The following is a 57,671-nucleotide window of genomic DNA, read 5'->3' on the forward strand; positions in this document are numbered from 1 at the left end:
TTCGAAGAACGGACTGTTTCTTAATCCGAGTGTGCGTGTCTTTGGGGTAAGACCATAGTAAAAACTCTAGGAGACTATTGGCCCTTTATTATTTAAAAACCCCACCTTTCTTAAGACAAGTAGAGTGGATGATTATCTAATCTATCGTGGAGAAGTCAAAGCTCTGTTTGGATACTAAAGTATGATAAATTTTTCTGAGATTCAACGACGCTTTGAAGAGGCTTTTTAAGTGTTTAAATTGAAAGCACTGATCTTTGTGTCAGATATTATGTTTGTCTGGGGATTGGTCTCCATCCTAATAATAATGGTCGTTGGGCATATTGGTAATTTGGATCCTCTTTATTCAAAAATAGCAGAAATAGGAATGCTATGTTTAGGTGTAAATTTTTTTAGGATGTTAGTACATCTATGTAATTCAACTTATGGCTCTTATAAAGGGTTGTGGCTGTTCAGTTTTTTTATATTGAATTTATTGATTGCAATGGTGTATTACCTTGTTATATACAGACCAAGTTTAATTAAAAGAATAGGATATTCGGGGCAAGACCAGTGTTAGACCAGTATTAAGGGCTTACGTACACTTTTGATGCATATTCGGGGTCAGAGTAAAAACTCTCACTCTTATTCTGTTGCGGATTGATTTATTATTTCTTAACTAGTCTGAAAGCTGTTTTGTTCAAGGAGGAACGAACCCCAACGAAAAGGATGAAGAAAATTAATTGGATTGGAATAAATGAGTTATCGGCGTATGGATACAAAAGGTGGAACCTGTTTTTTCACGGTAAATATTGTTGGGGTTCGTTCCTCACCCCAACCTACGCACTTTTTTAATTTCTTCATGATGGGGAATAAATGTCTTTCCTGAATTTTGACTTGTCGCTCTTTGCCGTCCGTCATACCCTGTGTGCATTCTTGCAATGGCGAAAAGGCACTCAACAATGCAAAGCCCGCTAGGTTATTACGACGAGATAAAGAGTTTTTTGGAAAATCGGTTATGGCGTGCCGATATTGAATCGATGGCGCTGCCCCAGCGCTATGGTTATAAATTTATCAGGTTTCTTTTTGTTCTGATGCGCGAGTTTGCCAATGGGCAGCTCAATTTGCGTGCCATGAGTCTTGTGTACACCACCCTGTTGTCGATGGTGCCGCTATTGGCGGTCAGTTTTTCTGTGCTGAAAGCGTTTGGTGTGCATAACCAGATTGAACCCTTGCTGTTGAATCTGGTGCAGCCCTTGGGGGAGAAGGGCAACGAAATCGTGGTGAACCTACTCGGGTTCGTCGAGAACATGAAGGTGGGCGTGCTGGGCTCTGTGGGGTTGGCACTGTTGCTTTACACCGTGGTTTCCCTGATCCAGAAGGTTGAAAGCTCGTTCAATTATGTCTGGCATGCCAAGTCTACCCGCCCGTTTTCGCGTCGCTTCAGCGACTACCTGAGTGTGATTATGGTGGGGCCGGTGCTGATGTTTTCCGCCATCGGGATGACCGCTTCTCTGATGAATAGCGGCGTGGTTCAGGCGCTGGTCAGCATTGAGCCATTTGGCAGTATCATGCTGGTGGTGACCAAGTTGATCCCCTTCCTGCTGATCATCATGGCCTTCACCTTTGTTTATATGTTTATGCCGAATACCCGGGTGAAATTTTCGGCGGCGCTGGTGGGTGCGGTGGTGGGCGGTGCCCTCTGGCAGAGCACGGGCCTGGTGTTTGCCGAATTTGCTTCATCATCGACCAAGTACGCGGCTATTTATTCCGGCTTTGCCATTCTGGTGCTATTCATGATCTGGCTTTACCTGAGCTGGTTTATTCTTCTACTCGGTTCCCAGGTGGCCTATTACGTTCAGTATCCGGAGCAGATCAGGCTTAGCAATCAACGTGTACCACTGAGCGGAAGGCTGCGCGAGCAAATGGCGCTGCTGACCATATACTGGATAGCCGACCGTTTTGTCCGCCACAAAAAACCACTCTCGATCGAGGAGCTGTGCCAGTTACTGGCAATACCTGCCGAGCGTGTGGCGGAGACCGTGCAGATGTTAACGGATCGGGAGCTGGTGGTTGAAACCAATGACGAACCCAGCACCTATGTACTGCAATCTGATCCGGCCAATATGACGGTGGCTGAATTTCTTCAGATTGTGCGCAGACCCAACGATGAGCAGTCGATGATGGACGATCAGATGCAATCAGTGACGGGCGTGGACGCGGTCATGGCACAGATCGAATCATCGGTTGGTGACAAGCTGGCGGGGTTGACGTTGCGCAAACTGGTGGATGACGGGAAGCCGGATTAGCTGGCGCTCGGATTTAACTAAAAAAGGCCCCAAACGGGGCCTTTTTAATTGCCGGCAATAAGTGCTCAGGCACTGGCGCTTGGCCGTGCAGATACCTCGTCGTACCAGCGCAGACTGTTACGGTTGCCCTTCGGAATGGTGATATCTACCCACTTGGCAAAGTCCACTGCACAGACGGCGGTGATGTCTACCATTGTGAAACAGTCGCCCATGATGAACGGGTTACCGTCTTCCAGATATTTTTCCAGCCAGTGGAAAAACCGTTCGAGGGTCTTGGTGCCGCGTTCCACCAGGCCGGGTATGGCAGGTGATGGCACCCCCGGCAGGCTGCGGTAGGCAAAACTGTCGTTGTCGAGCTTATTGCGGAACACTTCGGAGGTGGCGATCATTCCCTCAAATTCCATTTTGCGCTGCATGCATTCGATCTGGGCGCGCTCGACCGGGGTTGTTCCCAGCAGGGGCGGTTCGGGATGCAATTCTTCAAGATAGCGACATATGGCCATGGCTTCGTCGAAGCGGGTGCCGTCCTCCAGCTCCAGGACTGGCAATAAACCACGTGAATTGATTGCAAGAAATGAATCCTTCAGGTTTTCGCCGCCGAGAATATCGATTTCCACCTTGGGAATATCCAGGCCTTTTTCAGCGATGAACATTCGGGCCCGTCTCGGGTTCGGTGCAACAGAACAGTCGTATAATTTCATCAGTTACCTACCTCAGTTTTTATTGATTTTTATAGTCAGGTTTGTTGTCTGCGTATTCTTTTTGAGCAGACATTGTTTTGGCCGCTGGGGTGCCACATTCTTGACCAATTGGTTTATATAACGCGGAAACCATAACGACAAAAACGGATTTTTTCAAACTGTGATGTTGCGGGTGCCAGACAACGGGTTGCTGTCAATAATTCAATCAGTGAAACAACCGCCCCAGAATGACCGGGATCGCTGTTTCCACCCGCAAAATACGGCTGCCCAGGGTGACGGATTGAAATCCCGCTTCGCAGAGTTTGCCGATTTCGTAGTCGATAAAGCCGCCCTCTGGCCCGACCGCCAGTGTCACCGGGGATGAAGGCGGACCTACCGGGCAAGGGATGCCGCCGCCTGGATGGGCGACCAGCGCCAGACTGTCCGCCATGATGGCCGGCAGTTCATCTTCCACAAAAGGCTTGAAGCGGGGCCTGACCAGTACCTGGGGTAGTTGCGTATCACAGCCCTGTTCGAGGCCGAGTAACAGTTGTTCGCGAATAGCCTCTGGTGCCAGCCAGGGACTTTGCCAGTAGCTTTTCTCCACCCGCCAACTGTTGATCAGGTACAGCTGTTTAACGCCCATGGTGGCGACCGTTTGCAGAATGCGCCGGAGCATTTTGGGTCGGGGCATGGCCAGCATGAGTGTCACCGGCAGTGCCGGCGGCGGTGGTTGATTCAACACTACTGCCAGCTCCGCTGCCTGCGGTGTGAGCCTGAGCACCGTTGCCTCGCCGATCCGGCCGTTTACCAGCCCGGCCCTGAGGCTGGCCCCTTCGCTGACCCTGTGCACTTCCAGCAGGTGCTGCAGGCGCCGCCCGCCGAGCGTTACCTTTGAATCGGAGATGAAATCTGCGGGTTCCAGCAGCAATAAATTCATGGGCATATCCAGATGTTGTGGGCGAGACGCGGCTCCGTTCAAAGCCCCCGTGCCGGCAAATTATAGGCCGCTGGGTACTGCAAAGGACATGCTGTGTTGTGCTTCCTGTGCTGAAAAAAGCGCGGCAACCCGTCTATTTCACTTTTGCTCCGGTTTGTGCTGAACTGAAGCCTGTTTTGTCCAAACAATTTTCAGGTGAAGTCTTTGGCATTCCGGCTATCCCTACGTAAAAAATACTGGCGCTACTGCCGTGCAAAGTGTCGCCGACATCCCGTGATCGGGCCAGCGGCGCTGTTGATATTTTTTGTGTCGGTTTCGGGTTGCGCGCTGTTTGCCGCGGCGCCACCCGCACAGCAAAGTAATATCTGCGAGATTTTCAGACAGGAACCCGGTTGGTACGACCATGCCAGAAATGCCCAGGAAAAATGGGGCACCCCCATTGCCACCCAGATGGCCTTTATTCACCAGGAGTCTTCCTTTCGCAGCCACGCAAAGCCCCCACGGGATCGGTTGCTGGGGTTCATTCCGTGGTTTCGGTCTTCCTCTGCCTATGGTTATGCCCAGGCGCAGGATCCGGTTTGGGGTGAATACGAGGACGAGGCTGGCGGTCTGCTGACCCGCCGTACCCACATGAAATATGCCACGGATTTTATCGGTTGGTATAACCGTCGCAGCCATGAACGATTGGGTATTTCCCTGTATAACCCCGAGCACCTGTATCTGGCTTACCACGAAGGGCCGACCGGCTACCGTCGGGGCTACCATCGCAACAAGCCTCAGGTGCTGCGATCGGCGGCCAGGGTCAGCGGTCTTGCCGGTCGATATCAGGCACAACTGACGGGTTGCGAGTCGGAATTCCGCTGCCGACACTTCTGGCAGGTGTGGCCATTCTGTCGCGGTTGAGAGGTTTTGTGGGTCTCTACTACCTGGATTCTGACAGCAGATCTGATGTCAGGAAACATTCATCCCTATAAACACCTAAGCCGGTTTTGTGCGCCCTGAACTATCCTGCTCCGTTTCTTTCGAAGAAGAAATATGGCGCCCCGGGCAGGATTCGAACCTGCGACCTGCCCCTTAGGAGGGGGCTGCGCTATCCAGCTGTGCCACCGGGGCTTTGAAATAGATAAGAGTTTGGGTTGCAGCGCGCGTATTCTAGCTGCGGTATTCGCTGGCGGCAAATAACTTGCTCAGTAAAAATTTCAGATGGCAATGGTAATTCGGTTCTCACGGAGTCCCGAGAGCCATTCACCTTTTGGATCGGTATTCTTCCAGAAATCTGAGCGTGGTTTCACGGTAGGACTGGTCGCGGTAGGTGCCGATGTGCGGTGTATCGGTTTGCACTGTTTCGATGGTGCTCTCGCTCCCGTTGCGCAGTTGTCTGACCAGATCGTGGGTATGCTGCCGCGGGATGACAACATCGTTTTCACTACTGAAAATCAAAAGCGGCAGGTGGGGCCATTGGTCCGCCACCCGCTCGGGACTGTATTGGTCGTCGATGAGCCAGGATAACGGGTATTGGAGCGGCCAGGTTAACCAGAATTCCGAAAATTTTTCCCGGCCAATCCGGCGGTAACTGGCGAAAGGCGTGTCGAGAATGACCGCCTTGAGGCCGTCGACGGGGTATTTGGACAAATAGTAACTGCTCAGGCTGGCGCCAATACTCTGTCCGAGCCAGAAGGCAGGGATGCCTTGGCTCTGGCTGCGTTGCTCAAGCCAGCCGGCGGCACTGGATATATCGTTGAATACGTCGGGTAGAGAGGCAACCCCTTCTGAGTGGCCGAAACCGCGGTAATCCAGCAAGAGCAGTTCGTAGCCGGACTCAGCGAGCCAGGCGACACTGTGGATATGCGTGCTGATATTTTCGGCATTGCCGTGCAGTACCAGGATGACGCCTTTGGGCGCAGCTGGCGGCAGCAGGTGCCAGGCGTGCACCTTGATGCCGTCACGGGTAGTCAGGTAAACGTCCCGGTACTGGATGCCCAGTATGTCCGGGGTGAGGCGCAAACGTTCCTGCGGGTAAAAAAACATGCCGCTGCAGGCCGTAAGTAGCGGAACTGAGAGCGAAAGTATCAGCGCCCATCGACAACTGCGTTGAATTCTTTTCAGAAACGCCATTCCAGTCCCAGTTGCTGTTGGTGAAACCAGGTGCCTTCCGTGGATGTGGCGGACAGTTGACCAACCAGGGACAGGTTCAATCCCAGGTGATAGCTGACCTCCCAGTTTAGCTGATGGTAGTGATGGTCGTATCCCGCCACCGCCTCGTTCAGTTGTAGGGAGAGGTGTTGTTGCCAGTTTTCTCCCCGAAACAACCAGCCACCGTGTAACCCAAGGCTCGCCGCGTAGTTGGAGGGCAGGCTGTGCTGGTGCTGAAGTTGGCTTTCGGCAAGCAGGTAGACTTGGTGCTGACTGGCGAGCCGATAGCTGTGGCCTATGCCGACATTGAAGGTGGGAACCAGCGGGTCGTCGCCATCTGCCAGGTATTTCCTGTAAAGCCCTGCATCCACCCGCCATGAGAGGGGTTTGAAAAAAGCGTCGCGGGGCGTCAGTGAGGTGATATTGAGGCCGGTAAAGCGCTCCAGTCGCAAGGTGCCTGTTTCCCTGAGCGCCAGGTCGGTTTCGAGGAACTTGATCTGTGCGCCTTCCGGGTACCCGGCGGGAGGGTCGAGCAGGTCATGGTAGGCCGGGCGGATCCGTAACAACGTGTATTCCACGTCCTCATTCTGCCCCTGGCTGAGCGCGACTTGGAAGGTCCGGTGGCCCTCATCGTCGCGGACAGCCGGCACGGGTGGTGCCCGATACGGAGAGGGCTCGGGAATCTCGCTGCGCTTTTTCAGTAATTCCAGAGAGGCGTCGGCCACAGACGAGCGGGGAAGTTGCTGTTGTTGAGCTCGGTAGCGCTGCAGATCGAAGGCCACCTCCAGAGCACCGGCCGTGATCTCTGGATGGTCCTCATCATGGCGCTGTTCCGGGAGCGTATTAGCGGGGTCTGCCAGGGCCAAGGTGAGAGGATGGAGCGATGCAGGCAGCTGTTCGATTTTGTATTTCAGCTCGGTGGCCATTGACGGACGGTAGCGTACCTTGTCTACCAGATTGCCAGCGACAATGCTGCGAAGCGTGTCCGAGGGGATCGCATAGGTCGAAAACTGTTGCGTCAATTGCAGGCTGGGGCGCGCCACGTCCAGCAGTGTGAGAATGCGATAGGCACAGTTCTCATCAAAGAAAAAATAGTCGAAGTGAGCCGGCAACAACTCCCAGGTATGGAGTAGCAGGCGGTGAATTTCTTCAGCGTTCAGGTTGAGCCGGTATTCCCAGATGTCGCGGTTTTCGACCTCGCTGTACTCTTTCACTTTCTGGTAGTAGGGCATCACCGATATGACGCCGGGGTACCCGCCGAACAGGCCGCGATAGGCGTAAATCAGTTCCGGATCATCGTGATTCACATTCGCGGCAAAGTTGATGGTCTGTGCCAGCAGGCGGTTTTCGTCGCGCTGATTTTTCTGGTCCACCCGAAGAAACAGGTGGCCGAACATGGACGACGGACTGTTCAGGTAAGCCGCAGGAAAGATCAGGCTGATATGTTCGGGCTCGAATTTTTGCAGCCATTGGTTGAGTTTCGGGCAGTGGCTCTCGTCAATGGCCAGGGTGTCGATCAGGCCCTGGCTGTGTAACCACTGTGCCCGGGCGGGGAAGCGGCACTGCAGTTGTGGTCGCTGTTCGAGAACCCGGATATTGACCGACATTTCTTCTTCGGGGTCAGTTTTGCCGCGGTCGCTGAGGAAAAAATCGTCACTGTCCACCTCGGATCGCAGGGCACCGTCCCAGTCACTGCGTTGGTATTGCAGCAGGGCCAGCCATTGCGGATCACTGGACAGGGCAGCGATATTATCAGGCGCTCCAAAGACCGGTGCTATCTGTAAAAAAAGTAGCAGGGTGAGGAGTGTCGTCAGTCTGTGATTCATCCATGAATCCTATGGATGTCTGGGAGTGAACATGGACAGGTTGTTGGCTTGCCCTGAGGGGAGCGCCCGGCAGCCAATGACCGCCGGGCAAGGTTTTTATACGTATTTGGCCAGTGTCTTGTCGTTGGCCATGAGAGAGACCATGGTCTCGACGATCTGTTCGCTGGTGACGTCGCTGTTGGGATAAAGGGTATCAAAATTGTCGTGCATGACGCGCTTGAAAGTGGGCACGTCCTGGGACTGAATTCCCATGGTTGAAGCGACAGTGGAGAGGATTTCACCGTCACCTTTGGCGATGTCGTTTGAGAGGCGATCCATATTGTGGAACACCACGGCGTTGCTGCCAGTGTAGTTGATGGTTCCGGATGTATCGCAGCCATTGGTACCAGAGGTCATACCGAAGGTATTGTTGCCGGAGGTGCCATTGGTTGTCGCAGCCACAACGTGGGAGGCGACGCCAGATTGGCCTTTGAAAAGCATGGAACCCCAACCACAGCCGGGACCCGTGTCGCTGGCCATGGCAAATGAACTGGCGGTCAACATTACTAAGCCGGTAAGAATTGGTCGCATCATAAATAAATTCCTTATATCGATTGAAAACTGCTTCATTACAGGAATGACGAGTATAAGGGAGCATGGGTGGTTTTGTCAGTGAGCGCGTCAGTCGTTGCCAAATACTTCGCAAAATTGGTGGGCTGTCTTGGGCGACAACAGCTTTCCCTGTAAATATTTCAGGTTGCAGCAGTCAAACAGGCCATTTTGCCGGATAATGGCGGGCTATGAATCAGGACAGAAATTTTGACGACCTCGCCGAACGCTTTCAACGCAAGGTCTACGGTGGCCTGAAGGGTGATATTCGCCTGGCGGTGCTGTGGCGGGATCTGGAACAGTATCTGCCACAGATTCATGGTGCTGAGCCGTTAACCGTGCTGGATGTGGGTGCCGGTCTCGGCCAGCTGGCCATTCGCCTGGCCAGCCTGGGTCACAGGGTGGTCGTCAATGATGTGTCCGAAGAGATGCTGGCCGTGGCGCAGGCGGCTGCCCGACAGGCCGGTGTCTATGAGCAGATCACCTGGCACCACTGCCCGTTTCAGGTATTGGCGGAACAGCAGCCGGGCCGATTCGATCTGGTGTTGTGTCACGCGGTAGTGGAGTGGCTGGCCAGGCCGGAATTATTGCTGCCGCAGTTGCAACGTTTTGTGGCCCCGGAGGGGTGCCTGTCCTTTACCTACTACAACCGGCATTCCTTTGAATATCGCAATTTGCTGCGGGGCAATTTCAACCTGTTGAAAAGGGACAGGTTTGTCCCCGATACAGGCAGTCTCACACCGGTCAATTCGCTGTATCCCGAGCAGGTCAAACAGTGGGTGGCTGATGCCGGTCTGGAGGAGATGGCAGCTACCGGTGTGCGGGTCTTTCACGACTATGTGACGAATCCTCGCGGTGGTAATGCCGTTCCCGAAGCAGTGATCGAGATGGAGTTGGCCTACTCCCGACGGGATCCCTACCGGTGGTTGGGGCGCTATATTCATCTGTTGCTGGCCCATGGGCGGCAGACAGATTAGTTGTGTAATTTCAGTAGCAGATCCCGGGCGGCATTCAGTTTCGAGGCCAGATAATCATTGCCACCGCGGTCTGGATGCAGCTTCTGGATCAGTCGTTTGTGGGCATCGATAATGGCCTGGCGGCTGGCCCCCGGTTGCAGGCCGAGTAACTGGAAAGCTTCCTGTTGACTGAGTTCGCCGTTGCTGCCAGCACTTGCCTGCTGCTGTGGCGGCGGCTGGTTTTTCCTGCGCAGAGCCTGCAGAAAGGGCCATGCCCTCAGGGCTAATCCGAACAACAATTTGAGCAGCGGCAGAGCGGCGGTGGCCGCTGCCAACAGCCAGTGCACCCGGCCGGTGACGACCAGCAGCAGAATGATTCCCAACAGGGCATAAAAACCGCCGCGGATTAGCGCTTTGCGGCGCAGTTCCGGGGGTTGTCGTTGATATTGCTGCCAGAGCAGGTAGCCCACCAGGCCCACAGCCAGCAACAGAATGATCCTTGCCACATTACCTCGGATTTTTCGTATTCGCCGGGCTACAGTCTAGCAGGAAGCCGTTGGTTTTGGCGCTGTGGTGCCGCGCCAATGTCCATCAGCACTGGCTTTACATATAGCGCATTAGCATGGCGTAACCGCCGTCTTCCGGCAGGGGAAGATCCGCCGGCATGGGAATCCGGACCACATGCCCGGAGCCGGGTGCCGCATTGATTTTCACGCCATCGCGATTTTCCAGCGCGTCCAGACTGAAGGTCATATTGCCTTGCGGGGTGATCAGTTCCAGCGTATCACCAGCTTCAAACCGGTTTTTGACATCCACGGTAAACCAGCCCTTGTCGCGTTCGACACCACAGATTTCGCCGACAAACTGCTGATTCGGGTTACCGGAAACGCCCTGTTCATAATTCTGATATTCCTGGGGCACATGGCGGCGGTAGAAGCCTTCGGTATAACCGCGGTTGGCCAGATGATCCAGTTCAGCCATCAGGCTCATATCGAAGGGTTTACCGGCCAGGGCGTGGTCGATGGCGCGACGATAGACCTGGGCCGTGCGGGCCACATAATAATGGGACTTGGTGCGACCCTCGATTTTCAGGGAGTGGACGCCCATGGCGATCAGTTTTTCCACATGCTGGACGGCGCGCAAATCCTTCGAATTCATGATGTAGGTGCCGTGCTCGTCTTCAAAGGCCGGCATCATTTCTCCGGGGCGCCCCTGTTCCTCGAGCAGCATCATCGGTTCAACCTCGTCGTGGCTGTCCGGTTTTTCCGGTTCCCAGGTTTTGGTGGGAATAATGTCGCCGGTTTCAGTCTGGGTGGCCTCATGGGCATCGTATTTCCAGCGGCAGGCATTGGTGCAGGCACCCTGGTTGGAATCCCGGTGATTCATGTAGCCGGACAACAGGCAGCGGCCCGAGTAGGCAATACAGAGGGCGCCGTGCACGAACACTTCCAGTTCCATTTCAGGCACGCGCTGGCGAATTTCCTCTACCTCCTCAAGACCCAGCTCCCGCGACAGGATAGTGCGGACAATTCCCTGTTGGTGCCAGAATCTGACGGTGGCGTAATTGACCGCATTGGCCTGCACCGAGAGGTGAATGGGCATCTCCGGCCACTTTTCCCGGACCATCATGATCAGACCCGGATCGGACATGATCAGGGCATCCGGCTTCATCTCGATCACCGGCGCCATATCTTTCAGGTAGCTGCGCACCTTGTCATTGTGGGGCGAGATGTTGCTGGCAATATAAAACTGTTTGCCCTGCCGATGGGTTTCGGCGATGGCATCCGCCATCACGTCCAGGTGATTGAATTCATTGTTGCGCACCCGCAGGCTGTAGCGGGGCTGGCCCGCATAGACGGCATCGGCACCGTAGGCCAGTGCGTAGCGCATATTTTTGAGAGAACCTGCGGGGGAGAGGAGTTCTGTCATGTCAATCACCTGGAGTAAAGGAGGGCGGATTCTACAGGGTTGTACAGGATTTATACAGACGGCATCGTTGGGCTCATTGATCAGATCGGCAAATAAATCCCGAAAAAAGCAATGAAAAAAGGCCGGTGGATGACCGGCCTTTGTCCGTGCCTGAACAACATTACTTGTTGTGGCGGTTGATCCAGTCTTTCATCAGCGGAGCCACAAATTCACGGTACTTGCTGCCGTTGAAAATGCCGTAATGGCCGACACCCATCTGGACGTAGTGCTTTTTCAGTTTCTTGGGTAGGTTGGTACAGAGATGGAGAGCGGCTTCGGTCTGGCCGAGGCTGATCATGTCGTCCTTTTCCCCTTCCAGAGTGAGAATGGCGACATCCTTGATATCTCCGCAGTCAATGGTTTCACTCTGATACTGCATGATGCCTTTGGGCAGGTGCTGGTCGAGAAACACGCGCTCCATGGTTTCCATGTAGTAATCGGCATCCATGTCCAGTACTGCCATGTATTCATCGTAGAAATCGCGATGGCGATCCGCTTCGGCGATTTTGCCTTCGGCGATGTCCTTGAAGAACTGGATATGCTTTTGTGCGTGGGACTTCATGTTCATCGACATGAAACCACCCAGTTGCAGCATCCCCGGATAGACCTTCCTTCCGGCGCCGTCGTAGCGCGACGGGACCCTGTGAATGGCCACCCGGCGCAGCAGGGGCGCGGAGATTTTCTCGACCTTTCTGCCGAACTTGTTCGGGTTGATCCGGATATCGATGGGGCCAGCCATCATGATCAGGGATTTGGGTCGAGCGGGATTGTTGTGCTTGCTCATGTGCGCTACGGCCACCAATCCCGGCACCGCTGCCTGACAGATGGCAAACATGTGATTGCCGGGCCCGACATGCTCCATGAATTCAATGACGTACTGCACGTATTCCTCAAAGCCGAACTTGCCCTCGGACAGGGGCACGTCACGGGCATCGAGCCAGTCGGTGACGTACACCTCATAGGTATCGAGAAACTGACCGAAGGTTTCCCGGGACAGCGTGGCATGGTGGCCGGAAAGTGCCGCCACACAGAGCAGTTTCGGTGCATTGGCGGGTAAACCTTCGCGGCGAAAGCGCAGCAGATTACAGAAGGGTTTCTCCACCACCACCTCTTCATGAACCGGATATTCCACCTCATCAATCACCACCGGTTCGTACTCAAACCCTTGTTTCGGGTAGTGTTTCAGGAGGCGAATCGTGGATTCCAGAAAGGCTTTGCGCAGTCGGCCAAGACGCGTTTTTGAGAGAGGGTTCTTTTCGTGCGTGACGATATCGTGTGCCAGATCCAGTGCGGTGTTGACCGGCATCAGGGACTGACGGTATAGGTCGTAAAAGTGATAATGCATATACAGCACCTGCCAAAAACAGTGTGAAATCATTTAGTCACAGCAGATTAGAATAGGCAACCTAATCGCCAGAGCTCGCAAAATTTTCTGTGTCGAGCAAAAAAAACCCCGCAAAAGCGGGGTTTTTCAATAGCTTATATGATCAGGCTACATTGACGATTTGTTCTGCCGCAATCCGTTTGCCCTCGTCTGCCCCTTTCTGGAAGGAGGCGATCTGGTCAAAGTTCATGTAGCGGTAGATATCGCTGGACATGGAGTTGATCTTGTTCGCGTATTCCATGTATTCAGCCGTGGTGGGCAGGCGACCCAGAATACCACCCACAGAAGCCAGTTCGGCAGAAGTGAGGTAGACATTGGCCCCGTCACCCAGGCGATTGGGGAAGTTGCGAGTGGAAGTGGACAGTACGGTGACCCCTGCGTTGACCCGTGCCTGGTTGCCCATGCAAAGCGAACAACCGGGCATTTCTGTCCGTGCGCCGACCTTTTCATAGATCTCGTAGTAGCCTTCTTCCTTGAGGGTATGGGCGTCCATCCGGGTTGGCGGGCAGATCCAGAAGGTTGTGTTGATGCTGGGGGCTTCATTGAGCAACTTGCCCGCTGCCCGGAAGTGGCCAATATTGGTCATACAGGAACCGATAAACACTTCGTCCACTTTGTCGCCCGCCACGTCAGACAGCAGCCGCGCATCGTCCGGGTCGTTGGGGCAGCAGACAATCGGTTCCTTGATGTCTGCCAGATCGATTTCCAGTACGGCAGCGTACTCGGCGTCGGCATCGGCTTTCATCAGCGAGGGATTGGCCAGCCAGTCTTCCATTTTGCCCACCCGGCGTTCCAGGGTGCGGACATCGCCATAGCCTTCGGCGATCATCCAGCGCAACAAGGTGATGTTGGACTTCAGGTATTCCGTCACGGAGGCTTCGCTGAGCTTGATGGTACAACCGGCAGCAGAGCGCTCGGCCGATGCATCAGACAATTCAAACGCCTGCTCCACGGTCAGTTTATCGAGACCCTCGATTTCCAGAATACGGCCGGAGAAGAAGTTCTTCTTGCCTTTTTTCTCAACGGTCAGCAGGCCATCCTTGATGCCGTAGTAGGGGATGGCATGTACCAGATCACGCAGGGTGATACCCGGTTGCAGGTCGCCCTTGAAGCGAACCAGTACTGATTCAGGCATGTCCAGTGGCATCACGCCAGTGGCGGCGGCAAAAGCCACCAGACCGGAACCGCCGGGGAAAGAAATACCCATGGGGAAGCGGGTGTGGGAATCGCCGCCGGTGCCGACTGTGTCGGGCAGCAGCATGCGGTTCAGCCAGCTGTGGATAATACCGTCGCCCGGCCGCAGGGAAACACCGCCGCGGTTCATGATGAAATCGGGCAGGGTGTGTTGCGTTTCGACATCAATGGGTTTCGGGTAGGCGGCCGTGTGGCAGAAAGACTGCATCACCAGGTCGGCGGAGAAGCCGAGGCAGGCCAGATCCTTGAGCTCGTCCCGGGTCATCGGGCCAGTGGTGTCCTGTGAGCCCACGGTCGTCATTTTCGGTTCGCAATAGGTGCCGGGGCGGACGCCCTCGAGACCACAGGCCTTGCCGACCATTTTTTGCGCCAGGGTGTAGCCCTTGCCTGTGTCGGCCGGTTGCGCCGGCAGGCGGAACAGGTCGGAAGCGGGCAGCCCCAGATGTTCGCGGGCACGCTGGGTCAGGCCGCGGCCCACAATCAGGTTGATGCGGCCCTCGGCCTGTACTTCATCCAGAATCACACCGGATTTGAAGTGAAATTCGGACAATACGTCACCGGACTCGCTGAGAATCTTGCCGTCATAGGGACGGATTTCAATCACGTCGCCCATGTTGATATCGTCGACTGGCGCTTCAAAGACCAGGGCGCCGGCATCTTCCATGGTATTAAAGAAAATCGGGGCGACCTTGTTGCCGATACAGATGCCACCGGAACGTTTGTTAGGCACACCGGGGATGTCGTCGCCGAAGAACCACAATACCGAGTTGGTTGCAGACTTGCGCGAGGAGCCGGTACCCACCACGTCGCCGACGAAGGCGACCGGCAGACCTTTGGATTTAATCTCCTCGATCTGTTTTATCGGGCCGATTTTGCCCGGCTCATCGGGCGTCAGACCGTCGCGGGTCATTTTATAGGCCGCCAGGGAATGCAGGGGAATGTCCGGACGAGACCAGGCATCGGGTGCAGGTGACAGGTCATCGGTATTGGTTTCGCCGGTCACCTTGAAAACAATGGCCTTGATACTTTCGGGGACAGCATCCTGTCGGGTAAACCACTCGGCATCGGCCCAGGACTGAAGCACGGCTTTGGCTTGGGCATTGCCGGCATCGGCTTTCTCGGCGACATCATGGAATGCGTCAAAAACCAGAATGGTACTTTTCAGCTGTTCCGCCGCATCGTTGGCGAGGTCGGCATCATCCAGCAATTCAACCAGCGTTTCGACGTTATAGCCGCCGTGCATATTGCCGAGTAATGTTACCGCAGCGGGGCGGTCAATCAGTGGGCAGGTGATCTCGCCTTTGGCTACTGCACTGAGGAAGCCGGCTTTGACGTAAGCCGCTTCATCCACACCGGGTGGAACGCGGTTGGCGATCAGGTCGAGCAGAAATTCTTCTTCCCCGGCGGGCGGGTTTTTCAGCAGTTCCACCAGATCGGCGGTCCACTCGGGTGTCAGGGGTTTGGGTGGGATTCCCTCGGCGGCACGTTCTGCCACATGTTGGCGATAAGCTTCAAGCACGGTTTGTGTCCTCTTTTTGTGTGAGTGTACCCAATCCGGGATCAACACCGGTTGGGCTATCGGTGACGGGTCACCGATGTGGGTATTCTGGCTGGGCGTACTGGCGTGCCCATAGGGGTCGCTATCTTACTACAGATCAAAATTCAGGGTAACTTGGCTCCAGTTGATAACGGTCATTCACCCAGTAAATTCTCTGTTACAATTTCCAGCATCACCATCAGGCCCGATGAGGGTTTCAGAACGGGTAACCGCCATGCTCAAATTATACGGATTTCATACCAGCCACTATTTCAATATGGTGAAACTGGCACTGTTGGAAAAAGGCTTCGAATTTGAGGAAGTCCACAGTTATCCCAGCCGGGAGCCCCTGTTCCTGACCATGAGTCCCATGGGCGAAGTGCCTTTTCTGGAAGCCCGGGAGGGCTACATCAGCAATGTCCCGGTGATTATGGAATTTCTCGAGGAAATTATTCCGGAGGTGCCACTGTTGCCGGAGGATGTTTTCGAGCGGGCCAAGGTCAGGGAGTTAATGAGTATCCTGCTGCAGCATATTGAACAGCCGGTCAGCCGTCTGCTTGATCATGCCGACAGCGGAGGGACGCCGGATCAGGCACAGGTGGATCAGGCACAGGTGGATCAGGCACAGGTGGATCAGGTGGCGGTTGAGGTGGGGCAGGGCCTGGACGCATTGTCCCGACTGGCCAGGTTTGACCCTTACCTGTGTGGCGAAGACTTCAGTTATGCGGACGTCATTGCTTACCACTCTCTGGATCTGGTCAACAGCACCATGAAAAAGTTTGGCCCCTGGACAGTGATCGACGATATGGCCGGTCTGGCAGACTGGCGCAACACCGTCGCCACTCGACCGATCGTTCACCAGATGGACAATACACTGATCAGCGAACAGGACACTTTTTCAGCTGATTCCTGATCGACAGATTCAAACACAAAAGGCACGTTGTTGTGGCAGTCTCCGCGCTCGATGAAATTCAGGCTTTCTTACCCTGTCCGACGCCCGATAGCTGGGTCGAGGAGGCTGTGAAGCTGGAAAATCAGGATGTTTTGCTGATAGATCATGCCAACTGTGAGAAAAAAGCTGCCAGCACGGCGTTAAACCTGATCTACCGCTACACCGACAATTTTGAGCTGCTCAATAAAATGTCCCGGTTGGCCCGGGAGGAAATGCGTCACTTCGAGCAGGTCATTGCCATCATGGCGAAGCGGAATATCGAATACAGTAGCCTCAGTGCCTCCCGATATGCGGCGGGATTGCGTCAGCAGGTGCGCACCCATGAGCCTGCAAAATTGCTGGACACCCTGATTGTCGGCGCGTTTATCGAAGCCCGTTCCTGTGAGCGTTTTGCCTGCCTGGCACCTTATCTGGATTCTGAGCTACAGACATTTTATCGGTCATTACTGCAATCGGAAGGCCGCCACTACCGGGACTACCTGACCCTGGCCCGCCGGGTTGGCAAAGCCGGGGAGGTCGAGAAACGGGTTGAGGTCATCCGTCGTTGCGAGCAGCAGCTGGTGACCTCGCCGGATACAACGTTTCGCTTTCATTCCGGTGCGCCCGTCACCTCGACGGGGGTAACGGCCGTTGTCGAATCGGTGGAGATCCCCGCGTAGCTGACCGGTTGTTATTTGGCGGTATTTTGCACTGCTGTCGGGTGGATTTCAGTGCCGAGGACGTTTATCCTTCTGCACCTTCCTTATTCTCCCAGGTCAGTTCCTGTCGATGTCAAAAGTCCCTTTTCTTACCAAGCAGATTACCGCCCCGTACACCATTCCTTCCGGTATTGTGACCACGGCCACGTCAATTATTCAGCGTATTTTTGACACCATGCCGGAAGTGGGCGTCATCACAACCAAGAGTGTTGGCCTGACGCCGAGATCCGGTTATCGGGAGCCCGTGATCAGCCAGTACGCGCCCGGTTGTTTCGTCAATGCGGTGGGGCTCACCAATCCCGGTGCCGAGCAGTTGGCCGCTCAACTGGCAACCCTGCGGGTGCCGGCAGATCGTTTCCTACTCACCTCCATTTTTGGCGGCAGTGTCGAGGAATTTGTCGAGGTGGCCAAAATTGTCGCCCCGGTATCCGATGGCCTGGAATTGAACCTGTCCTGTCCCCACGCCAAGGGTTACGGCATGGCGATGGGCCAGGATCCGGAGCTGGTCCGCCAGATCACTGCGGCGGTGAAGGCCGCGGTGGATATTCCGGTGATTCCCAAGTTGACCCCCAATACCGACAATATCGCCGAGATCGCCAAAGCGGCGGTGGCCGGTGGTGCCGACGCGCTCTGCGCGATCAATACCGTGGGGCCAGGTTACACCTCTGCCCACGGCCATCCGGTACTCAGCAACGGTGTCGGCGGCATGTCCGGCAAGGGTGTTCTGCCCATCGGCCTGAAATGCGTGCGGGAAATGGCCGAGGCGGTGGATTGTCCCATTATCGGTTGCGGCGGTGTCAGCAGTGCTGACGATGTGCGGGCCTTCCGCGATGCCGGTGCCGATATTGTCGGTGTGGGTTCCGCGCTGATTGGCCTGACCACCGACGAAATGGGCGAGTATTTCCGTACTCTGGAGCGCGACATGGCGCAGGGCAGCAACGCTGCGGAGCAGATGATTCGCTACGATGTGGATATGCAGTTTCGCCCGGTGATACTGGTGTCCAACGAGCGGGTAACGGACGATATCTGCATTCTTACGTTTGATCGTAAGGTAGACGTGCAGGCCGGTGAATTTGTCTTTTTATGGATACCCGGGGTGGGTGAAAAACCCTTCTCGGCTCTCACCGACGACCCCTTCTCGCTGGCGGTGATTGATGTGGGGTTGTTTACCCACGAGTTGATGTCACTGCAGCCCGGCACTGAAGCTTATGTGCGCGGCCCCCATGGCATGGCCGTTGCCCCGCCGGCCGGTGCCAAAATCATTACCGTTAGTGGTGGCACCGGTCTCGCGGCGGTTTACCAGCTGGCGAGGGATTTCCCCAACAGTGAAATTTTTACCGGCGCGCGCACCGCGGAGCGGCTGTATTTCCTCGACGAGTGCCGCAAGATTGCCCCGGTGCATGTCTCCACCGATGATGGCAGCGAAGGCTTCCACGGGTTTGTCACCCAGTTGCTGCGGGAGTATTTACAACAGCTGCCCCCGGCAGAACGAAAAAATCTCATTTTCTACAATTGCGGGCCGTCCCCGATGGTGCGCGCTGCTGTGGCCGTGGAAAGGGAGTTCTGCGGTGATGATCAGATCTTCAGTGCCATTGATTACCTGACCAAATGTGGCGTTGGCCTCTGTGGTGCCTGCGCCGCCCCGGACGGGCGAAGAATCTGCGTGGATGGCCCCTTCATGGACGGTGCTTCGGTAGTCTAATCAAAACGGCCTGCGGGCCGTTTTTTTTGGCGGTATCATTTTTTACAGATAGGCCGATACAGGTCAACGCGCATTCCGCACAACAAAGCTTATGATGTCATAGCGTAACTTCAACTTGCATGGGACGTCGCGGATGAAAAAAAGCCTAATCACGTTGGTCGTTCTGGCAGTCCTTGCCGCACTCTTTTATTACTGGTCGCGCCCTGAACCGGTCACTGTCACGGTTGTTCCGGTTGAGCGGGGTGTGGTGGAGCGCACCGTGGCCAACACCCGTGCCGGCACCGTCGAAGCCTGCCAGCGCTCCCGGCTGGCGCTGTCCATTGGCGGCCGCATCGACCGGTTGCTGGTGGACGAGGGCGATCAGGTTGTGGCCGGGCAACTGCTGATGGTGCTGTGGAACAAGGATCGCGAAGCGCAATTACAGGTGGCGCAAGCCTCCGAGGTGTCGGCCCAGCAGGAGCGCCAGAGTATCTGCATTTCCGCGCAATCCGATCTGCGCGAGGCGCGGCGGTTGACCAACCTGGCGGAAAGAAATCTGGTGTCCGAGGAGTCGGCGGATCTGGCCGAATCCAGGGCCCAGGCCAGTTCTGCCAGTTGCGAGGCGGCCAAGGCTCGGGTAGTGCAGGCCGCTGCCGCCGCCTCCGCCGCCGCTGCCGTGCTCGAGCAGACCTTCCTGCGGGCACCCTTTGACGGCGCCGTCGCCGAGGTGACCGGGGAGGTGGGAGAATATGCCACGCCGTCCCCGCCGGGTGTGATGACGCCGCCGGCCATCGACCTGCTCACCGATGACTGTCACTACATCAGTGCGCCCATCGACGAAGTGGACGCCTCGGATATCGCTTTGGGCCTGCCGGTACGCGTCACCCTTGATGCCTTCCGCGACCGGGTTTTCCCCGCCACCGTAAGGCGCATTTCGCCCTACATTCTCGATCAGGAAAAACAGGCCCGCACCGTGGAAGTGGAGGCGGAGCTGGAGCCGTTACCGGAGGATGTCAGACTGCTGGCCGGTTACAGCGCGGATATGGAAATCATTCTCGACAGCGGCGACAACGCCCTGCGCATTCCCTCGGAACTGGTGGTGGATGACGAGTATGTGCTGGTGGTGGACGGCGAGGGTATCCTGCAACGCCGCCAGATTCACAAGGGTTTGACCAACTGGCGTTACACCGAGGTGCTGGAAGGGCTGAAAGAAGGCGATCTGATCGTCAGCAATATCGGCAGCGAGGGCGTCGAGGCCGGCGCTCCGGCAAAAATTGGCCGGACCGCCAATGATTGAACTGCAGGACGTCAACAAGACCTATCTGGTGGGTGAGTCGCCGCTTCGGGCGCTGCGGGACGTGAATATCACCATCGACGCCGGGGAGTACCTGTCGGTGATGGGACCTTCCGGCTCGGGAAAGTCCACCCTGCTCAACATGGTCGGACTGCTGGATCGCCCGGACAGCGGCAGCTACCGCCTGGAGGGAACCGCCACGGAAGAACTGGGCGAGGAGGCGCGGGCGCGATTGCGCGCCGACTACGTCGGTTTCATCTTTCAGGCATTTCACCTGATCAATCGCCTGACCACTCTGGAAAATGTCGAGTTGCCCATGATGCTGGCGGGCATCTCCCCCAAAAAACGCCGCCAGAGCGCGCTGGGTGTGCTGGAGCAGGTGGGTTTGGCGGACCGGGCCGGGCACCGGCCCAACCAGCTTTCCGGGGGGCAGCTACAGCGGGTGGCCATCGCCCGGGCCATCGTCATGAAGCCGCGCATCCTGTTGGCGGACGAGCCCACCGGCAACCTGGATCAGGCCTCCGGCGCCGAGGTGGTGGAGGTGCTGGAAAATCTCAATCGCGAGGGCATTACCCTGCTGGTGGTGACCCACGACGCCCAGCTCGGCAAGCGGGCCCGGCGGCGCATCCGCATGGTGGATGGTCAGATCGAATCCGACACTGGTGATGGCAATGCGCCTGCTGGATCAACTGCACTTTAACGGCCAGCTCTTTTTGCGCCACCGGGTGCGCACCGTGCTGCTATTGCTCGCGGTGGGGCTGGGCGTGGCCTCGGTGATTATGCTCACCAGCCTGGGTGAAGGCGCCCGCCGCTATGTGGACCGGGAATTTTCGGCACTGGGCAATCAGTTGTTGATCATTCTGCCCGGTCGCAAGGAAACCACCGGCGGCGCGCCACCCATCTACGGCGCTGCGCCCCGGGACCTGACCCTGGAAGATGCCCAGGCGCTGGAGCGCCTGCCGGCAGTCAGGGCGGTGGCCCCGGTGATCGCCGGCACCGCGCCGGTTTCTCGGGGCAGTCGCTCCCGGGAGGTGATCGTGCTGGGCAGCACCTCGGCCATCTTTCAGGTGCGCAAGATGGATGTGGCTCAGGGAAAAATCCTGCCGGAGCGTGCACGCAGTGAGGCCCTGGCGGTGTGCGTGCTGGGCTCCAAGCTGAAACTGGAGCTGTTTGGCAACCGCCGCGCCATTGGCGAGTGGGTGCGGGCGGGCGACCGCCGCATGCGGGTGATCGGCGTGCTGGAGGAACGCGGCGAATCCCTGGGACTGGATCTGCGGGACATGATCATTGTGCCGGTGCGCACCGCCGAACAGATGTTCAACTCGCCGGGACTGTTCCGGGTGTTGCTGGAGCTGGATGCCAATGCCGATTTCGATCGGGTTGAAGACCGGGTACGCGGGGTAATCCGCGAGCGCCACGAAGGCGAGGATGACGTTACCCTGATCAGCCAGGATTCCATGCTCGCTGCCTTCAATAATATCCTCACCACCCTGACACTGGCCATCGCCGCCATCGCGGCCGTCAGTCTGCTGGTGGCGGGCATCCTGATCATGAATATCAGCCTGATTTCCGTCAGCCAGCGGCGCCGGGAAATCGGTCTGTTGAAAGCATTGGGCGGCAGCAGCCGTCAGGTGAGGCAGCTGTTTCTCGGGGAATCCCTGCTGCTGGTAAGCCTGGGTTCCGTGGCCGGCGTTGCCGTGGCCTGGGTGGCGGTGCTGGTTGTCGCCCGGCTCTGGCCTGCCTTCCCTCTGGCACCACCCTGGTGGTCGGTCCCCGCAGCGGTGGCCACGGCGCTGCTGTCGGGACTGGTGTTCTCGCTGATTCCGGCGCGGCGCGCGGCGGCCCTGGACCCGGTGCTGGCCATGCGGGGGCAGGACCTGTGAATTTTCTCGATTACCTGCGCTGGATTTTCCTGGCCCTGTGGATGCAGCGCCTGCGATCCGTGCTGACCATTGTCGGTTTTGCCATCGGCATCGCCGCCATGGTGCTGCTGAGTTCCCTGGGTGAGGGGCTGCGGCAATTCGTGATCCAGGAGTTTACCCAGTTCGGCAGCCATATCGTCGCCATTACCCCGGGCAAGACCGAGACTTTTGGCATGGGCGGCATCCTCAATACCACCCGTCCCCTGTCCCTGGAGGACTCCGAAGTACTGAGGCGCATCCCGGGGGTGGAACAGGTGGTGCCGGTGGTGTTCGGTACCGCGCAGATCAAGGCGGTGGGGCGCAGCCGCTACACCGACGTGGCCGGCGTTGGCGCCCTGGCGGACAAGGCCTGGAAACTGGAGGTGTCACAGGGTTCGTTCCTGCCCCAGGAAGACATTCAGCGGGCGCGGGCCTTTGCGGTACTGGGCAGCAAACTGAAACGGGAGCTGTTCGGCGGTGACAATCCCCTGGGGGAATTTGTGCACATTGGCGGTAACCGCTTCCGGGTGATCGGCGTGATGGCGCCGAAAGGGCAGTTCCTCGGCACCGACCTGGATGACATGATCTACATCCCCGCCAACAAGGGACTGCAGATATTCAACCGCGAAAGCCTCATGGAGGTGGACGTTTTCTACAGCCCCGCCGTGCCCACCGACCGGCTCACGGAAAACATCAGACGGTTGCTGATCGAGCGCCACGGTTTCGAGGATTTCACCATCGTCACCCAGGATCAGATGATGGCGACCATGGACAATATCCTGCGCATCCTGAAATACGCCGGCGGTGGGCTGGGGGCGATTTCCCTGCTGGTGGGGGCCGTCGGTATCACCACTATCCTGATGATTACCGTGACCGAACGCACCTCCGAGGTGGGGTTGTTGCGGGCCCTGGGCAGCACTCGCAGTCAGGTGCGCAACCTGTTTCTGGGTGAGGCGGTGATGCTGGGGTTGGTGGGCGGACTGGCCGGTGTGCTGGTGATCGCCCTGCTGGTGGTGGGGGTAAGACTGTTTGTGCCGGGACTGCCGGTGGCTCTGAAGGGAGAGATCGTGCTGGTGGCACTTATCGTGTCCATGCTGATCGGCCTGATGGCCGGTGTGCGACCGGCGCTGAATGCCACCCGGCTCAGCCCCATCGATGCCCTAAGGGCTGAATAGACGCCCGGTTCAGCTTTCTTCGATGGGGAAAGAAACCAGTTCCGGTGCGTGCTCGCTTTCGATGCGGATATACCAGCCCCGTTGATGCCAGTCACCTAGTACCAGCCGCTCGCCGTAGGCCATATAGTGGTGATAGGGACGGTGGGTGTGGCCGTGAATCATCAGTTTCACCTGATACTCTGCCATCAGTTGTGCCACCGCCTCCTCCGACACATCCATGATATTGTCCGACTTGTTGGCGTTGGCCCGCATACTCTTCTGTCGCCATTCCACCGCCATCTTCTGGCGTTTTTTCAGGGGCAGGTGGCGCAACAGAAATTTCACCAGCGGATGGCGGTACCTGCGGCGAAATTTCTGATAGTCGGCATCGCCGGTACACAGAGTATCGCCATGCAGAAGCAGCACGCGCTGGCCGCCCAGCTCCGCGAGATGGTGGTCGGGCAGCAGGGTGGCTCCGCTTTCCCGGGCGAATTGTTTGCCGATCATGAAATCGCGATTGCCGTGGGTAAAGAACAGACTGACACCGCTATCGGACAGTTTTTTCAGCGCGGCAATTACCTGGCGGGCCAATGGTGCGGGGTCGTCATCCCCGATCCAGGCCTCAAACAGATCGCCGAGGATATACAGTGCCTCGACGTCGTCGGTCTGGTTTTCCAGAAAAGCAAAAAACGCCCGGGTTACCGCCGGGCGTTCTGGGGAGAGGTGCAGATCGGAAATCAGCAGTGTGGTCATCAGCACCACCTGCCGTGGCCGGGAGCGGCCTTATTTATCCGCATAGGCATCATTTATCCGCATAGGCATCGCTGACGGTGACCTTCTGGATTTCTACCGGATCCTTGGGTACATCCTGATGCATGCCGTGACGGCCAGTGGGTACACCCTTGATTTTGTTGACCACATCCATGCCATCGGTGACCCGGGCAAATACCGCATAGCCCCAACCCTGGGGATTCTTGCCACTGTGGTTGAGGAAGGTGTTATCGGCGACGTTGATGAAAAACTGCGAGCTGGCGGAATGGGGGTCATTGGTCCGCGCCATCGCCAGGGTGCCAGTCTCATTGGCCAGGCCGTTATCGGCCTCATTCTGAATGGAATCGCGGGTGGGTTTGCTCTGCATATCGGCGGTCATGCCGCCGCCCTGAATCATGAATCCGTCAATGACGCGATGGAAGACAGTTCCTTCATAGAAACCGTCGCGGCAGTACTGCAAAAAATTAGCGGAGGAAACCGGTGCTTTTTCGAAGTCCAGCTCAAGGCTGACATCGCCGTAATTTGTGTGCAGTGTAATCATCTGTAGTGGATCCTGTGACTGTCAAAAGAGGTGCGTATATTACGTTTTTCAGGGTTGAATTTAAACTGCTTTGCAGCGGGTTGGCGGCGATGCCCGGGCTTCACAGCAAGTTCAGGGGGTGTGGGTATCCTCCGGGCGCAGGTGCGGGGTGATCGCCGGCTCCTCAATGCGTGCCTGCCAGCCCTGTATTCCAGCGCACAGCAGGATCAGGCCGATCCCGATCCACAGGCCCAGATTGGGGTAAAACTGCCAGAAGATCATGTCCACGCCGAGCGCCATGATGATGGCCGTGTACTGAAACGGTGCCACGATCACCGGCTTGCCCACCCGGTAGGCCGCCACCATCATGATAAAACCGAATGCACCGCCGCTGCCGGAGACCAGAACCATCATCAGCGTTTTGTTGTCCAGGGCGATCCAGGCCTCCTGCTGCCAGAAAAATGCCGCCAGCAAAAGCGGGATATAGATGTAATAGTTCATCGACCAGTCCGATTCGGTGCGGGACAGATAGCGCGACCAGAGAATCATGATGGCAAAAGCGAGGGGCAGGACCGTCAGCGCCAGATAGTGCCAGCCGGAATTGCTGACATCCGGCTTCAGCACCAGACAGACTCCGATAAAACCGGTGATGGTGGCCAGCCACTGAATGGCATTGGCCCGCTCCTTGAGAATCAGTGGCGATATGGCCGAGATCAGGATCGGTGCACCCGCAGTAGCGGCACTCACTGCACTGATCGGAAAATGCTTGATCGCCACATAGTAGCCGAGGCTGATCACGGTAAAGAACAGGCTGCGCAACAGTTGGTGCACGGGTTTGCTGACACGCAGGGTTCGCAGGCGGCCGGTGGCCAGAATAAACACCGTCAGCACCAGCAGTGAAGCGGCGGTACGCAGGCAGATCATCTGGCCGAGGGGGATTGTCTCCAGCAGGCGCTTCGCCACCGAGTCGCCCACCAGGAAAAACACCAGGCAGAGCTGCAGGTAGAGAATGGCTCGGAGATTGGGGTGCATGGCGGGAATAGGATTAACTCGCGGCTCGATTCTGGTGTTTTACAGAGGATTCATGCAGGGCGGAAGCAGAAGAATCCCGGGCGGTTGGCGATCAGTTGTTTATACAGGCTTCCCCGGAGGCTATAATCCGGCTCTTTTTTGCGGAGGATGGCCCGGCGGGGCTGCAGTATGGCAGACGATAATAAACCGCTCAATTTTATTCAGCAGTTGATCTCCCGGGAGCTGGCCGATGGCTCGGTGACCAGCGTGGTGACCCGTTTCCCACCAGAACCCAACGGTTATCTGCACCTTGGGCACGCCAAGTCCATCTGCCTCAACTTTGGTTTGGCCGAGCAGTTCGGTGGCGCGTGTAACCTGCGTTTTGACGATACCAATCCGGAAAAGGAAGAGGACGAGTACGTCAAGGCGATTATCGAAGACGTGCGCTGGCTCGGTTTCCAGTGGGCTGGCGAGGTGCGCTACGCCTCCGATTATTTCGAGCAGTTGTACCTGTGGGCCCAGTACCTGATTCGGGAGGGCAAGGCCTTTGTCTGCGAGCTGAATGGCGAGCAGATGCGCGAATACCGTGGCACCCTTACCGAGCCGGGCAAAAACAGCCCCTGGCGGGATCGTTCCGTTGAAGACAATCTGGTGCTGCTGGAACAGATGAAGGCCGGTGCCATTGACGAGGGCCACATGACCCTGCGGGCCAAAATTGACATGGCGTCGCCCAATATCAACCTGCGCGACCCGGTGTTGTACCGGATCAAGAAAAGGTCCCATCACCGCACTGGCGACACCTGGAACATCTATCCCTCCTACGATTTCGCCCACGGCCAGGAAGATGCGATCGAGGGGGTGACCCACTCCATCTGCACACTGGAATTCGCTGCCAACCGACCGCTGTACGAGTGGTTTATCGACAACCTGCCAGTGCCGTCAAAGCCGCGCCAGTTCGAGTTCGGCCGGCTCAATCTTAATTACAGCATTACCAGCAAACGCAAGCTCAAACAGCTGGTGGACGAGGGCCATGTCAGCGGCTGGAATGATCCGCGCATGCCGACACTCTCCGGTCTGCGCCGTCGCGGCGTAACCCCCCGGGCAATTCGCAATTTCTGTGACAGTCTGGCGGTGGCCAAAACCGACGGCGTGGTGGACATGGCCCAGTTCGAGCACTTTATCCGCGACGATCTCAACGATAACGCTCCGCGAGCCATGTGCGTTCTGCGTCCTCTGAAAGTGACCCTCACCAATGTGCCCGAGGGCGAGGTGGACATGCGTACTGTGGCCGGTCACCCCAATCGCGATGACCTCGGCGAGCGCCAATTGCCCTTTACCCGGGAAATCTATATCGACCGCGAGGACTTCAACGAAGACAGCAGTCTGTCCCGCAAGAAATTCAAGCGGTTGGTGCCCGGCGAGTGGGTGCGGCTGCGCGGTGCCTGTGTCATTCAGGCCAACGAAGTGGTGAAGGATGACCGTGGCGAGATCGTCGAGATTCTGGCAGAAATGATTCCCGGCACTCACGGCGAAGACCCGCCCGAGGGCATTCGTCCCCGCGGTGTGGTTCACTGGGTATCCGCGACGGAGTGCGTGGACTGTGAAGTGCGGCTCTATGACCGGCTGTTCAGCGATCCGGCGCCGGACGCGGGCGATCGCAACTTCCTCGACTTCATCAACCCGGCATCGCTGACGGTATTGTCCGGTTGCAAGGGCGAAATCGGTCTTGCAGAGGCCGTTGCAGGGGATAACTACCAGTTCGAGCGGGAAGGTTATTTCTGTCTCGACAGCCACTACAGCAGCGCTGACAAGCTTGTGTTCAACCGCACCATTGGCCTGAAATCTGCGTGGGCTGTCATGTCGCTAGAACCACTGCAAGTTGAAGCTAGAGGAAGTTGAATTCACCGCGGGCCGGGCAAATGGTCCCAATTAATGAAAGAACTGAATACCATGGCACTGACTCTATACAACACCCTGACTCGGCAGAAAGAAGTCTTCAAACCCATCGAGGCGGGCAAGATTCGCATGTACGTCTGCGGTATCACCGTTTACGACTACTGCCACATCGGTCACGCCCGGGTACTGGTGGCGTTTGACGTGATCACCCGCTACCTGAGAACCCGGGGCTGGGACGTCACCTACGTGCGCAATATTACCGACATCGACGACAAGATTCTCAACCGTGCCAACGACAACGGCGAACCCTATACGGCGCTCACCGACCGCATGATCGACGCCATGCACGGGGACGAGGATGCCCTCGGCGTGCTGCGGCCCGACCTGGAACCCCGCGCCACTGCCTACATGGACGATATCCTCGCCATGGTGCAGATTCTGGTGGACAACCATTACGCCTACGCCGCCGACAATGGCGATGTCTACTACCGGGTCAGCCGGTTTGCCGACTACGGCAAACTCAGTGGTCGCAACCCCGAAGACCTGCTGGCCGGTGCCCGCGTCGAGGTGGACGAAGCCAAGGAAGACCCCCGTGATTTTGCCCTCTGGAAAAGCGCCAAACCCGGCGAAGTGAGCTGGCAGTCTCCCTGGGGACCCGGTCGTCCCGGCTGGCATATCGAGTGCTCTGCCATGTCCACCTGTTGTCTGGGTGACACCTTCGACATCCACGGTGGTGGGCCGGATCTGCCGTTTCCCCACCACGAAAACGAAATTGCCCAGAGCGAAGCCGCCACCGGTAAAAAATACGTGCATTACTGGATGCACGCCGGTGCGGTGCGAGTGGACAACGAGAAAATGTCCAAGTCACTGAACAACTTCTTCACCATCCGCGAAGTGCTGAAAAAATACCATCCGGAAGTGGTGCGCTACTTCCTGCTGTCCAGCCACTACCGCAGCCCCATCAACTATTCCGAAGAGAATCTGATTGAGGCCAAGGGTGGCCTCGACCGTTTCTACACCGCGTTGCTTCCCTTTACCGGGGTAGCTCCGGCGCAACTCGCTACGCTGGAAGCCAGCGACTACTACTGTCGTTTTGTCGAATCCATGGATGACGACTTCAACACCCGCGATGCACTGGCCGCCATGTATGACCTGGTGCGGGACATGAACACCTGTGCCAAAACCGACCCGGCGCAGGCGGCGAAATTGGCTGCCGAGTTAAAAGCGCTGGGCGGTGTGTTCGGTATCTTCACGGTGGAACCCAAAACCTTCCTGCAGGGGATCGCCAGCGATGGCCCGGACGCCGAACAAATCGAAACACTGATTGCCGAGCGCGTCGCTGCCAAGAAAAATCGCGACTTTGCCCGCGCCGACCAGATTCGCGATGACCTGGCGGCGCAGGGTGTCGTTCTCGAAGACTCCAGAGAAGGCACCACATGGAGAAGGGAGTAAATATCCTAAAGGGGTTCAGTTAAAAGCTAACTTTCCCGCAAGAGGGTAAGATAGGCTGATGAACTACGTAGAACCCCTTTTTCGTCCCCCCAGCGAGGCCCGCTCGCTGATTCTGCAGGTCACCAACGGCTGTTCCTGGAATCGCTGCACCTTCTGCGAGATGTACACCGCCCCGCAGAAAAAATTCAGCGTCAAACCCCAGTCGGAGATTGAACAGGAACTGCAACAGGTGGCCAGCAGCGGCTACCCCGTGCGCCGGGTATTTCTGGCCGACGGCGACGCCATGACTTTGTCCTTTCGCCGCCTCAGGGAGCTTCTGCTGGCTATCCGCCAACATTTTCCGGATGTGCAGCGCATTTCCTCGTACTGTCTGCCCCGCAACCTGAAAAACAAATCCGTGGATGAACTGGCGGAGCTGCAACAGCTCGGCCTCAGCCTGATGTACGTGGGCTGTGAATCTGGCGACGATTTGGTATTGGAAAAAATTGATAAGGGCGAAACCTACGCCTCGTCACTGGACGCGCTACACAAGATCAAACAAGCGGATATGAAAAGCTCGGTGATGATCCTCAACGGCCTCGGCGGCCAGCAATATTCCGAGCAGCACGCCATCAACTCCGCGAAATTAATGAACCAGGCCCAACCGGAATTTCTCTCCACCCTGGTGGTGAGCTTCCCAATGGGTGAAGCGCGTTTTCAAGAGGGGTTTGGTGGCGAATTCCAACCGCTGACCCAGCGGCAACTGTTTGGGGAAATGGAAATTCTGCTGGATACCCTGGAACTGGAGCGCACCGTATTCCGCAGCGACCACGCCTCCAACTACCTGGTCCTGAAAGGCACCCTCAACCGCGATAAAGCGCAGTTGTTGCAGCAGGTGCGCACCGCTATCCAGCGGCCCGGCGTGATTCCGCTGAGAGAGGAGTGGCAGAGAGGGTTGTAATTGCGAACCGGCATAAACGAAGCAATGGATTCAGGAAAAGCATATTTCGCCATGCCAGCCTCATTCATGGATTCTGTCGCACCTCCCATCCAGAGTGGCAGCAGAATTAAAGAGGGCTTGTCCACTTTAATAAAATATTTATTCCAATGTGAAAAATAACAGCTTGTTATTCAAAAAGTTAAAGGGGTTTGTTTTGAGTGCTACGAATTATAAGGAATACACTCTAATAATTATTATGTTGGCAAAGCCATCATTAACGTACTGTTAGAATCAAATAAGGAACAGAAATGGCATTCGATAAAGATACAAATACGATCACCTTAGGTGGGAATTCTGATTTCCTCGTAGATTCTGGCGTTTTCTTCATCCATATACTTCGAAAAACAGCTTTGGGTGGGGATGCTTCGGCTGGGCAATTAGAAGATTGGCAAGTAATAGAAAAATGGCTTGATTGTCGAGGTGGCAATATCACGCCCGTAGAGGAAGAGAAAATCGGTAAGGGATGGAAAGCTTATTTGGCAATAGGTCTTGCACCGTCATTCAAACTTCAAGAGGCATTCGATTTCTATGAAAAGCAGTACAAAGAATCCGGTTACTCATTTAAGGAGGTCAAACCACCGACGGAAGTTATGGATGTTTTCGATCGGTTATTAGCAACAGATAATGAAATCACGACTAAAAAGAATCATGACTGGGCTGAAGAAAAAAAGAAATTTGAGGCTGTTTTAAATAAACTTCCAAAAAAGAATTTTACATTTAAGCAACGGATTTCATCACTTTCAAAAAATTCAAGAATATTTATTGCTGCTTCTCTTGCTTGGTTTGTCTGGGTGGTTTTCAGAACCGCCGATGATTGGGAAATATTAGGAATCTATCTCAATGATTGGGATGAAGATATGTTTTTTGCAAATGTAATACTGCCAATTTTGACTGTGTGGTTAGCATTCAAAACATACAAATGGGTGGCAGGCGCAAGCAAATGATTCTAACAATCACATCCAGCCGACCCACAAATGCGCCGCTTCGCTCTGCTTTTGCGGTCGGCTGATGTAAAGCGTTATACGCAATAAGTTTATGAGAAATCTCAATGTTTGGTCTCCAAGAATTATTTGATAAGCAGACAGAAGAGCAGTTTCGCCCAAACAAGCTAGGCGTTCGCATTCTAGAAAATGGGCTTGAAGGTATCGGTATTTTTATTACTGATTCGCAGAGAACGGATTTAGAAGATCAATTCTCTAAAATCGATTCGGGTACTTTAAACTTTGATTTTAGCGACGAACAACTTCATGAAGCTGGGTTCTCGTCTGAAGACGAACTTGAACCAAAGCTGAGGGAGGTCGTTGCAGGTCTTTCGAGTAAGGTTGAAAAATTTTCAAGTAATATAGATGAGACTATGCAAGGTCTGGTAGATAGCGTTACCGACAGTATGGCTGAGTCAATTCTACAGACACTTGAAGATCGTATGGATGACATGCTAGATGACCAAGATGCGATTTATCATGTATTTGCCAATAACGTCGAATCAATTTGGGGCGAGCCCTTAGGTTTGATGCAAGGTCTGATTGTTATCGCTGACGAATCAGCGCAGGGATATGCTACGAGAACTGATGAGTACTTAAAGAATGACCTTATCAAAGATCTTTTGGTAAGAATCCATGCAAAATCTGTTCAAGTAGCGAAAGAGATATTGACGTTGTTAAGAAATGGATTTCCAGATGGAGCGCAGGCACGATGGAGAACGCTTCATGAGCTTTCAGTAATCAGCGTATTTATTTCCGAGCATGGAGAAGAAGTTGCTGAGCGTTACATCAGCCATGAAGCAATAGACACATACAAAGCAGCAGTCCAATATAATGACTACTACACTCGTTTAGGTGCTGAGCCAATTTCCCTAGAAGAAATGGAGCGTATGCGGAAAGATTACCTAAAACTACTTGAACTGTATGGGCAAAGCTATAGGCATGACTATGGGTGGGCGGCAGATGCACTATCCTTAAAAAAACCAACTTTTCGAGACATAGAATCTTCCATTGCTCTTGATCACCATCGCCCCTATTACAAAGCTGCAAGTGCAAATGTTCATGGCAATCCGACAGGCGTTCTGCAAAGTCTCGGCCTATTTCCCGAGGAAGATATTGTTCTTTCCGGTCCCAGCGACATTGGTCTGACAAGGCCTGCCCAATCAGCAGTTATCTCTTTGAATATTATTACTACAACAATGCTTACCCATGGAGCAAATATTGATTCTATTGTGGTTAGCAAAGCGATTGCCAAATATGGTCGTAAAGTAGAGGATGCATTTATTGCTGTTGAAATGGAAATATCACCTGCAGCTAGCGTATAACAAGTTGCAGCACGTGGACCATGTAGTTCCCCCGTTTTGATGGATACCTTCTGATAACTCAGGAGGTGGCGGTATGCCAAAATACTTTTTGACGCGATGGAAGAGTCATACAAAGCTCTGGTCATTGAATATTGATTGCTGGTTGATTTTTTCTCGTAGTCATCGCGTTGCCTGGTTTCTGGTGCGTCGCGGCCGACACCTCTGTCATACAAGATTCATCGGGTTGTCACGATAGACCTCTAGCATCAGTCCTGATGTTAATGATCAGTCTTGGAGGCATACGTGAAAAATACCCATAAATTGGTGCTCGCTGCAGCACTGGCCTGGTCCAGCGTGCCAGCAATGGCGGAACAATGTATTGAAGGCGGCACTGTCGATTCCCCGACGCTGACCTGTACCGCGGTAGACAGTGGCAATATTGACGACGACCGAAACAATCTGTCGGTGACCGTCGAAAGCGATGCGCAGATTGTCCGTACGGAAGGACGCCCGGTGCAATTGGGCGGGTCGGATCAGTCGGTCGACAATCAGGGCCTGATCGAAAGCGGCGACGATGACGCGATCCGGGGCACGGGTTTGAACCTGACGGTTGACAATTCCGGCACTATCCGTGGCGGGGACCGGGGTATCCGCCTTCAGGACGATGCTGACAATTTCACCCTGATCAACCGGGAAAGTGGTGAAATCTTCGCGCGCAATCAGGCCGTGCGATTGGACAATGGCGATGAACTGGAAAACGCTAACATCACCAATTACGGCCTGATCGAAAGCACCGAGGGCCGCGCCATCCAGAGCCGCGGACCGGGTGGCACTGTGATTAACCACGGCACGCTGAGGGGCGGCGAGGAAGTGGTCGAAGCGCGAGAGAACTTCACCATTGAGAACCGTGGCACCATTGCCATCCGCGGGCTGGAGTGGGATGCGACGAATCGCAGCTGGTCTATAGACGGCTCGATTGCGACCGACGACGAGGACGGTGTGCAGTTCGCCAGCGGAACGGCGGATAACCACGGCGTGATTCTCGGTACCGATGACGGGATCGACGTCGACGAGGGGCGGGTGCACAACCATGCCACCGGCGTGATTGTCTCCACCGGATCTGCGAGTGACTCAATGGATGGCGGCAGCGGCATCGACGTGGATACATTATTTGAGCCTACGCAGGGCGATGTCCGCCCCGCAGGCCCACTGACCATCATCAACGAAGGCTATATCGAAGGCGTCCGCGCCATCGGCACGGATGAGGCCAGCACCTCCGAGATCACCATCGAGAACAGCGGCACCCTGCGTGGCCGATCCGGCACCGCCATCCAGCTTGCCCCCGAACAGGGCGATAGCAGTCTGCTGGTGTCGGGCGACAGCAAGATCTTCGGCGATGTGATCTTTGGTGCGGGCGACGATCTGCTAACTGTAGAGGGGCTGACCTCGGGCCTGCTGATTAACGGCATCTTCGACGGCGGCGCAGGCAACAACAGCGTTTTTTTGAACGACTACCTGCTGTCCGACATCCTCTCATTCAAGATCACGGACGATCTGATCAGTCTCTCCCTTGCAATCCTGAACAACGAGGTGCTCTCAGGGCAATTCATAAACTTTGCCACATGGACCTTTTCTTCTGATGGCCCTTTCTCCACCGAAGAACTCGCAAGCCGGTTTGCGACTCCAGTGCCAACACCCGCGATACTGCCCCTTTTCCTCCTTGGGCTTGCCGGGATCTGGGCCAGTCGAGCTCGTCTTTTGAAGTAGCCGCCGACGCAGGGGGTTCTACCCTCGCGCAATACCCCGGGTCCTGGTTAAACTTCAAAACATGGTTTTCTCAACCTGTTGAGTACAGTTTAACAAAGGGCCCGGCATCCATTTTGATTGGCGTAGAGCTCATGCCATCGTACCGATTTATCGGCGCGCTACGCCGATAAACCACTCACTGCGACCCACCTTGCCAGCTTCACAATATAGAAGTGCATTTAAATGTACGCAGGTAATTCCCACGTCAAGAGTTCACTCAGGTAAAGATATCCGCCCGCTTTCTGTGTTTCGGGCGGGTGTCTCCATATTTGTAAAGCAGATCAATGAAACCGGCCGTCCTATGGCGTTAACACGAGAGGGCGTGGAGTTGCTGTGCTGGTGGACGTCCGGGAATATGAGAGGATGTAAGGGCGGCTCGAGATGCTGGAGGAGCTTTATAAAGCCGAAGAGCAGGTTGCCAATGGGGAAGGTATTTCTAATGAAGGTGCAAAATCACGAGTTTTGAGCAGGCTGCTGACCGACTTCCCTGAAAAGTGGACGCGTTGCATTAGAAATTAGAATAAAAAAGCCCCGCGATGCGGGGCGGACTTCAAGATGAAGCAAGCTGTACTGCCCAGGGGTATTCCCTGGGCGAAACCCGAGTGGTTCCTGTTCAGCGTGCGGCGAAGCGGGCTCTCAGGCTCAGGGCCGCCAGGCCAATGCCCAGCAGCAGCAAGGTGCCGGGTGCGGGCACAGTGCCGCCGGGAGTTTGCTCAATAAGGAAGGCATAGTTGATGTATCCGTCACCCTGACCGTTGTCTCTGACCCAGGCACTGGTGTCACCCTCAATGTCGTAGATGCCGTTGTTGTTGGAATCTACCCGGTAGCTTTCGCCGAACAGGTCGACCCCGATATAGATTTGATCAAGCCAGACCATGTTGTTGATGGCCAGGGGATCGGCACTCACGGTTGAAATCGCGTAATTGCTGAAACTGCCGCCAAACAGCAGTGCGGCAACTTCCTGGCCAGTGTAGGTTGGCGTTGTGAAGTCACTCCAGCTCGGGCCATCGGCATTGTAAGTATCCCAACTGCCGACATAAATGGGTGCTGCGAACAGGGAGCTGCTGAATACCAGTGCACATATGGCTGCGCACTTCCCCAGGAATTTGTTTGTAATCATGTTGTTCTCCAAATTTTACTGCCAGTTAGGTGGTCTTCGCTGTAGTGTCCAAACACTGCCAGACGTTGCCCAAGTCTTGTGGCTTATATTAGGCATAAAGTGTGCCATGTTTGTTATTTGATTTAATTACAATGGCTTAGTGGATATTCAGGGGTGTTGGTGGTGACTGACTGTAAATTATTTTGACAGTAAGCCGGGGAAGCACGTGATGCCAATTTTTAGAAGGTGAAAGAATTGGTAATAACTGAGAATAAATTAAAGGGGGAGGTGGGAATTCAAATGGAAAGGGGCATAACAATTATTTATTAACCACTTTTCGTTAGCTGTTTTCATCACTTAACATAATTCAGGTATGTTTAAACTATTATGACTACTTTTGGCTGCTTGCTTTGGCTACTTGCGCTGATCAAGCAGTTTGACTGCCAAGTGGCAAACGCTCATAAGGTTGGTCATCAACAGGTTATTTCCTGCCTGTAACGCGACTGTGATAATAAGGTGGTTTTTGGGGGGCGCATGCTCAATTTTCTGCGAATTTTTAGTTGGTTGCTGTTCACATTTGGTGTCGTTGGATTTCTGGCAGTTGCCCTGGGATTTAAACCGGACATTGGCTCGGTAGCTTCGGCGCTCGGAATTCTTGGAATTCAGGTGATGTTTTCGGCGATGATTCTGTACGGATTCAGGCTGCACCGGCAAGGCAGAATTGGCCGTAGTAACCTTGTTTACGGTAGCTGGGTTGTTATCGTCGCCCTTGTGATTATCGGTCAGGTCTGGATTAATATCAGTGACATCAACTTTTAATAAAACGTAGCCCTGAAGTTGATGGGGTTCGGTTTAACGAGGTGCTGGGAATGATTTAATCCTGTTTCCCGGCCGTGTTTTTTACCCTTCGATGTACAAAATCCGGATGTGCTTGAATTGCAACTATCGGGTGGGGAATGGAGAATTTTAACCTGATATGTCAAAAGGAGAAGGCATTATGAAATCAGCTTTTACAGGCTTTATCTTGTTATTTACCTTGAGCTTTTCTGTTCATTCGGTCGCAGCTGACGGCATAAAGGAAGTGCTGGATCTGACCGAAAAGTATATCAAGTTGTGCCAGACAGATGACATCAAGCATGTCATGCCCAGTTTGGTTGCGGATGGCTTAAATAAATCTTCTCGGGGTAGCACACCCACAAAAACCATCGACGATTGGGAGTTCGAAGTAGAAATTCCCGGTCAAGGATTCAAAATGTGGCTGTCTCATCAACAGTCGGCCGGGATAGATCCCCCCTTTATTTGTAATATCAGCGCTTCATTGAAAAGCGGTGATACACGAGATTTCAGCTTTATGAAATCTGATTTTTTACCGCTTATGATTAAGATTTTTGGTGCCCCGACCCGTACCGAAACGCACCCAAAAAGGTCTGAAATCTACCATGCACAATGGTGCCAAACACCCAAAGGCGGCATGGAGCTCAGGGCAGTGAATCCCCAGGTCAAAAGATGGGCTAATGCCGGACAGGGTGCTGATGTTGTTAATGTATTCAGGATTGGCATGAGTTTGTGGCAGGGTAAAGATAAATATTGCCGATAACTTCCAACGCTGCTTTAAACGGGGAGTTTTCATTCAAAGCGGTATTTGACTTCCAGCCTTCGGCTTCGTTGTAAAGCTGGTAAAAGGATCATGGCGTTGAGGTCGTCAGATTCCTTTACATTACTGGGATTCCAGTATCAAAGGATTTTCATTAACCGATTGATTTATAGCTATATTTTTATTTTGGCCTGGATTTTGCTTATGCCTTAAACTTGAATGTAAAAAGTGACGATTGATTTATCGTCAAACAATGAATATATCGAAAAGAAGGGGTACTAAATAATGCGTGGTCAATACAAAAAAATTCTGTTCGGATTGGGCTTGGGAATGGCCATGTCGGTTAGCGCCTTCAGTGTTCATGCGAGTCCCATTACCAGCGGGCTGTTCACTCCCGATGCCGTTGAAGACTACGAAGGCACCCCTGGCAATCGAACAATTTTAACCACGTTGTTTGGCGGAGACGTGAGTGTTGTTGATGGGTCAGTAAATCATCGGTCGGTTGATGCGGGTAATTGGACTGACTTCAGGTCTTCAAGTGCGATTGTCCCGAATTCCGGTTCACGCTTTGGTGTAGGGTATGGGTTCGGTAGCTATACCCTGGATTTTTCTGGACTGGGCGGCATTTTCGGATTCAGCGGCTGGTTCAGTGCTGCTGGTGCCGGTTCGGAGTTTATCGAGTTTTTTGGTCTTGCCGCGGAATCGCTGGATATCGTTTCCAGGGCTACCGGCTTTGGCCCGGGTGACGGCACTATGGAGTTTGTGAGCGTGCTGTCTACGGTTGCGATTGGGTCAATCACCATTTCCGGGTCAGAGATTGCATCGGACGATCTGGCCTATACAGCATCCCGGACTACCGGTCAGATTCCAGTCCCCGGTACTCTGTTGCTGGTTGGTCTGGGCCTGGCTGGCCTGGGTCTGCAACGCCGGAGACGTGCTCTGGCCTGATTGCCAGTAGCCCCATTGATAACAGGATAAAGTCAAATGGGGCAGGACTCGGTTGCTGTTCGGATTTAATGAACCAGTGACTGGAGTGACAGACTTATCTGACTAAAAATATTTGTGGCCCAGGCTTCTCTGATTCATGGAGGCCTGGCCCACATTTTTATATGTGATATCTTTTTAATAGGTTCAGCTTACATGGCATTTACCACCTGTTTTATTGTGGTAAAGCAATTCGTTTCATGTGGTTTGAGTTCCTTTCTTTATCGGCTTCACTGATTTCCTTGACGATATTTTGTGTGTGGATTGGTCATTGGCCGCTCCATAGATTCCTGTGTCGTTCTTTCGAAAACTGGCGGTGCCAGAAAGCAGAATTTTCCGTAAGCTGTTCGCAGTGAGCGTCTGCATGAAAAATCGTGTTTCTCAGACGTTCCAATTCTGTCGTTCCTGAACCGTTCAAGACGTTAGCTGCAGTTAGTTAGGTATGGTGCGTTATATGTTTAAGCGATTGCGCAACTGGCTCGAAAGTCGGCGCGTTAAAAAGATGGGTTTTACCGCCGCGCAATGGGAGGCCGCTATTGCCGACTGGCCGGTGATGCATCGTTATCAGGGGTCCGAGCGCGATGCCTTGCGCGATATGACCTTTCGCTTGCTCGCGCGTAAAACGTTCGTTCCCGGCGGTGAGTTCCAGTTCACTGATGCCATGTGCCTGAAACTCGCGACAATGGCCTGTGTGCCCGTTCTACATCTCGGCCTGGACTGGTATGACCGCTGGCAGACGGTGATTCTCTACGAAGATGATTTTGTGCCGAACCGCCCCCATCGCACTGAGGATGGCGTGGTTCACGACAGAGGCCCCGGCCTGAGCGGCGAAGCCTGGTATCGTGGTCCGGTGATTTTATCGTGGCAGTCGATCTGTGACAGCGGTGCGGATACGCGTCATGGCAAGGCCGCTAACGTGGTGATCCACGAGTTGGCCCACAAACTCGATATGCTGCGCGACGGCGCGAATGGTGCGCCGCCGATGCATCCCGACATGCGCCCCGGCGAGTGGCACGATATTTTTACGGCGGCGTGGGATCGATTGCAAAATGACCGGCAACACCACCGATCACTGCCCCTTGATGACTATGCGCTGACCAGTCCGGCGGAATTCTTTGCGGTGTGCAGTGAAGCATTTTTCGAGACGCCGGAAACCATGAAGGCAGCGATGCCCGAGGTCTATCGGCTGTTGTGCCAGTTTTATCGCCAGCAACCGGTGCCGCTGGCGATCTCTGGTATGTAGCTCATGTAACCCCTTCCGATCCTTTCGGCTTCCGGCCAAAATTGCTCCTCTGCGCCCCCATCTTTCCGCTGTGCCGGGCATTGGGTATCAAGCTTGAGCTTGATGATGTAGATGATGCCATGGTAACTAATAAGAATTGATTTGCTGGACGTACAGTATCGGCAAACCTAAGGGGTCATAAGGGGTCAACCTGAATCAGGCAAATTCGCACCGCACAGTCGTGTGCAGCAGGGGCCCTCCAGGCCGCACAGGAATTTCATGCGGCGGTGGCACAGCCCAATAATATGGGCTTGGTGATTTTCTTCTGCTCCAGCGAATACTACCTCGACGTGGTGGCTGCATAAATAAGCCGTTTGTTTGCCGGCGTTCAAGTTGTAGGCTCTATTACAGCAGTTTGAAAGCAAAGCTCCGTACGCAAAACCAGTTAACAGCTTCGTTTTATGCTGATCAGCATGCGTTACGGGCTGGTGTGATTGGGCCGTTATCCCTGTCGCATCAGGCTCAACCAGACGATGCCACTCAGCACTACAGCGCCGCCCAGCAACTGAACCGGCGCCAGTGCCTGGCCCAGAATCAGAAAACCCAGCAGCAGGGAAGCGACCGGTTCCAGATTCATTACCGGGGCGTTGCGGGCCATGTTCAGGCGCGGCACCAGCACAAACAATATAGTGGAGGCAGTACCATACAGGGCCGCCAGGCTAGCCAGCCCGACCCAGCCGGCCTGACTTTGGGGCAAATTCAACCCACCAGGCACGATGCCCAGCACGCCACCGACGGCCATTAACACCAGCACCGTCATCATGGTGTACACACTGCGTACCGCACCGGGCAGCTGGGATAGCCGGTTCTCGGTCATCCAGATGGCAACAGCAAAGAACAATGCAGCCGATTCAGCCAGTATCACGCCCGGCAGCCAATCCGGCCCCATTGCGGCGGGGTCTGCCAGCCACGTGCCCAGATCCAGCACCATGACCAGACCGATCAGAATGATCGTCATGATCAGGGCCAGTCTTCGCGTGGGTTTCCGTCCGCCCAACAGCCAGGTCAACAAGGTATACAGAATGGGCCAGGTATTCACCAGCAAGAGGGCCACGGCCACCGGAATGCGTGCTACCGCCGAATAGAGACACAGGCTTTGCCCGGCAATCATGATACCCAGCAAGCACTGCCAGTGCCGTTTACCTGTGGGAATGCTGAGCCTGTGTTTTTGCGCAAGCACCAGCGTCAGCATCATCAGAAAGGCAATGCTGCCGCGCGTCAGAATAGCCAGCAACACGCCGGTACCGTCGTCAAAGGCCACCCGGGCTGCGACATGATTGGCGGCAAACAGGAAGGACCCGGCAACCAAAATGGTAATGGCCAGCGGTCGGGCAAGATGTTGGGAGGCGTTTGGCATGGTTTGACGATCACTCAATGTTCAAGTCGGCCAGCCTATCAACTTAACCCCAGGATCGGAATCGATCTGACAGCGTTAATTCTTTACTAGTACAGTGGGTGGTGAACTCAAATTAACGCTGGCTGTTGCCGGGCATAAGCCGGTCTCAACCGGGCGGTAGTGCCGGCCAGCGCCAATCCACCCGATCCCTTTAAGAAGATTTTAAAAAAGTGGGGTAGCCAGAGATTCTTGATCACGCTGTTGAGAAACTTGCCCCACTGATCTGTAATACACCTATGAATGATTCGCTTTATTTAGTCATTGACCAGGGTGGTCAAAGCAGCCGGGTGCTGGTATTTGATGCCAATGGCACGACTACGCTGTTGCTTCGGTGCGCTGTGGCGACACGGTTTATTGCGGGAAACCGGGTGGAGCAGGTGCCCGCGGGCGTGGTGAATTCCATTCGCGAGTTGCTGGAAGACGTTGCCGATAGGCTGGGGCCGGATCTGCAACGGCTGCAGTCCGCTGCGCTGGTGACCCAGCGCTCCAGTCTGGTGTGCTGGCATCGGCAAACCGGTGAGCCGCTGTCGCCAGTCATCAGTTGGCAGGATACCCGCGCTGCCGCGTATCTGGCCGATATCGAGCTCGACCCGGCAGCCATAGCCGATCTCACGGGTCTGCGCCCCAATGCCCACTATGGGGCCAGCAAATTGCGCTGGTGTCTGGATCACATTCCCGCAGTAAGCGAGGCAATGGCTACCGATCAGTTGCTTTGCGGGCCATTGGCAAGCTATCTGTTGTCTGCCATTACCCGGGAGCACTCGGTGGCGATCGATCCCGGCAATGCTCAGCGCACCCTGTTGTGGAATATTCATCGTGGCGACTGGGATGAAACCCTGCTGAGCCAGTTTGCTATTCCCCGCAGGGTGCTGCCTCCGGTTTGTTTCACTCAATCGGATTTCGGCGACCTCGATCTGGGTGGCAAAGTAGTGCCATTGGCGCTGATGAATGGCGATCAGAATGCCGCTTTTTTTGGTGTTGGCCCGCTGCAGCCCGATCGCCTTTATATCAATGCTGGCACTGGGGCATTTATCGCCATGCCGTGGCCGGCCGATGATCCGGCACCGGCGGGCCTGCTGAAAACTCTCGTCTATCAGTCTGCCCGGCAACGTCTGTTTGTTGCCGAAGGCACGGTGAATGGCGCGGCCAGTGCTCTCGACAGCATCAGCGCCGAGTTGGGTGTCGAGGATTACCCGCGTTTCCTGGGGGAGTGGTGTCAGACCGAGCAGAATGTGCCGCTGTTTCTCAACGGTGTTGGCGGGTTGGGTGCGCCCTGGTGGCAGAGTGATTTTCAAAGCCGATTTATCGGTGAGGGTTCGGCGGCGGGTAAGCTCGTTGCGGTATTGGAAAGCGTGGTGTTTTTGTTGATGGTGAACCTGACCTGCCTTCGCGAGGATCGCGATCCTGTCGTGGAGATAGTGGTCGGCGGCGGTCTGTCGATGATCGACGGCTTCTGTCAGCGGCTGGCAGACCTGTCCGGGTTGATCGTATTGCGCGGTGGTGAAACGGAAAGCACCGCGAGAGGCGCGGCTTTTTTGCTGGCAGGTCAGCCGGGAGATTGGCCGTCGGCATTTGAGCAGTTTAAGCCGCAGTCTGATGGGGCTATCAAGCAGCGTTACACGGACTGGCTCAAAGCCATGGCGGACGCGACGGCAATGTCTGTCTGACAGGGCCTGGAGTCAGGATTGCTCTTCAGCGGGCGGCAGGGGTAACTGGCGGGTGTCACCGCGTCGTCCGGCACTGGCCGGCCCCAGTTTTTTCTCGATCCGCTCCAGGACTTTTTCGGCGGTGGCGCGGTAGCCGGTGAGTTTGCCGCCATAGATCGCCAGATAGTGGGAATTTTCGACAAACTCCACTTCGCGGCTGCGATGGTGAAATCCTTCAGCGGCTTTTGGAAGCACCCGGAGCCCCGCCATTTCGCCGCAAACCCGACCATCATAGCCGGGAAAATAATGCTTCAACACACCTAACAGGTAGTCTCTCTCTGCCACTGTGGGCAGCACTTGATCCGGGTCGCCGTCAAAGCCGGTTTCGGTAGTGCCGAGCAGGGTGGTGTTATACCAGGGCAATACAAACACGGCGCGGCCATCGCTGGGGGATTCCAGATAAAAACAGCGATCGCTGATTTTTCTGTCCAGCAACAGGTGTGTTCCCTGCACGAGATCGACGTCGAGATGACCGGGTGCTGGGGTTATCCGCCGGGCGATCTGGTTGGCCCATGGGCCAGCGGCATTCACCAGAAAACGACAGTGGACGGTTCTTTCATCCGACACCGTTTTCATCAGGACACGATAACCCTCCGGCGTGCTTTCCGCAGCGATGACCTCGGCCGGGCTGCAAACCTCGGCCCCCAGCGATGCGGCGGACTGAATGACTGCGCTGGTGAGTTTGGCGTCATCGGTCTGGGCATCGCGGTAGCGATACACTTTTTTCAGTCCGGTTGTTTTCAGCCCTGCGAGCTTGGACCACTCGGTCGGCGGAACCACGTTAAACCGGGCATCGGTGCGGCAGCCCGACAGGAGCCGGTAGAGCGTCAGGCCGGCGCGAAGCTGCCAGGAGCGCAAGCGCGATCCTTCATAAAGGGGGATGTAGAACCAGTTGCCATAAACCAGTTGCGGAGCCAGCGATAACAGGCGTGTGCGCTCCCGCAGGCTTTCCCGCACCAGCGAGAACTCCCAGCTCTGCAGGTAGCGCAGACCGCCGTGAATCAGTTTGCTGGATTTGCTGGAGGTGCCTGAGCCCCAGCTGTTTTTTTCCAGTACCAGGCAATTGTAGCCAGCGGCCTGTGTGGCCTGTACCACCCCGGCGCCCATAATGCCGCCGCCGATCACCACCACATCGAAATGGTTGCCTGAATGGGGTTCACTGGGGTTGTTGTCGGCCACTGTCAGAGGGCCCGGTGGGCAAGATTGGTAATCATGCTGCCGATATCAAAGGTTTCCACCATATCGGCACCGCGGTTGAACCAGTCGATGGCCTGATCGGGGTCTTCCACCTCGTAGACCACCACAGTGCTTTGCAGTTCGTCCAGCGTGGCCCCTTCCGGCACCTTGTCGGTGTCGCAGAAAATAAATTCCGGTTGGATATCGGTGATCCAGGGACCCTGTCGGTCCTGCCAGTCCTTGAGTACCACGCCGAGCCGGGGAAACTGCTGTTCGTGGGCATACTGGATAAATTCGTCGCTGAAACTGATCAGTACGCACTGCCCGATAACCGGGTCAAGTAGCCCGGTGACAATGCGGTAGGCGTTTTCGATGCCGGCAGTCTCCAGCCCGGTGCGCTTCAGTTCGATAAAGGCCGTGACATCGGGATGCTCCGACAACAACCCGACCAGCGCCGAGAGGGGTGTGATGTGCTCGCTGGCGAATGCCTGGCCCAGCCGTCCCGGTTCGTTGGCCGGGTATTGGCGCAGTTCATCCAGGGTCAACAGATGAATGGCGTTTTCCACGCCGCTGATACGGGTCATGAGAGTATCGTGGTAAAGCACCGGCTGTTGGTCGGCGCTGAACAGGATGTCGGTCTCGATAAATTTCGCCCGGGCTTCAATCGCTTTGCTCATGCCGAGCAGGGTGTTTTCCGGGTAGTGCCTGGGGTAACCCCGGTGGGCGACCAGTCGCTTCGCTATCATGATGATATCCTGTCCTGCGTCTATCTCTTCATCCTAGAGCAGGGCAGGGGTGACGACAATCGCTATCGGGGTGGATGATGGCTGTTCAGCCCAGTTTTTTCTCACCGGCATCGACGGATTGCAGGATCAGTGTGTTGATGGTCATCGGACCGACACCGCCGGGCACCGGGGTCAGGGCGGCGGCACGATCGTGCAGGGGCGCCAGTTCAATATCGCCGACCCCGCCGGGGTGGTAACCGGCATCCACCACCACCGCGCCATCCCTGATCCAGTCGGCCTTGATGAATTCGGGTTTTCCCACTGCGCCGACCACCAGATCGGCACCACCGATGATCGCCGGTAAATTTTCCGTCCGGGAGTGGCAGATGGTCACCGTGGCATTGGCATTGAGCAGCATCATGGCCATGGGTTTGCCGAGGATCGGGCTGCGGCCAACGACCACGGCGTGTTTGCCTGCCAGGGGGATGTCGTAGGCGGCCAATAGACGCATGATGCCCTGGGGTGTGGCAGAGCCATAGGCGAACTCACCCATGGCCATGCGGCCAAAACCGAGGCAGGTGACACCGTCCACGTCCTTTTCCAGGGCGATGCTGTCAAAACAGAGACGCTCGTCAACTTGTTCCGGTACCGGGTGCTGCAACAAAATGCCATGGCAGTTGGGGTTGGCATTCAGCTCCTGAATTTTCGCCAGCAGCTGTTCGGTGGTGGTGGAATCGGGCATTTCTACCGCGATGGATTCCATGCCCACCCGTTTGCAGGCATTCTGCTTCATCTTCACATAGGTGGCCGATGCCGGGTCGCCGCCCACCAGAATGGTGGCGAGAATCGGTGCCTGGCCAGCACTTTTCTGTTTCAGTCGCGCTACCCGTTCGCTCAGTTCGGCCTCGGTCTGTTGGGCGACGGCTTTGCCATCGAGAATGATTGCTGCCATGGTGGGTTTGACTCCTGAGTCCGGGTGGGAAGCCGTGTATTTTCGCACTTCGCCTCTTGTCTGTGAAGCGAATAACCGATGGCACCCGATCCGGCTTTTTGATTGACGAAGCGGGTTGGCGTCAGTATTATGCGCTGCTCTCGAAATGAGGGTTCAGTGTGATAACGGGGAATAGCGCAGTCTGGTAGCGCGCCTGCTTTGGGAGCAGGATGTCGGGGGTTCGAATCCCTCTTCCCCGACCACCCTCATCTTCGGAAACTGTTGTAAACTGCTTGTTGAGCGCCCGTAGCTCAGCTGGATAGAGCAACGGCCTTCTAAGCCGTAGGTCGCAGGTTCGAATCCTGCCGGGCGTGCCATCCAGTTCTGGCGCAATAGACAGCAAGTAATACAATGGTGGCTGTAGCTCAGTTGGTAGAGCACAGGATTGTGATTCCTGTGGTCGCGGGTTCGATCCCCGTCAGCCACCCCATCTTTCAGAAGGCGGTCCACTCGGGCCGCCTTTTTCATTGGTTTTGCTCCGTCCTGAATAGGCTCAGTTCCCATACGTCCACTGACGCCTGCACAGAAAGCAAAGGAGTTTTGGAATCGCAACTATCTGAAGTCAGCCAGAAGGCTCGGTCCTTTCAGCCAGTTATTGATGTCTGCAGCAAGACGATGGGGTGACCGTTGTAAAAAAACGATCTGGCCAGAGGCAAATCCAGGACCTGGGCATTACCCGAGTTTGCCGATTCCTGAATATTTCCTGTCAAGCGCCTGCGGGCAAGTGGGGTTCTGGGTCGCATGGTCAGCATGTCCCCACTAACCTTCGTGCTATTACCAAAAGAGATGTAGACGCTATCTCTAGATACGCAATAATGAAGCTTCAGGATTCAGGCCCCGTTGCGCTGAATGCTAGGATCTAGCGAGATTGCTCATGCTATGGATGGGTAGTCCCGATCTAACCATCGCGAGCCCGAGTATCCGCAGTAGGTTTGATAGTTGGAAAGGTGGGCGTACATCCGTCTGATAATACTGCAAATCCAGGATTCTTGAGGCAACGACACCCTGCTGAATGATTGCTTGATGTGTTGAGGGCGCTTTTTTTGAACCAAATGAAGATGAAACGGTGATATTGATGGGCTGTTACCGGCGTGGAAACAGTGTGAATATCTCCATCCCGAGAATGGAGGGATTTTCCCTGAACTACTGGAGTAGCTTAACGATCGGTTTGACTGGTGCAGTGTGAGAGATACGGTGGTTTGCTATGCGACCGGGTGATTCTGTGGCGAAGGAATGCGAGCCGCTTGAAGGCGGAGAACGAGCTGATTCTAAGGCGCCTTCTCTATTTGTCGGCAAGCGGATGCCGGGTGTTTATCAGGTGATAAGTAGGATCCGGTACTACCTGTGGAGTATTTAGGAATGATGCAAAGAGCTATTTTAGTAAATGATTTCCACGGTAGTGATTTTTTTATTGATGACCTGAAAAATCTTTTCAGAAAAAGAAAGTTTTTCCTCAGATGCCAATCAATAGTTCCCGTCTCTGAGCGATCAAAGGGAAGTCGGTCGTATGAAATTTTAATTGGTTTTGAAGAAAACTCTTTCTCTGATGCCATGAATGTTTCTGGCCTTGTTGAAAATTTGGAATTTATGGGAAGATCCGTTCTGATGGATCATTTGGTGATGAGCGGCGTGGTGAACGCTAGTATCATTGAGTACTTCTGTACGGACGAATATTCCAGGCTTCATCTTAATCTCTCCGGCCACAGCATAAACAAATCCTATTTCATGGCGCGAATTTTACGTCTTTTGCGCTGTGGCGTTCTCCCTCCTAACCGAATTTGTTTTGAGTTGACTGAAACTGCAAAAATAGATGATTTGCAAAAAACAGCAACGTTTTTACATCAGGCGAAGGAGTTGGGTTGTAGCTTTGCCCTGGACGATTTTGGGAAGGGGTTTTCCTCGCTTGATTATGTGGTCAATTTACCAATTGATACCATTAAAATCGACGGTAGTATTATCAAACATGTGGCAACCAATTCCCGCGCCAGAGCTGCTTTGAAGTCGATAGTAGCTCTGGCATCTGAAGTTGGTGCCGACACTGTCGCCGAGTGTGTGGAAAACCTTAAGCAATTTTATGTTGTGAAGGAAATGGGTGTCGATTTTATTCAGGGTGCTTTGGTTGGTATGCCAAAGCCTTTTTATGGCTCTTACTATTCGAAAAAAACCTACACTGTATAAGGTTTTTTGTGGTTTTCTATATAGGAAAGATGGTGTTGCGTGATCGCCGGTTCGGTCCCCCGTCAGCCATCTCATCTTCCAGAAGGCGGTCCACTCGGGCCGCCTTTTTTAATGCCTGGTCAACTTTCATCTTGCTTTGATACATGGTCTTTGCAGTGGGGCTGTCTGTGTTGATGCATGCTTTCTTCTTATTCCTTGCTGACTTTCGGGTTATGCCTAAAGGAGAAATAGACCTGCTGCTTTACGTCATTTATTGTGAATTTGCTGTTTTTGGTTTGATAAATTTTATGTTGGTGACTAAAGCGTGAATAGGGCGATCAGCGTTTCATTTAAATCCGACCAACCTCCTAATGTGCTGAATAACTGTCTGGTGTGCAGAGGGAGGCATTTTTATATTGAACCAGACGAAGAAGAAGTTCGGATGTTGATGGGTTGTTACTGCTGTGGCAATCGAGTGGGCATGCCCATTGGTAATATTTCAGGCTTTTCACTGGAACAATGGGAAAACCCTGTTAATAGAAGATGGATGTACGAAAGCCTGGCACCTCTCTATGGGTTGTGGAATCAATCAAATGAGTAATTTTAATCCGTTTGCATCCGGGGATAGGTTTTGCCGGGAAGAGGAGATGAAACCATGTTGTGCATCCCTGCTCGCCTTTGTTGATTAACGATGATGTCTAGGGAAGATGAGGTGAATGAGTATGCAAGCCTTGGAAAATAAGTTCAGAAAAAACGAGTCTTTTGCGAGGGGGTTCCTGGAAGGTTTATTTGGCCTCCCGGGATCTCAATATGCTGCCTGTAGCAGTAGTCTCCGCCATGCGCTGCATTGGCTCGATGGTTGGGTTGAAGGTAGCAGCCTACGAGTGGGCGGTGGTAGTCAACTGCCGAATTGGTTATTTAACGAAGACGAGAATACAGCGTAAGTCACTGGTTGTTTATTGCTCTGTTGATGGCAGACCTTTGCTGATGCTGAAGAAGATCGGGGTCGTTTCAGAAGGCCTCAATCCGCTTATGTAATTGATAACCCGGTTACATAACAGAATGTGGCTGGAGGACGACACTTCCACGCTTTCGATATCATTGCACCGGTTCCGGTGCGGTTCACAAGCCACCCCATATTTCAGAAGACCGTCCAGTCGGTTCGCTTTTTTTTGTCCCGCCTCTTCGTCCCTGCCCGGGCTGCCCTCCTGTAACCGCAGGTGCTTCTGCAGGGCTGCATAACGTCTGCTGGCAACTGAGCAGCAATAGTTTGCTGACCAATCTGTGCATTTCCTGCTGGGCGGTTTCTTCTTCTGCGCCGGGAGGGCACTCACAGCACCAATGCAGGCATTCCTGGCCGGACTCGGCATCGACTATGCGAAGGCACGGGCGACCCTCTTTGAGGTGAGTGTGGATGAGATACCCCATATTCTGACCCTCCGCATAAAACCTAATAATAACCATTCTCATTTATAGTAGGCGGGTGTCGAAAGTCCGTCAAGCCTGTCTTTTCACTGGACTAATGTGCATGGAGCGGGAGTTGGTCTGCAGATGGCAACCTTTGCCGCTGAAGTTGACTGTGATCAGGCCAAGCTTGAGGGCTAAGTAGTTAGAGTGACGAACAAAATCGTTGCTCAATGACACAGAGAGTACTACTTTAGGGTGGTTATATAACAAAAGTTCGGTTTGCCCTGAAGTTAAGGAATGGCTTGAAATGGACGTTTTGTCCCGAAAGAAATTATGGGTTGTGATTCTTTATGCCTTTATCGGCATGGTCTGGGTGCTGGGCAGTGACTGGCTGCTATTTCATCTTTTTGGTGACATTGAAACCACGTTTTTAGGCAGCGCGATCAAGGGGCTTTTATTTGTTGCGCTGATGTCTTTACTGCTCTATTTCCTGTTGTACCGGCTTGAATGCTCTGAAAAACGTGCGCAACAGGCGGAAGTCGCCTCTGAGTTGAACTTGTTTACACTGCCGGAATTCTTTGCTGCGGCTCCAGTTATCGCTTATGTGCTTGAGCCTCTGGATACAGGGTCTAATGCCACCTGGGTTAGCCCCAACATCATGGAGGTGCTGCAATACTCAATAGAGGATGCACTGCTACCTGGCTGGTGGGAGAAACATCTTCATCCGGATGATCGCGAGGAAGCTATTGAAAGCAGTCAAAGAATTTTTGCGAAAGGAAAAGGTGTACATGAATACCGGTTCCAGCGTGGAGATGGCGACTATATTTTCGTGCAGGATGAGCTGCATCGGTTAGCCTCACCGGTTCCCCGTTTTATCGGGGTATGGACGGATATCAGCCAGCGATACCAACTGGAGCAGAATGCAATTCAATACGCAGGGCAGTTGGAACAGGCGATGCTCCAGACAGTTGATGCCGTCGCCAAGTTAACGGAACTCAGAGATCCCTACACGTCGGGTCATGAAAAACGAGTCGGCGAAATTGCTGCGGCGATTGCGGCCGAAATGGGATTTGATAAAAAGTTTCAGGAGGGATTGAGCATCGCCGGTTTACTGCACGACATTGGTAAAATCGGTATACCTTCCGAAATTCTGGGTAAGCCCACCAGCTTGAGTGCCGGAGAATATGCCCTGGTGAAGGAGCACGCCGAGTTCGGTTATGAGGTGCTGAAAAATATCGATTTCCCCTGGCCGGTGGCTGACATTGTCCTGCAGCATCACGAACGGATCGATGGCAGCGGTTACCCTCTGGGGTTGAAGGGCCCGCAGATCATCATAGAGGCTCGAATCGTTGCCATTGCCGATGTGGTGGAGTCGATGGCCTCCCACCGCCCCTATCGTCCGGGGTTGGGCATTGATGTGGCTCTGGCTGAAATTGAGCAAAATGCCGGCAAGTTATATGACCTGGATGCCGTCGCTGCCTGCCTGAGACTGTTCAGGGACAAAGGTTATGCCATCACTGGATAAGCAGCTAAAGGTTGCGCTCCCATGCGGGCTTCTGTCTGCTCTATTGATATTTCCGGGGTGGTCGTCTGGCCATTGACGAATCAAAACCACCCGATCAAGAGATACTGTTTTTATCTGCCATCTGGAATTATTATTCAGTTGGTAGGCTCTAGCTTCATAAAATGTCAGTGTCAGGGTGTATGCCGTTGTTCAGGGTATTGATAAAAAAATAGCAACGTCGATTGATCTTTTATGAAAGCGCCTGCGTACACGGGCGGTGTCTCTAAAAAACTGCGGAAGGGACTGCTATGACCGATGCAACCATACGTTTCTTCTCCTGGAGTCAAAAGCACAGCAGTCAACTTCGGTGGCTGATGGTTCCGGTGATCCTGGGATTAATGATCGGGGTTTTTGCGCTGGTCTATGCCACTGGCGGTATCAAGTACGTATTTTCCCACTCCATGTATATACCCGTACTACTTGGCGGGGTAGTTTTCGGGATTACCGGTGGCATTCTGATTGGTCTTCTCGGGGGCTTCGTACTTGGTCCCATGATGCCGATTGATACGGTTACCGGTGAAATGCAATTGACGATCAACTGGTTGTATCGAACAGGCTTTTTTGTGCTGATTGGCGCTATCGCGGGCATTGGCAGTGACGCTATTCGCCAGTATATAAGGCATCTCTGGTGGGTGTCACGCCATGATGAACACTCCGGTCTACCAAACCAGTTGGCCCTCAACGATGCGCTGACCAAGCCGTATAACGAACCGACAGTATTGGCGTTGGTGCTGGTATCCGTAGAAAATATTTCCGAGCTGAAAATAGCCTTCGGCCCCCAGGTTGCTCACACAATTATTCGTCAACTGGCTGATTATAGTGGTGAGGTTTTGTCCGGGTTGCAGCTGGTGTGTCGCACCGGCCTCCAGGATATCTGCTTTATTGTAGCTACCCATGATAGCGGTCGCCTGAATGAGGAATTGCACCAGTTGATCGGCGTTTACCAACAGCCCGTGTTTTACCAGGACATCCCTCTACATGCTGATATCAAAATTGCAGTGGTCGGCGTAGAAAATGGCAGCCTGGCGGAAGTCTGTCTACAGCGGGCCGAGTCGACGTTGCTGATCGCGCGGGAAAAAGGTCAGCATCTGGCTAGCTACACGGGTGATAACGAGGCGGATATTAATGACACCATCCATTTACTGGGCGAATTGAAACAGGCACTGGAGACTGGCCAGTTGGAAATGTACTACCAACCCAAGGTCTCTGCGCGGGATGGACATGTTCAAAGTGTGGAGGCGCTGATTCGCTGGCACCATCCGGAAATGGGCAGTATTCCACCCGGTAAATTTATTCCGAGGGCCGAGAAGAGCACACTGATCAACCAGTTGACTGACTATGCCCTGGATGCCAGTCTGGCTCAGCTGGTGCGTTGGCGTGAGGCCGGCCTTGAAGTGGGTATGGCGGTCAATGTGTCTGCCGGGGACCTGGTGGACCCGGAATTTGCTGTTCGAGTGACAAGCCTGTTGGAAAAACACGGGGTTCCCGGTCATTTGTTGGAATTGGAAATTACGGAAGGCAGTTTGATTTTTGATTCTAATCAAAGCATCAACGAACTGACCAGCCTTTCAGGGGCCAATATTTCGATTGCCATTGATGACTTTGGTACCGGTTATTCGTCCCTGAAGTATCTTCATGCGTTACCGGCATCGGTGATTAAGGTGGACCAGAGCTTTATTTTTGCTTTGCCGGACGATGAGAGTGCTGCAAGCATTGTGGAAATGGCCAGACCCCTTGCCAACAAGCTGGGCATGCGAATCGTAGCTGAAGGGGTGGAAACCCTTGAGGCCCTGGATTTTCTGGTGGCGCAGGATTTTGATCTTTTGCAGGGTTATCTCATTGCAGCCCCGATGGCTGCCGAGGACTTTACCCGCTGGTACCTGGATTTACCAACTCCCGGCTATTGGCATCCCAGCCGCTGAGCCTTGGGCTGTTTTCCTGTATGCCACCGCAAGACCAAGTCAGGGTTTTTTCAACGCTTCGGCGAACAGTGCGCCGAGGGTGCCGGTTTTCGCGGGCTGTTGCGCGGACTGCCTGGGTTTTTCGGGGCGTTGCCTGTTTGTTGCCCCCTGGTTGCTGCGGCGAGGGTTTTCTGAAGGGCTTCTGTTCTTTGTCGGCTCGTCGCCCAGCCGCATGGTCAGTGCAATACGCTTGCGCGGAATATCCACCTCCAGCACTTTGACCCGCACAATATCACCGGCCTTGACGACATCCCTGGGGTCTTTGACGAATTTATCCGCCAGTGCCGAAATGTGCACCAGGCCATCCTGATGCACCCCGATATCGACGAATGCGCCAAAGTTGGTGATGTTGGTGGCGGTGCCTTCCAAAATCATGCCGGGTTCCAGGTCCTTGAGGGTTTCAACGCCTTCCTTGAAGGTGGCAGTCTTGAACTCCGGACGCGGATCGCGACCGGGTTTGTCCAGTTCGCTGAGAATGTCCGTGATAGTGGGCAGACCAAACCGTTCATCCACATAGTTGTTTGCGGAGATGCTGCGCAGGGTGGCGGTGTCACCGATCAGCGACTGGATGGGTTTGCCGAGATCTTTGGCCATGCGCGACACCAGCGGGTAACTCTCCGGGTGAACAGCGGAGGCATCCAACGGGTTGTCACCATTGGCTATGCGCAAAAAGCCGGCGGCCTGCTCGAAGGTTTTGTCGCCCAGTCGCGGTACTTTTTTCAAAGCGGAACGGTTTTTGAAGGGGCCGTGCTCATCCCGGAAAGTCACGATATTGTCGGCGATGGTCTGGTTCAGGCCCGCCACCCGGTTGAGCAATGCGGCGGAGGCAGTATTCACCTCGACACCGACGGCGTTTACACAATCCTCCACTACGGCATTCAGGCTGCGGGACAGTTCAACCTGACTGACGTCGTGCTGGTATTGGCCGACACCGATGGATTTTGGATCGATTTTTACCAGTTCCGCCAGTGGGTCTTGCAGTCGCCTGGCAATGGAAATGGCGCCGCGAATAGTGACATCCAGATGGGGAAACTCGCGCGCGGCAAGCTCGGAGGCTGAATACACGGAGGCGCCGGATTCGTTTACCACCACCGCCTGTGTGGTGAGCTCCGGGTGGTTTTTCAGCATATCCCTGACGAAGCGTTCGGTCTCCCGACTGGCGGTGCCGTTGCCGATGGCGATCAACGCGATCTGGTGTTTTTGACAGAATGCCAGCAATTTGGCTTCCGCTTCCCGGGTTTTGTTCTGCGGTGGGGTCGGAAAAATGGCATCGTGATCCATGACTTTCCCCGTGCTGTCTACCACCGCCACCTTGACGCCTGTTCGCAGTCCGGGATCGAGTCCGATGGTGGCTTTTTGGCCCGCCGGTGCGGCCAGCAGCAGATCCTTGATATTGGTGGCAAACACGTCGATGGCGTCGGTTTCGGCCCGCTGTCGCAGTTCTGCCAGCAGGTCGGTTTCGATATGCACATGCAGCTTGACCTTCCAGGTCCAGCGCACCACCTCAGCCAGCCAGTCATCGGCGGGGCGACCCCTGTGATCAATATTGAAATGACGGGCAACCGCGGTTTCGCAGGGGTGCTGGTTGGTGGCATCTACGGGAAGATCCACCTTGATTGACAGAATACCTTCGCGGCGGCCACGGAACATGGCCAGTGCACGGTGTGATGGGGTGTTTTTCAGGGGCTCACTGTGCTCGAAGTAGTCGCGGAATTTCTCGCCTTCCTGGGCTTTGCCAGCCATCACGGTAGCTGATAGCAACGCTTCATCGGCAAGGTGCTGGCGCAGTCGGCCGATCAGGTCGGCATCCTCGCTGAACCGTTCCATCAGGATATATTTGGCACCATCCAGGGCGGACTTGCTGTCCGCGACGCCTAGTTCCGCATTGATATAGGCCTGCGCCTCTCGCTCAGGATTCAGTTCGGGCTCATTGAGCAGTGCGTCCGCCAGCGGTTCCAGGCCCGCTTCAATAGCAATCTGCCCCTTGGTGCGACGCTTGGGTTTATAGGGTAGGTAGAGGTCTTCCAGCCGGGTTTTGGTGTCGGCACTGAGAATAGCCGTTTTTAATTCGGGGTTGAGTTTGCCCTGTTCCTCAATGCTGGCGAGAATGGTGGATCGGCGATCTTCCAGTTCCCGCAAATAGCCGAGCCGTTCCTCCAGGGTGCGCAACTGCGTGTCGTCCAGGCCCCCGGTCACTTCCTTGCGGTAACGGGAGATAAACGGTACCGTCGCGCCGTCGTCCAGCAGCTGCATGGCGGCGGCAACCTGGGCTGGCTTGACGTTGATTTCCGTGGCGATCTGGTGCTGGATTTTATTCATATCGTCCATCGTATTGTCTATGGCAGGAATGCTGGTAATGACAGAGTAAGAGCGCGATTATGGGCGATTCTCCCGGCCCGAAACAGACTTGCCCCCGAGATTAAAATATGGCTGTGGGTGACAATATTCACTGTCCGCTCTGTGGTGACCGGACATTGGTGCACTACTGGTCTGATCGGCGACGGGATTATTTGCAGTGCGAGCATTGCCAGCTGGTGTTTGTCCCGCCCGGGCAGCAACTCTCGCCAGCGCAGGAAAAGGGCCATTACGATCTCCATGAGAACAACCCCGGGGATCAGCGCTACCGGGCATTCCTCGGCCGCCTCTGTACTCCCTTGATCAGCAAGCTTGCCCCGGGAAGCTGTGGGCTGGATTTTGGTGCCGGGCCGGGGCCGACGCTCTCGGTGATGTTGCAGGAAGCCGGATTTGATGTGGCGATTTACGATATTTACTATGCGCCGGATACGTCGGTGTTGGCCAAACGCTATGATTTCATTACCGCCACGGAAGTGGTCGAACACCTGTCCCGTCCCGGCGAGGTGCTCGGTCATCTGTGGACAATGCTGGAGCCGCGTGGCTGGCTGGGATTGATGACCAAGCTGGTGCGTGACAAAGCAGCCTTTGAGCGCTGGCATTACAAAAATGACCCGACCCATATCAGTTTTTTCAGTTTTGTCACCATGGATTATCTTCACACCCGATGGGGAGCCAGTATTGAGCGGCCGGAAGATGACGTGATTTTGTTCAGGAAGCCCGATCGTGGTTTATGCTATGAACTCTGACAGACAGAAATGCCGGGGTCAGTACCCATGGGTCACAAATGCCCTTTGCCGGTCATGGTGGCCCTGCATACTATCACCCGGCAGTTCGCTGATTCGCGCTGTCGGCCAATGGTCTCAAATCACCACCACTTTTTCAGGATAGGAGCACCCATGTTTCAGGGCAACACCCTCAGCTTGAAGCCGCTCAAAAGCGGTTTTGTGGAACTGAATTTCAATGCGCAGCAGGGCTCGGTCAATATTTTCAACCAGGCTACGCTGTTGGAGTTGCTGGAAGCACTCTCGCTGTTGTCGGAAAAGACCGATATCAAGGGATTGCTGTTGACCAGCGGTAAAAGCGTGTTTGTGGCCGGGGCGGATATCACCGAATTCGATGACGTGTTCAAGGGCACTGAAACCGAGCGTCGCAATTTTCTCGCCCGCGCCAATGAAGCGTTTAACCAGATTGAGTCACTGCCGTTTCCGTCGGTGGTGGCCATCAATGGCTTTGCCCTCGGTGGCGGCTTTGAGGTCTGTCTCGCCTGTGATTTTCGGGTGATGTCGAGCAAGGCGCAAGTGGGGCTGCCGGAAACCAAGTTGGGCATTATTCCCGGTTGGGGTGGCACGGTCCGGCTACCGCGGCTGATCGGTTTTGACAATGCAGTGGAGTGGATTGCCGGGGGAGAGCACAAGAAAGCGACTGCCGCCCTCAAAGACGGCGCTGTGGATGCTGTGGTTGATCCGGACCTGTTGAAAGACGAAGCGCTGAAGATGCTGATGCGTGCCGCCAGTGGCGAACTCGATTATGCGGCCCGTCGTCAGCGCAAACAGGCTCCCATACAACTCAATACGATTGAGCTCGGAATGTCCGTGTACACCAGTCGCGCTGCGGTGATGGCGAAAGCGGGTCGCAACTATCCCGCACCACTGGCCGCGGTAGACGTCCTGTCGCAGGCCGCCGAAATGAGTCGTGACGAAGCCCTTGAAGTGGAATTTGAAGCTTTCAGTGACCTGACTCAGACACCGCAGTGTCGGGCACTCGTGGGCATGTTTCTCAACGACCAGTTTATCGGCGGTGTCGCGAAAAAATACGCCAAACAGGCGACTAAATCGATTGCCCATGCCACGGCCCTGGGCGCGGGCATCATGGGTGGCGGTATCGCCTATCAGAACGCCATCAAGGGTTTTCCGGTGCTGATGAAAGATATCAACACCGATTCTCTGGCGCTGGGTATGAGTGAGGCGAACAAGCTGTTGGCCAAGCGGGTGGAACGCGGTCAAATGAGTCCGCTGGAAGCGGGCTCGGTACTGTCGAGAATCATGCCCTCTTTGAGTTATGACGGGATCGAGCATACCGATATCGTGATTGAAGCCGTGGTGGAGAACGCCAAGGTCAAAAGTGTGGTGCTGCCGGAGGTTGAGGGGCGGCTCCAGCAGGATGCTGTTCTGGTGTCCAACACCTCGACGATTTCCATTGATCTATTGGCCGAAAACCTGACGCGGCCGGAAAATTTCTGTGGTATGCATTTCTTCAATCCGGTTCACGCCATGCCACTGGTGGAAGTCATTCGCGGCAGCAAGACCTCCGATGAGACTGTGGGTACCGTCGTAGCCCACGCGCTGGCGCTCGGCAAGAAACCCGTTGTGGTCAATGATTGCCCCGGTTTTCTGGTAAACCGGGTGCTGTTCCCCGCAGTGTTCGGCTTTGACATGATGATAGTCGACGGTGCCGACTACCAGCACATCGACCGGGTGATGGAAGCCTGGGGCTGGCCGATGGGCCCCGCCTACCTGCTGGATGTGGTGGGTATCGATACCGCCGTGCACTGTTTTCCCAGCATGGTCGAGGGTTACCCGGATCGCATGGCAAATGCCGCGGATATTTCACCCACCCGCACCCTGTTTGAGAACGACCGGTTGGGTCAGAAAAATGGCAAGGGTTTTTATCTTTACCAAAAAGACCGGCGCGGCAAGCCCGGAAAGTTTGCCGACGACTCCGTGGCGGAGCTGTTCAAACCCCTGGTCTCCAACTATCACCAGCTCACCGATGAGGACATCGTCGCCCGCTATATGGTGCCCATGTGTATTGAGCTGGCCCACTGTCTGGAATCCGGTGTGGTGGGTTCGCCCGCCGAAGCGGACATGGCGATGGTTTATGGCCTTGGGTTTCCGGCATTTCGCGGTGGCGTTTTCCGCTGGATGGATGAAATGGGCCTGGACAATTTCTGCGCCATGGCCGATCGCCTTGGCCACCTGGGTAAGCTCTATGCGCCCACTGAAAAAATGCGAGAGATGGCCGCCAGCGGTGAAGGTTATTACGGCTGATCGCCGGACCAGAGGTTAACAGGAGATTTTTTGTGAGCTTGAAACCAAGAGATACGGTGATTATTGATTGCGCGCGAACCCCTATGGGTCGCTCGAAAAATGGTTCCTTCAGGAATTGCCGTGCCGATGAAATCGGCGCGGCGCTGATTGAGGGTCTACTGGATCGCAATCCGCAACTAAACCCCGCTGAAATAGATGACATCCTCTGGGGTTGTGTGATGCAGGGTCGCGAACAATCCTTCAATGTAGCCAGAATGACGGCCCTGCGCACCCGCATTCCCCATCACGTTCCCGCGATGACGATAAACCGCTTGTGCGGTTCTTCCATGTCGGCATT

General features: G+C 54.8%; 47 protein-coding genes and 4 tRNA genes (1 of these 51 running past the window's edge). 32 read left to right on the plus strand and 19 right to left on the minus strand.

From position 1 onward, the window contains the following. Positions 1 to 938 precede the first annotated feature (938 nt). Positions 939 to 2,285 (plus strand): YihY/virulence factor BrkB family protein, encoded by a 1,347-nt coding sequence (locus tag QZ516_RS06920; RefSeq protein ID WP_297187894.1) that lies wholly within the window; start codon positions 939 to 941, stop codon positions 2,283 to 2,285. Between the two features lie 65 nt (positions 2,286 to 2,350). Here QZ516_RS06920 and QZ516_RS06925 read toward each other — a convergent pair whose 3' ends face one another. Beyond that, positions 2,351 to 2,986, minus strand: a complete 636-nt coding sequence (locus QZ516_RS06925) for a glutathione S-transferase N-terminal domain-containing protein (RefSeq protein WP_297187895.1) — start codon at positions 2,984 to 2,986, stop codon at positions 2,351 to 2,353. 205 nt (positions 2,987 to 3,191) lie between these two features. Further along, positions 3,192 to 3,905 (minus strand): 16S rRNA (uracil(1498)-N(3))-methyltransferase, encoded by a 714-nt coding sequence (locus QZ516_RS06930; RefSeq protein WP_297187897.1) that lies wholly within the window; start codon positions 3,903 to 3,905, stop codon positions 3,192 to 3,194. A gap of 204 nt (positions 3,906 to 4,109) precedes the next feature. On the opposite strand from QZ516_RS06930, the gene QZ516_RS06935 reads away from it, so the two are divergent. Continuing rightward, positions 4,110 to 4,808, plus strand: coding sequence for a hypothetical protein (locus tag QZ516_RS06935; RefSeq protein WP_297187899.1), 699 nt, complete (start codon positions 4,110 to 4,112; stop codon positions 4,806 to 4,808). A 133-nt stretch (positions 4,809 to 4,941) separates the two neighbouring features. On the opposite strand, the gene QZ516_RS06940 is transcribed toward QZ516_RS06935, so the two are convergent. From QZ516_RS06940 to QZ516_RS06955, 4 genes are all read right to left on the minus strand, one after another. Further along, a tRNA-Arg gene (locus QZ516_RS06940) sits at positions 4,942 to 5,018 on the minus strand. Between the two features lie 132 nt (positions 5,019 to 5,150). After that, on the minus strand, positions 5,151 to 5,933 hold the full coding sequence (locus QZ516_RS06945; protein ID WP_297187901.1) for an alpha/beta fold hydrolase: 783 nt from the start codon (positions 5,931 to 5,933) through the stop codon (positions 5,151 to 5,153). Between the two features lie 74 nt (positions 5,934 to 6,007). Beyond that, positions 6,008 to 7,864, minus strand: a complete 1,857-nt coding sequence (locus QZ516_RS06950) for a DUF4105 domain-containing protein (protein WP_297187903.1) — start codon at positions 7,862 to 7,864, stop codon at positions 6,008 to 6,010. Positions 7,865 to 7,960: 96 nt separating this feature from the next. Beyond that, the gene (locus QZ516_RS06955) at positions 7,961 to 8,437 is read right to left on the minus strand and encodes a DUF3015 domain-containing protein (protein ID WP_297187904.1); all 477 of its coding nucleotides are present in this window, start codon (positions 8,435 to 8,437) and stop codon (positions 7,961 to 7,963) included. Between the two features lie 206 nt (positions 8,438 to 8,643). Here QZ516_RS06955 and QZ516_RS06960 point away from each other — a divergent pair, with 206 nt between their 5' ends. Beyond that, positions 8,644 to 9,429: a methyltransferase domain-containing protein gene (locus QZ516_RS06960; RefSeq protein WP_297187906.1), complete on the plus strand. Its 786-nt coding sequence runs from the start codon at positions 8,644 to 8,646 to the stop codon at positions 9,427 to 9,429. On the opposite strand, the gene QZ516_RS06965 is transcribed toward QZ516_RS06960, so the two are convergent. From QZ516_RS06965 to acnB, 4 genes are all read right to left on the minus strand, one after another. After that, positions 9,426 to 9,914, minus strand: a complete 489-nt coding sequence (locus tag QZ516_RS06965) for a molecular chaperone DnaJ (RefSeq protein ID WP_297187908.1) — start codon at positions 9,912 to 9,914, stop codon at positions 9,426 to 9,428. The genes QZ516_RS06960 and QZ516_RS06965 overlap by 4 nt on opposite strands. Before the next feature lie 97 nt (positions 9,915 to 10,011). After that, entirely contained in the window at positions 10,012 to 11,337 is a 1,326-nt protein-coding gene (yegQ, locus tag QZ516_RS06970; protein WP_365333181.1) for a tRNA 5-hydroxyuridine modification protein YegQ, read from the minus strand. Positions 11,338 to 11,497: 160 nt separating this feature from the next. Then, positions 11,498 to 12,721, minus strand: coding sequence for a polyhydroxyalkanoate depolymerase (gene phaZ, locus QZ516_RS06975; protein ID WP_297187910.1), 1,224 nt, complete (start codon positions 12,719 to 12,721; stop codon positions 11,498 to 11,500). 142 nt (positions 12,722 to 12,863) lie between these two features. Then, positions 12,864 to 15,473, minus strand: a complete 2,610-nt coding sequence (acnB, locus tag QZ516_RS06980; RefSeq protein ID WP_297187912.1) for a bifunctional aconitate hydratase 2/2-methylisocitrate dehydratase — start codon at positions 15,471 to 15,473, stop codon at positions 12,864 to 12,866. Positions 15,474 to 15,726: 253 nt separating this feature from the next. Here acnB and QZ516_RS06985 point away from each other — a divergent pair, with 253 nt between their 5' ends. The 7 genes from QZ516_RS06985 to QZ516_RS07015 all read left to right on the plus strand — a co-directional run bounded on the left by QZ516_RS06985 (position 15,727) and on the right by QZ516_RS07015 (position 23,192). Then, the gene (locus QZ516_RS06985; protein ID WP_297187915.1) at positions 15,727 to 16,404 is read left to right on the plus strand and encodes a glutathione S-transferase family protein; all 678 of its coding nucleotides are present in this window, start codon (positions 15,727 to 15,729) and stop codon (positions 16,402 to 16,404) included. Positions 16,405 to 16,436: 32 nt separating this feature from the next. Next, positions 16,437 to 17,102 carry a tRNA isopentenyl-2-thiomethyl-A-37 hydroxylase MiaE gene (gene miaE / locus QZ516_RS06990; RefSeq protein WP_297187916.1) on the plus strand — a complete coding sequence of 222 codons (666 nt, stop codon included), beginning with the start codon at positions 16,437 to 16,439 and terminating at the stop codon, positions 17,100 to 17,102. Between the two features lie 109 nt (positions 17,103 to 17,211). Continuing rightward, on the plus strand, positions 17,212 to 18,843 hold the full coding sequence (locus tag QZ516_RS06995) for a tRNA-dihydrouridine synthase (RefSeq protein ID WP_297187918.1): 1,632 nt from the start codon (positions 17,212 to 17,214) through the stop codon (positions 18,841 to 18,843). Positions 18,844 to 18,976: 133 nt separating this feature from the next. Next, positions 18,977 to 20,119 (plus strand): efflux RND transporter periplasmic adaptor subunit, encoded by a 1,143-nt coding sequence (locus QZ516_RS07000; RefSeq protein WP_297187920.1) that lies wholly within the window; start codon positions 18,977 to 18,979, stop codon positions 20,117 to 20,119. Further along, positions 20,112 to 20,816 (plus strand): ABC transporter ATP-binding protein, encoded by a 705-nt coding sequence (locus QZ516_RS07005; RefSeq protein WP_297187922.1) that lies wholly within the window; start codon positions 20,112 to 20,114, stop codon positions 20,814 to 20,816. The genes QZ516_RS07000 and QZ516_RS07005 overlap by 8 nt, the downstream gene beginning before the upstream one ends. Continuing rightward, positions 20,755 to 21,999: an ABC transporter permease gene (locus QZ516_RS07010; protein ID WP_297187924.1), complete on the plus strand. Its 1,245-nt coding sequence runs from the start codon at positions 20,755 to 20,757 to the stop codon at positions 21,997 to 21,999. The genes QZ516_RS07005 and QZ516_RS07010 overlap by 62 nt, the downstream gene beginning before the upstream one ends. Next, on the plus strand, positions 21,996 to 23,192 hold the full coding sequence (locus QZ516_RS07015) for an ABC transporter permease (RefSeq protein ID WP_297187926.1): 1,197 nt from the start codon (positions 21,996 to 21,998) through the stop codon (positions 23,190 to 23,192). Before QZ516_RS07010 ends, QZ516_RS07015 begins: the two co-directional genes overlap by 4 nt. A 9-nt stretch (positions 23,193 to 23,201) precedes the next feature. On the opposite strand, the gene QZ516_RS07020 is transcribed toward QZ516_RS07015, so the two are convergent. From QZ516_RS07020 to QZ516_RS07030, 3 genes are all read right to left on the minus strand, one after another. Further along, positions 23,202 to 23,924 carry a UDP-2,3-diacylglucosamine diphosphatase gene (locus QZ516_RS07020; RefSeq protein ID WP_297187928.1) on the minus strand — a complete coding sequence of 241 codons (723 nt, stop codon included), beginning with the start codon at positions 23,922 to 23,924 and terminating at the stop codon, positions 23,202 to 23,204. A gap of 49 nt (positions 23,925 to 23,973) precedes the next feature. Further along, a complete protein-coding gene (locus QZ516_RS07025; protein ID WP_297187929.1) occupies positions 23,974 to 24,483 on the minus strand; it encodes a peptidylprolyl isomerase in 510 nt (169 codons plus the stop codon). Positions 24,484 to 24,594: 111 nt separating this feature from the next. After that, the gene (locus tag QZ516_RS07030; RefSeq protein ID WP_297187931.1) at positions 24,595 to 25,494 is read right to left on the minus strand and encodes a DMT family transporter; all 900 of its coding nucleotides are present in this window, start codon (positions 25,492 to 25,494) and stop codon (positions 24,595 to 24,597) included. 168 nt (positions 25,495 to 25,662) lie between these two features. Here QZ516_RS07030 and QZ516_RS07035 point away from each other — a divergent pair, with 168 nt between their 5' ends. The 7 genes from QZ516_RS07035 to QZ516_RS07065 all read left to right on the plus strand — a co-directional run bounded on the left by QZ516_RS07035 (position 25,663) and on the right by QZ516_RS07065 (position 34,409). Beyond that, entirely contained in the window at positions 25,663 to 27,372 is a 1,710-nt protein-coding gene (locus QZ516_RS07035; protein WP_297187933.1) for a glutamine--tRNA ligase/YqeY domain fusion protein, read from the plus strand. Between the two features lie 33 nt (positions 27,373 to 27,405). Then, positions 27,406 to 28,821, plus strand: coding sequence for a cysteine--tRNA ligase (cysS, locus tag QZ516_RS07040; protein ID WP_365333192.1), 1,416 nt, complete (start codon positions 27,406 to 27,408; stop codon positions 28,819 to 28,821). 58 nt (positions 28,822 to 28,879) lie between these two features. Further along, entirely contained in the window at positions 28,880 to 29,761 is an 882-nt protein-coding gene (locus QZ516_RS07045) for a radical SAM protein (RefSeq protein ID WP_297187935.1), read from the plus strand. A gap of 287 nt (positions 29,762 to 30,048) precedes the next feature. Beyond that, entirely contained in the window at positions 30,049 to 30,744 is a 696-nt protein-coding gene (locus QZ516_RS07050; RefSeq protein ID WP_297187937.1) for a hypothetical protein, read from the plus strand. A 104-nt stretch (positions 30,745 to 30,848) separates the two neighbouring features. Continuing rightward, a complete protein-coding gene (locus tag QZ516_RS07055) occupies positions 30,849 to 32,105 on the plus strand; it encodes a DUF5677 domain-containing protein (RefSeq protein WP_297187939.1) in 1,257 nt (418 codons plus the stop codon). 282 nt (positions 32,106 to 32,387) lie between these two features. Next, positions 32,388 to 33,851, plus strand: coding sequence for a hypothetical protein (locus QZ516_RS07060; protein ID WP_297187941.1), 1,464 nt, complete (start codon positions 32,388 to 32,390; stop codon positions 33,849 to 33,851). 420 nt (positions 33,852 to 34,271) lie between these two features. Beyond that, positions 34,272 to 34,409 carry a hypothetical protein gene (locus QZ516_RS07065; protein WP_297187943.1) on the plus strand — a complete coding sequence of 46 codons (138 nt, stop codon included), beginning with the start codon at positions 34,272 to 34,274 and terminating at the stop codon, positions 34,407 to 34,409. 94 nt (positions 34,410 to 34,503) lie between these two features. Here QZ516_RS07065 and QZ516_RS07070 read toward each other — a convergent pair whose 3' ends face one another. Beyond that, on the minus strand, positions 34,504 to 35,010 hold the full coding sequence (locus QZ516_RS07070; RefSeq protein ID WP_297187945.1) for a PEP-CTERM sorting domain-containing protein: 507 nt from the start codon (positions 35,008 to 35,010) through the stop codon (positions 34,504 to 34,506). Between the two features lie 513 nt (positions 35,011 to 35,523). Between QZ516_RS07070 and QZ516_RS07075 the strand changes: the two genes are divergently transcribed. The 4 genes from QZ516_RS07075 to QZ516_RS07090 all read left to right on the plus strand — a co-directional run bounded on the left by QZ516_RS07075 (position 35,524) and on the right by QZ516_RS07090 (position 38,810). Beyond that, positions 35,524 to 35,808 carry a hypothetical protein gene (locus QZ516_RS07075; protein ID WP_297187947.1) on the plus strand — a complete coding sequence of 95 codons (285 nt, stop codon included), beginning with the start codon at positions 35,524 to 35,526 and terminating at the stop codon, positions 35,806 to 35,808. A gap of 178 nt (positions 35,809 to 35,986) precedes the next feature. Further along, complete coding sequence (locus QZ516_RS07080) at positions 35,987 to 36,586, plus strand: hypothetical protein (protein ID WP_297187949.1); 600 nt, start codon at positions 35,987 to 35,989, stop codon at positions 36,584 to 36,586. A gap of 282 nt (positions 36,587 to 36,868) precedes the next feature. Further along, positions 36,869 to 37,531 (plus strand): PEP-CTERM sorting domain-containing protein, encoded by a 663-nt coding sequence (locus QZ516_RS07085; protein ID WP_297187951.1) that lies wholly within the window; start codon positions 36,869 to 36,871, stop codon positions 37,529 to 37,531. A 490-nt stretch (positions 37,532 to 38,021) separates the two neighbouring features. Next, positions 38,022 to 38,810, plus strand: a complete 789-nt coding sequence (locus tag QZ516_RS07090) for a M90 family metallopeptidase (protein WP_297187953.1) — start codon at positions 38,022 to 38,024, stop codon at positions 38,808 to 38,810. A gap of 481 nt (positions 38,811 to 39,291) precedes the next feature. Here QZ516_RS07090 and QZ516_RS07095 read toward each other — a convergent pair whose 3' ends face one another. Beyond that, on the minus strand, positions 39,292 to 40,206 hold the full coding sequence (locus QZ516_RS07095) for a DMT family transporter (protein ID WP_297187955.1): 915 nt from the start codon (positions 40,204 to 40,206) through the stop codon (positions 39,292 to 39,294). Between the two features lie 275 nt (positions 40,207 to 40,481). Here QZ516_RS07095 and QZ516_RS07100 point away from each other — a divergent pair, with 275 nt between their 5' ends. Then, positions 40,482 to 41,912 carry an FGGY family carbohydrate kinase gene (locus QZ516_RS07100; RefSeq protein WP_297187957.1) on the plus strand — a complete coding sequence of 477 codons (1,431 nt, stop codon included), beginning with the start codon at positions 40,482 to 40,484 and terminating at the stop codon, positions 41,910 to 41,912. 12 nt (positions 41,913 to 41,924) lie between these two features. On the opposite strand, the gene QZ516_RS07105 is transcribed toward QZ516_RS07100, so the two are convergent. From QZ516_RS07105 to folD, 3 genes are all read right to left on the minus strand, one after another. Next, positions 41,925 to 43,130, minus strand: coding sequence for an FAD-dependent oxidoreductase (locus tag QZ516_RS07105; protein WP_297187958.1), 1,206 nt, complete (start codon positions 43,128 to 43,130; stop codon positions 41,925 to 41,927). Positions 43,131 to 43,132: 2 nt separating this feature from the next. Further along, a complete protein-coding gene (locus tag QZ516_RS07110; protein WP_297187960.1) occupies positions 43,133 to 43,873 on the minus strand; it encodes a glycerophosphodiester phosphodiesterase family protein in 741 nt (246 codons plus the stop codon). A gap of 85 nt (positions 43,874 to 43,958) precedes the next feature. Next, a complete protein-coding gene (gene folD / locus QZ516_RS07115) occupies positions 43,959 to 44,804 on the minus strand; it encodes a bifunctional methylenetetrahydrofolate dehydrogenase/methenyltetrahydrofolate cyclohydrolase FolD (protein ID WP_297187962.1) in 846 nt (281 codons plus the stop codon). A gap of 165 nt (positions 44,805 to 44,969) precedes the next feature. Here folD and QZ516_RS07120 point away from each other — a divergent pair. The 7 genes from QZ516_RS07120 (at position 44,970) to QZ516_RS07150 (ending at position 51,893) form a co-directional block, all read left to right on the plus strand. Further along, positions 44,970 to 45,046: transfer RNA gene (locus QZ516_RS07120), tRNA-Pro, on the plus strand. Between the two features lie 37 nt (positions 45,047 to 45,083). Then, positions 45,084 to 45,160: transfer RNA gene (locus QZ516_RS07125), tRNA-Arg, on the plus strand. Between the two features lie 37 nt (positions 45,161 to 45,197). Beyond that, positions 45,198 to 45,273: transfer RNA gene (locus QZ516_RS07130), tRNA-His, on the plus strand. Positions 45,274 to 46,187: 914 nt separating this feature from the next. Continuing rightward, positions 46,188 to 47,021, plus strand: a complete 834-nt coding sequence (locus tag QZ516_RS07135; RefSeq protein ID WP_297187964.1) for an EAL domain-containing protein — start codon at positions 46,188 to 46,190, stop codon at positions 47,019 to 47,021. A gap of 789 nt (positions 47,022 to 47,810) precedes the next feature. Continuing rightward, complete coding sequence (locus tag QZ516_RS07140) at positions 47,811 to 48,038, plus strand: hypothetical protein (RefSeq protein ID WP_297187967.1); 228 nt, start codon at positions 47,811 to 47,813, stop codon at positions 48,036 to 48,038. A gap of 676 nt (positions 48,039 to 48,714) precedes the next feature. Then, on the plus strand, positions 48,715 to 49,932 hold the full coding sequence (locus QZ516_RS07145) for an HD-GYP domain-containing protein (RefSeq protein ID WP_297187969.1): 1,218 nt from the start codon (positions 48,715 to 48,717) through the stop codon (positions 49,930 to 49,932). 287 nt (positions 49,933 to 50,219) lie between these two features. Next, a complete protein-coding gene (locus QZ516_RS07150; RefSeq protein WP_297187971.1) occupies positions 50,220 to 51,893 on the plus strand; it encodes a GGDEF domain-containing phosphodiesterase in 1,674 nt (557 codons plus the stop codon). 39 nt (positions 51,894 to 51,932) lie between these two features. Here QZ516_RS07150 and QZ516_RS07155 read toward each other — a convergent pair whose 3' ends face one another. Next, positions 51,933 to 54,251 carry a Tex family protein gene (locus tag QZ516_RS07155; RefSeq protein WP_297187973.1) on the minus strand — a complete coding sequence of 773 codons (2,319 nt, stop codon included), beginning with the start codon at positions 54,249 to 54,251 and terminating at the stop codon, positions 51,933 to 51,935. 107 nt (positions 54,252 to 54,358) lie between these two features. On the opposite strand from QZ516_RS07155, the gene QZ516_RS07160 reads away from it, so the two are divergent. The 3 genes from QZ516_RS07160 to fadA all read left to right on the plus strand — a co-directional run. Beyond that, on the plus strand, positions 54,359 to 55,033 hold the full coding sequence (locus QZ516_RS07160) for a methyltransferase domain-containing protein (RefSeq protein WP_297187975.1): 675 nt from the start codon (positions 54,359 to 54,361) through the stop codon (positions 55,031 to 55,033). Positions 55,034 to 55,183: 150 nt separating this feature from the next. Next, positions 55,184 to 57,334, plus strand: a complete 2,151-nt coding sequence (gene fadB, locus QZ516_RS07165) for a fatty acid oxidation complex subunit alpha FadB (RefSeq protein ID WP_297187976.1) — start codon at positions 55,184 to 55,186, stop codon at positions 57,332 to 57,334. Between the two features lie 32 nt (positions 57,335 to 57,366). Further along, positions 57,367 to 57,671 carry the beginning of an acetyl-CoA C-acyltransferase FadA gene (gene fadA / locus QZ516_RS07170; protein WP_297187978.1) on the plus strand. It continues 874 nt past the right edge of the window, so 305 of the gene's 1,179 nt are visible here — the first part of the coding sequence; the start codon lies at positions 57,367 to 57,369; its stop codon lies off the right edge, out of view.

The sequence above is a fragment of the uncultured Porticoccus sp. genome, assembly GCF_913061305.1.
Taxonomy (GTDB): Bacteria; Pseudomonadota; Gammaproteobacteria; order Pseudomonadales; family Porticoccaceae; genus Porticoccus.

Bases quoted from the DNA above. Each gene is read 5' to 3' on its own strand.
- QZ516_RS06920 (WP_297187894.1), top strand. From the start codon at position 939: ATGCAAAGCCCGCTAGGTTATTACGACGAGATAAAGAGTTTTTTGGAA.
- QZ516_RS07035 (WP_297187933.1), top strand. From the start codon at position 25,663: ATGGCAGACGATAATAAACCGCTCAATTTTATTCAGCAGTTGATCTCC.
- phaZ (WP_297187910.1), bottom strand. From the start codon at position 12,721: ATGCATTATCACTTTTACGACCTATACCGTCAGTCCCTGATGCCGGTC.
- QZ516_RS07080 (WP_297187949.1), top strand. From the start codon at position 35,987: ATGAAATCAGCTTTTACAGGCTTTATCTTGTTATTTACCTTGAGCTTT.
- QZ516_RS07030 (WP_297187931.1), bottom strand. From the start codon at position 25,494: ATGCACCCCAATCTCCGAGCCATTCTCTACCTGCAGCTCTGCCTGGTG.
- QZ516_RS07085 (WP_297187951.1), top strand. From the start codon at position 36,869: ATGCGTGGTCAATACAAAAAAATTCTGTTCGGATTGGGCTTGGGAATG.
- QZ516_RS07000 (WP_297187920.1), top strand. From the start codon at position 18,977: ATGAAAAAAAGCCTAATCACGTTGGTCGTTCTGGCAGTCCTTGCCGCA.
- QZ516_RS07140 (WP_297187967.1), top strand. From the start codon at position 47,811: ATGCTGCCTGTAGCAGTAGTCTCCGCCATGCGCTGCATTGGCTCGATG.
- QZ516_RS06925 (WP_297187895.1), bottom strand. From the start codon at position 2,986: ATGAAATTATACGACTGTTCTGTTGCACCGAACCCGAGACGGGCCCGA.
- QZ516_RS07020 (WP_297187928.1), bottom strand. From the start codon at position 23,924: ATGACCACACTGCTGATTTCCGATCTGCACCTCTCCCCAGAACGCCCG.
- QZ516_RS06960 (WP_297187906.1), top strand. From the start codon at position 8,644: ATGAATCAGGACAGAAATTTTGACGACCTCGCCGAACGCTTTCAACGC.
- QZ516_RS07050 (WP_297187937.1), top strand. From the start codon at position 30,049: ATGGCATTCGATAAAGATACAAATACGATCACCTTAGGTGGGAATTCT.
- yegQ (WP_365333181.1), bottom strand. From the start codon at position 11,337: ATGACAGAACTCCTCTCCCCCGCAGGTTCTCTCAAAAATATGCGCTAC.
- QZ516_RS07005 (WP_297187922.1), top strand. From the start codon at position 20,112: ATGATTGAACTGCAGGACGTCAACAAGACCTATCTGGTGGGTGAGTCG.
- QZ516_RS07160 (WP_297187975.1), top strand. From the start codon at position 54,359: ATGGCTGTGGGTGACAATATTCACTGTCCGCTCTGTGGTGACCGGACA.
- QZ516_RS06950 (WP_297187903.1), bottom strand. From the start codon at position 7,864: ATGAATCACAGACTGACGACACTCCTCACCCTGCTACTTTTTTTACAG.
- cysS (WP_365333192.1), top strand. From the start codon at position 27,406: ATGAAAGAACTGAATACCATGGCACTGACTCTATACAACACCCTGACT.
- QZ516_RS07100 (WP_297187957.1), top strand. From the start codon at position 40,482: ATGAATGATTCGCTTTATTTAGTCATTGACCAGGGTGGTCAAAGCAGC.
- QZ516_RS06995 (WP_297187918.1), top strand. From the start codon at position 17,212: ATGTCAAAAGTCCCTTTTCTTACCAAGCAGATTACCGCCCCGTACACC.
- QZ516_RS07045 (WP_297187935.1), top strand. From the start codon at position 28,880: ATGAACTACGTAGAACCCCTTTTTCGTCCCCCCAGCGAGGCCCGCTCG.
- QZ516_RS07090 (WP_297187953.1), top strand. From the start codon at position 38,022: ATGTTTAAGCGATTGCGCAACTGGCTCGAAAGTCGGCGCGTTAAAAAG.
- QZ516_RS07075 (WP_297187947.1), top strand. From the start codon at position 35,524: ATGCTCAATTTTCTGCGAATTTTTAGTTGGTTGCTGTTCACATTTGGT.
- QZ516_RS07155 (WP_297187973.1), bottom strand. From the start codon at position 54,251: ATGAATAAAATCCAGCACCAGATCGCCACGGAAATCAACGTCAAGCCA.
- QZ516_RS07145 (WP_297187969.1), top strand. From the start codon at position 48,715: ATGGACGTTTTGTCCCGAAAGAAATTATGGGTTGTGATTCTTTATGCC.
- QZ516_RS07070 (WP_297187945.1), bottom strand. From the start codon at position 35,010: ATGATTACAAACAAATTCCTGGGGAAGTGCGCAGCCATATGTGCACTG.
- QZ516_RS06945 (WP_297187901.1), bottom strand. From the start codon at position 5,933: ATGTTTTTTTACCCGCAGGAACGTTTGCGCCTCACCCCGGACATACTG.
- QZ516_RS07150 (WP_297187971.1), top strand. From the start codon at position 50,220: ATGACCGATGCAACCATACGTTTCTTCTCCTGGAGTCAAAAGCACAGC.
- QZ516_RS06930 (WP_297187897.1), bottom strand. From the start codon at position 3,905: ATGAATTTATTGCTGCTGGAACCCGCAGATTTCATCTCCGATTCAAAG.
- QZ516_RS07095 (WP_297187955.1), bottom strand. From the start codon at position 40,206: ATGCCAAACGCCTCCCAACATCTTGCCCGACCGCTGGCCATTACCATT.
- QZ516_RS06955 (WP_297187904.1), bottom strand. From the start codon at position 8,437: ATGATGCGACCAATTCTTACCGGCTTAGTAATGTTGACCGCCAGTTCA.
- QZ516_RS07110 (WP_297187960.1), bottom strand. From the start codon at position 43,873: ATGATAGCGAAGCGACTGGTCGCCCACCGGGGTTACCCCAGGCACTAC.
- QZ516_RS07065 (WP_297187943.1), top strand. From the start codon at position 34,272: ATGCTGGAGGAGCTTTATAAAGCCGAAGAGCAGGTTGCCAATGGGGAA.
- QZ516_RS07010 (WP_297187924.1), top strand. From the start codon at position 20,755: ATGGTCAGATCGAATCCGACACTGGTGATGGCAATGCGCCTGCTGGAT.
- QZ516_RS06985 (WP_297187915.1), top strand. From the start codon at position 15,727: ATGCTCAAATTATACGGATTTCATACCAGCCACTATTTCAATATGGTG.
- QZ516_RS07055 (WP_297187939.1), top strand. From the start codon at position 30,849: ATGTTTGGTCTCCAAGAATTATTTGATAAGCAGACAGAAGAGCAGTTT.
- folD (WP_297187962.1), bottom strand. From the start codon at position 44,804: ATGGCAGCAATCATTCTCGATGGCAAAGCCGTCGCCCAACAGACCGAG.
- QZ516_RS07025 (WP_297187929.1), bottom strand. From the start codon at position 24,483: ATGATTACACTGCACACAAATTACGGCGATGTCAGCCTTGAGCTGGAC.
- fadB (WP_297187976.1), top strand. From the start codon at position 55,184: ATGTTTCAGGGCAACACCCTCAGCTTGAAGCCGCTCAAAAGCGGTTTT.